The sequence below is a fragment of the Kitasatospora sp. NPDC054768 genome, assembly GCF_053612025.1.
In genome coordinates, this window is the sequence record NZ_JBSHBN010000081.1 from 1 (window position 1) to 40,373 (window position 40,373).

Annotated in this window: 31 protein-coding genes; 7 read left to right on the forward strand and 24 right to left on the reverse strand. The window is 74.1% G+C overall.

Going from position 1 to position 40,373, the window contains the following annotated elements; translation table 11 throughout:
- Positions 1-34 precede the first annotated feature (34 nt).
- From ACWGKU_RS23170 to ACWGKU_RS23195, 6 genes are all read right to left on the reverse strand, one after another.
- Entirely contained in the window at positions 35-1,288 is a 1,254-nt protein-coding gene (locus ACWGKU_RS23170; protein WP_452180830.1) for a hypothetical protein, read from the reverse strand.
- A gap of 90 nt (positions 1,289-1,378) precedes the next feature.
- Positions 1,379-1,918: a SigE family RNA polymerase sigma factor gene (locus tag ACWGKU_RS23175; RefSeq protein WP_359911618.1), complete on the reverse strand. Its 540-nt coding sequence runs from the start codon at positions 1,916-1,918 to the stop codon at positions 1,379-1,381.
- 201 nt (positions 1,919-2,119) lie between these two features.
- Complete coding sequence (gene mycP / locus ACWGKU_RS23180) at positions 2,120-3,391, reverse strand: type VII secretion-associated serine protease mycosin (protein WP_401055303.1); 1,272 nt, start codon at positions 3,389-3,391, stop codon at positions 2,120-2,122.
- 98 nt (positions 3,392-3,489) lie between these two features.
- A complete protein-coding gene (locus ACWGKU_RS23185) occupies positions 3,490-3,780 on the reverse strand; it encodes a WXG100 family type VII secretion target (RefSeq protein WP_401053682.1) in 291 nt (96 codons plus the stop codon).
- A 120-nt stretch (positions 3,781-3,900) separates the two neighbouring features.
- Entirely contained in the window at positions 3,901-4,206 is a 306-nt protein-coding gene (locus ACWGKU_RS23190) for a WXG100 family type VII secretion target (RefSeq protein WP_401053681.1), read from the reverse strand.
- A 182-nt stretch (positions 4,207-4,388) separates the two neighbouring features.
- Positions 4,389-6,074, reverse strand: coding sequence for a type VII secretion protein EccB (locus ACWGKU_RS23195; RefSeq protein WP_452180831.1), 1,686 nt, complete (start codon positions 6,072-6,074; stop codon positions 4,389-4,391).
- A 387-nt stretch (positions 6,075-6,461) separates the two neighbouring features.
- Here ACWGKU_RS23195 and eccE point away from each other — a divergent pair, with 387 nt between their 5' ends.
- The 3 genes from eccE (at position 6,462) to ACWGKU_RS23210 (ending at position 10,737) form a co-directional block, all read left to right on the forward strand.
- A complete protein-coding gene (eccE, locus tag ACWGKU_RS23200) occupies positions 6,462-7,682 on the forward strand; it encodes a type VII secretion protein EccE (protein WP_452180832.1) in 1,221 nt (406 codons plus the stop codon).
- The gene (locus tag ACWGKU_RS23205; RefSeq protein WP_452180833.1) at positions 7,682-8,449 is read left to right on the forward strand and encodes a hypothetical protein; all 768 of its coding nucleotides are present in this window, start codon (positions 7,682-7,684) and stop codon (positions 8,447-8,449) included. Before eccE ends, ACWGKU_RS23205 begins: the two co-directional genes overlap by 1 nt.
- A gap of 131 nt (positions 8,450-8,580) precedes the next feature.
- Positions 8,581-10,737, forward strand: a complete 2,157-nt coding sequence (locus ACWGKU_RS23210) for a MinD/ParA family ATP-binding protein (protein ID WP_452180834.1) — start codon at positions 8,581-8,583, stop codon at positions 10,735-10,737.
- Between the two features lie 58 nt (positions 10,738-10,795).
- On the opposite strand, the gene ACWGKU_RS23215 is transcribed toward ACWGKU_RS23210, so the two are convergent.
- The 10 genes from ACWGKU_RS23215 to rimP form a co-directional block, all read right to left on the reverse strand.
- Positions 10,796-11,740: a bifunctional riboflavin kinase/FAD synthetase gene (locus ACWGKU_RS23215; RefSeq protein WP_401046151.1), complete on the reverse strand. Its 945-nt coding sequence runs from the start codon at positions 11,738-11,740 to the stop codon at positions 10,796-10,798.
- 65 nt (positions 11,741-11,805) lie between these two features.
- Complete coding sequence (locus ACWGKU_RS23220; RefSeq protein WP_401046154.1) at positions 11,806-15,447, reverse strand: serine protease; 3,642 nt, start codon at positions 15,445-15,447, stop codon at positions 11,806-11,808.
- Positions 15,448-15,639: 192 nt separating this feature from the next.
- Positions 15,640-16,569, reverse strand: coding sequence for a tRNA pseudouridine(55) synthase TruB (truB, locus tag ACWGKU_RS23225; RefSeq protein WP_359909139.1), 930 nt, complete (start codon positions 16,567-16,569; stop codon positions 15,640-15,642).
- 35 nt (positions 16,570-16,604) lie between these two features.
- Positions 16,605-17,708, reverse strand: a complete 1,104-nt coding sequence (locus tag ACWGKU_RS23230; RefSeq protein WP_401046157.1) for a DHH family phosphoesterase — start codon at positions 17,706-17,708, stop codon at positions 16,605-16,607.
- A gap of 2 nt (positions 17,709-17,710) precedes the next feature.
- Entirely contained in the window at positions 17,711-18,151 is a 441-nt protein-coding gene (gene rbfA / locus ACWGKU_RS23235) for a 30S ribosome-binding factor RbfA (protein ID WP_359909144.1), read from the reverse strand.
- A gap of 153 nt (positions 18,152-18,304) precedes the next feature.
- Positions 18,305-18,601 carry a DUF503 domain-containing protein gene (locus ACWGKU_RS23240; protein WP_452179571.1) on the reverse strand — a complete coding sequence of 99 codons (297 nt, stop codon included), beginning with the start codon at positions 18,599-18,601 and terminating at the stop codon, positions 18,305-18,307.
- Positions 18,602-18,753: 152 nt separating this feature from the next.
- The gene (gene infB / locus ACWGKU_RS23245; RefSeq protein WP_452179572.1) at positions 18,754-21,879 is read right to left on the reverse strand and encodes a translation initiation factor IF-2; all 3,126 of its coding nucleotides are present in this window, start codon (positions 21,877-21,879) and stop codon (positions 18,754-18,756) included.
- A gap of 229 nt (positions 21,880-22,108) precedes the next feature.
- Positions 22,109-22,402 (reverse strand): YlxR family protein, encoded by a 294-nt coding sequence (locus ACWGKU_RS23250; RefSeq protein WP_392865171.1) that lies wholly within the window; start codon positions 22,400-22,402, stop codon positions 22,109-22,111.
- Positions 22,403-22,478: 76 nt separating this feature from the next.
- A complete protein-coding gene (nusA, locus tag ACWGKU_RS23255) occupies positions 22,479-23,480 on the reverse strand; it encodes a transcription termination factor NusA (protein WP_401055733.1) in 1,002 nt (333 codons plus the stop codon).
- A gap of 55 nt (positions 23,481-23,535) precedes the next feature.
- The gene (rimP, locus tag ACWGKU_RS23260) at positions 23,536-24,072 is read right to left on the reverse strand and encodes a ribosome maturation factor RimP (RefSeq protein WP_359909157.1); all 537 of its coding nucleotides are present in this window, start codon (positions 24,070-24,072) and stop codon (positions 23,536-23,538) included.
- Positions 24,073-24,355: 283 nt separating this feature from the next.
- Here rimP and ACWGKU_RS23265 point away from each other — a divergent pair, with 283 nt between their 5' ends.
- Together ACWGKU_RS23265 and ACWGKU_RS23270 are read left to right on the forward strand one after the other, a co-directional pair.
- Positions 24,356-25,279 carry a ferritin-like domain-containing protein gene (locus ACWGKU_RS23265; RefSeq protein WP_452179573.1) on the forward strand — a complete coding sequence of 308 codons (924 nt, stop codon included), beginning with the start codon at positions 24,356-24,358 and terminating at the stop codon, positions 25,277-25,279.
- Between the two features lie 83 nt (positions 25,280-25,362).
- Complete coding sequence (locus ACWGKU_RS23270) at positions 25,363-26,280, forward strand: aminoglycoside phosphotransferase family protein (protein ID WP_452179574.1); 918 nt, start codon at positions 25,363-25,365, stop codon at positions 26,278-26,280.
- A 35-nt stretch (positions 26,281-26,315) separates the two neighbouring features.
- On the opposite strand, the gene ACWGKU_RS23275 is transcribed toward ACWGKU_RS23270, so the two are convergent.
- The 5 genes from ACWGKU_RS23275 to dxr form a co-directional block, all read right to left on the reverse strand.
- On the reverse strand, positions 26,316-26,864 hold the full coding sequence (locus tag ACWGKU_RS23275; RefSeq protein WP_359909165.1) for a GNAT family N-acetyltransferase: 549 nt from the start codon (positions 26,862-26,864) through the stop codon (positions 26,316-26,318).
- A gap of 91 nt (positions 26,865-26,955) precedes the next feature.
- Entirely contained in the window at positions 26,956-27,831 is an 876-nt protein-coding gene (locus ACWGKU_RS23280; protein WP_452179580.1) for a GNAT family N-acetyltransferase, read from the reverse strand.
- A gap of 214 nt (positions 27,832-28,045) precedes the next feature.
- Positions 28,046-29,206 carry a flavodoxin-dependent (E)-4-hydroxy-3-methylbut-2-enyl-diphosphate synthase gene (ispG, locus tag ACWGKU_RS23285; RefSeq protein ID WP_359909168.1) on the reverse strand — a complete coding sequence of 387 codons (1,161 nt, stop codon included), beginning with the start codon at positions 29,204-29,206 and terminating at the stop codon, positions 28,046-28,048.
- 143 nt (positions 29,207-29,349) lie between these two features.
- A complete protein-coding gene (locus ACWGKU_RS23290; RefSeq protein WP_401046808.1) occupies positions 29,350-30,654 on the reverse strand; it encodes a M50 family metallopeptidase in 1,305 nt (434 codons plus the stop codon).
- 80 nt (positions 30,655-30,734) lie between these two features.
- Positions 30,735-31,976 carry a 1-deoxy-D-xylulose-5-phosphate reductoisomerase gene (gene dxr, locus ACWGKU_RS23295; protein ID WP_452179575.1) on the reverse strand — a complete coding sequence of 414 codons (1,242 nt, stop codon included), beginning with the start codon at positions 31,974-31,976 and terminating at the stop codon, positions 30,735-30,737.
- A 142-nt stretch (positions 31,977-32,118) separates the two neighbouring features.
- Here dxr and ACWGKU_RS23300 point away from each other — a divergent pair, with 142 nt between their 5' ends.
- Positions 32,119-32,787: an NAD(P)-binding oxidoreductase gene (locus ACWGKU_RS23300; RefSeq protein WP_359909177.1), complete on the forward strand. Its 669-nt coding sequence runs from the start codon at positions 32,119-32,121 to the stop codon at positions 32,785-32,787.
- A gap of 89 nt (positions 32,788-32,876) precedes the next feature.
- Here the strand turns inward: ACWGKU_RS23300 and ACWGKU_RS23305 are convergent, their stop codons facing one another.
- The 3 genes from ACWGKU_RS23305 to ACWGKU_RS23315 all read right to left on the reverse strand — a co-directional run bounded on the left by ACWGKU_RS23305 (position 32,877) and on the right by ACWGKU_RS23315 (position 38,342).
- Positions 32,877-34,319 (reverse strand): aldehyde dehydrogenase family protein, encoded by a 1,443-nt coding sequence (locus ACWGKU_RS23305; RefSeq protein WP_401046803.1) that lies wholly within the window; start codon positions 34,317-34,319, stop codon positions 32,877-32,879.
- Positions 34,320-34,529: 210 nt separating this feature from the next.
- Positions 34,530-36,098, reverse strand: coding sequence for a PucR family transcriptional regulator (locus ACWGKU_RS23310; protein ID WP_359909183.1), 1,569 nt, complete (start codon positions 36,096-36,098; stop codon positions 34,530-34,532).
- Positions 36,099-36,251: 153 nt separating this feature from the next.
- Complete coding sequence (locus ACWGKU_RS23315; RefSeq protein ID WP_452179576.1) at positions 36,252-38,342, reverse strand: ATP-binding protein; 2,091 nt, start codon at positions 38,340-38,342, stop codon at positions 36,252-36,254.
- A gap of 245 nt (positions 38,343-38,587) precedes the next feature.
- On the opposite strand from ACWGKU_RS23315, the gene gabT reads away from it, so the two are divergent.
- Positions 38,588-39,928 (forward strand): 4-aminobutyrate--2-oxoglutarate transaminase, encoded by a 1,341-nt coding sequence (gabT, locus tag ACWGKU_RS23320; protein ID WP_359909189.1) that lies wholly within the window; start codon positions 38,588-38,590, stop codon positions 39,926-39,928.
- Positions 39,929-40,373: the final 445 nt, after the last annotated feature.

A 40,373-nucleotide genomic window follows, 5' to 3' on the forward strand; every position in this document is an offset into this window, starting at 1 on the left:
GGCCTCCCCCAGCCCGGGGCACCGCCGTCTCCCGCTACTTCCCGGGCTTCCACTGCGGGCTGGTGGCGATCGCCCGCAGCTCCGCCGCGGTCATCAGCGGATCGCCCTTCGACGCCAGCGTGACCAGGACCTCCATGCCGTCCGGCCGCATCGCGTCCACGACCAGCACTCCCTTCGGGGCGCTGGCCACCGCGCCGCGCACGAGGAGCTTCGTCCCGTCCGGCAGGGTCTCCGCGTCCTGGTACGACTCCGGTCCCGGCCGGTCGTCGGGGGCCTTCGCCCAGTTCTCGACCGTCAGCGTCAGGGTCCCGGTCCGCCCGCCCCCGGCCAGCTCGAAGTCCGCCCGCAGCTCCCGGCTCCTGCGGTCGGTCACGGTCACCCCGGAGGGCAACAGCCCGGTCAGGACGGTCTCGCGGTCCTGCAGCGACAGGCCCGGGTCGATCGCCTCGGTGTCGACGCCGTCGAACTTGAGGGCCGCGACGACCCGGTCCCAGGACTTGTCCGTGACGACGGCCTTCAGCTGGTCCAGCGTGAGCGGCGGGTTGGGCCGGCTGTCCGGCGCGTCCTTCTCCTGGGGGGAGTTCCACTCGCTGAAGCCGATCAGCCCGCCGTCCGGACGGGTCACCGAGGCGCGCCACTCCTTGGTGGTGGCCCGGTGGTCCGGATACTCGTAGCCCTGGGTGAGCATGAGCTTCGATCCGTCCGGCAGGACGGTGACGGTGCAGGAGTCCATCGAGGCGATCTTGAGGTTCGTCGGGCAGGTCTGCGGCTGGACGTCCTTGGGACGGTGCTTCTGGATGCTCAGGCCCATCAGCGACCGGCCCTGGCCGTCGTCGAAGACCAGGTTGGCGTCCGCGTACCTCCCCCTGTTCTCGTCGGTTCCATGCCCCTTCGCGTCGGACACCTGGCCCTTGGGCAGCAGCGCCCGGAAGGTGGCCACCACCTCGTCACCGGAGACCACCGTCGGAGCGGAGGACTTCACCGAGGTCGGGGTGGCCGCGGCGGCGGCGCTGCCGGTGGCGTCGGGGGTGGCGCCCGCCGGGGCGGAGGCCGCGCTCACCGTGCCCGCGTCCTTGCCGGCCGGGGAGCCCAGGAACACCGCGCCGGTGCCCACCAGGGCCAGCGCGGCCGCACCCCCCACCACGGCGGCGGTCGAGCGGCGGCGCCAGCGGCGGCGGCCGCGCCGGTAGCCGCCCGCGACCAGGTCTGCCTGTTCGGTGCGGAAGCCTTCGCCCGTACGGGTGAGGGCATAGAGAAGATCGTCCTCGAACTTGTCCGGTTCGGACATGGGTGTTCACCGTCTCCTTGCGTCGCGGGTTGCGGGAAGTGCCGTGTCACGGATGGCGGGAAGCGCCGCACGGCCGGGCGCCCGCCGGCCTCAGCGGGCGGCGAGCTCGGTCAGCGAGTCGCCGAGCAGGGCGCGCAGCCGGTTCAGGGCCCTGGTGGTGCGGGTGCGGACGGCGCCGGAGGAGACCCGCATCGCCTCGGCGGTCTCCTCGACACTGCGGTCCTCCCAGTAGCGCAGCACCAGGACCGCGCGGTCCTTGGGCGGCATCCGGCCGAGCGCGTCGAGGAGGGTCAGCCGCAGGGTGCTGTCGGTGTCGTGTCCCGCCGGCTCCGGCAGGACGTCACTGGGACGCTCGCCGCTGGAACGGCGGCGCTGCTGGGCGAGGAAGGTGCGCACCATGACGGTGTGGGTGTAGGCCGCCGGGTTGTCGATCCGGCCCCGGCCGGTGAAGGCGCTGCGCCGCCACAGCACGTACATCCGGCTGAGGGCCTCCTGCACGAGGTCCTCGGCGTAGTGGGTGTCGCCGCTGGTGAGCAGGCAGGCCGAGCGGTACAGGTGGCCGGTGCGGCCGGAGACGAGTTCCAGGAACTCCGCGTCCTTGGCCTCCCGGCCCGCCCCGATCCACCTCATGCGCCCTGCCCCCCGCGGTCCGCCCTCCCTGACACTTCATCGATGCGGCGGGCGGGCGGCGGTGTTACAGGGGTCCCGGCGGATTTTCGGTGAGCCGGCCCGCGCCGGGCGCCGGGCGGGCACCGGTCGGGCGGGCCTCGGGCGGACAGGCGTCAGGCGGTCAGACGTCAGGCGGTCAGGCGGGCAGGCGCCGGCCGGGCGTCAGTCGGCGGACTTGCGCCGGTGGTCGCGCAGCACCACGCCGCCGCCGATCAGCAGGGCCACCAGCAGCGCACCGACGCCCACGACGTACGTCGCGGTACGGCCGTCGCGGTCGGCCTGGGTCTCGCCGAGGCCCACCGGGCGCGGCACGATCGGCGCGGCGGCGAGCTGCACCGGGGCGTCCGGGATGGGCTCGTAGGGCGCGTCCTCAGGAGCCTTGGTGACGGCCTTGACCGGGTCCACCACACCCCAGCCGATGAACTTGTCCGGCTCGCGCTGGGTCCGCTGCGCGGTCTGCTCGATCCAGGCCCGCACCTGGGCCGCCTTCCACTTCGGGTGGGCGCTCCTCAGCAGCGCGGCGAGGCCGGAGACGTACGGGGCGGCGAAGCTGGTGCCGTTGTCCACGCACTGGCCGCTCCCCGGCACGGTGGACAGCATGTCGACACCGGGCGCGGCGACCTTCACGAAGCTGCCGTACTGGGAGAACGGCGCGCGCTCGTTGTTGCGGTCGGAGGCGCCGACGGCCAGCACGGTCGGGAAGGCGCCCGGGTAGGTGTCGCCCTCCTTGCCGTCGTTCCCGGTGGAGGCGACCACCACGACGTTGCGCGACTCCGCGTACTCGACGGCGGCCTTCAGGTCCTGGTACCCGCCGAAGCGGGCGTCGCCCGCACCGCGCACGTCCTGGGAGATGTTGATGACCCCGGCGCCCTTGTCGACCGCTTCCCTGATCGCCTGGACCAGGGTGGAGACGTCGCCGTTGCCGTCGCTGTCGTTCTGCCGGATCGAGAGGATCTGGGCGTCGGGAGCCAGTCCGACGAAACCGGTCTGCGGCCGGACCCGGGCGGCGATGATGCCGGCGACCTTGGTGCCGTGACCGACCGGGTCCTCGACGGACGCGCCCTTGACCGGCTCCTTGGTCTCCCGGTTGACCAGCAGGTTGGAGCCCGCCTGGAGCTTGTCGACCGGCTTCTGACCGGAGGAGTCGGCCGGGACCTGGCCCGCCAACTGCGGGTTGCCCAGGTCGACCCCGGTGTCGATGACCGCGACCTTCACGCCCACGCCGGTGGTCTTCCCTCCCTGCCACAGCTCGTTGAGCAGCAGTCGCTGGAGCGACCACGGCACGGTCGGCACATCGGGCGCGTTCTTGGGGCAGTCGCCGGCCGCGGCCAGCGCGGGCCCGCCCTCGGCGTACGCCGGGGCGGCGAGCGGGCCGCCCAGCACCGTGAGCGCGGCGATCGCCGCGGCCGCCTTCCGGGACCCGTGTCGGGACACCCTGCCACCCCTCATGTCGTTCACCCGTGCCGCGCGTCGGGGGCGGGTGCCCGGAATCCGGGTACCCGCCCCCTGTCGTTCCTCAAGGAACCCGAACGTCAGCCCCAGAGCTTGGCGTTGGCGTCCTCGGTCGTCCGGTAGCTCTGCGCGGCCTGCTCCAGCGAGGTCGCGATCTGCGCGCAGGCCTGCTGGAGGTCGTTGGCCTTGGCGTCCCACTTGGCCTGGTGGGCCTGGTAGCCCTGCTGGGCGATACCCTCCCAGCTGGTGGCGATGCGGGTGACGTTGCCCTTGAGGTCGTTCAGCAGGTGGTCGATGCGGCTCGCCGAGGCCTTGACCTCCTCGGCCGCCTGGTGCACGGTCTGGAAGTTGACGAGAATGTGGTCGGACACGTTGTCTCCCTTGACGAGGGTGCGGAGCGCCGCGCGGTCAGTGGCGGACGCTCCGCAGAGCGGTGGAGCGGGGCAGAACGGCGGTCGGCGCGGGTGCCTTGATCAGCGCGAGTGCGGTGATCAGCCCTGGGCCGAGGAGAACATCGCCTTCTGCTCCTCTTCGGTGCTCGCGTAGTGCTTGGTGGTCAGCTCGATCGCGTGCTTGATCGCGTTCAGCGACTCCTTGAGCGCCGCGATGTCCTCGTTGACCCGGTTCTGCAGGCTCGTGTAGGCCGTCGCGGCCGCGCCCTGCCAACCGCCGGTGATGCCGGAGACCGTGCTGATCAGCTTGTTCTTCTCAGCCTCGATCTTGCCGATGGCCTCTTCGATCTGCTTGGCGAATGCCAGCATCTCCTGCGCGGTCATCGTGAACTGACCCTGAGCCATGCTCCACCGTCCCCCATGAGACAACATTTGCGTGTACGGAGGGCCCTGCGGGCCGACCGCCGCCATCACCGGTGTGATGTCCAGCAGCACTGTAGTCGGCACACGCAGCTCGCCCAACATCGATCACCGAGTAGTTACCAGACCATGACACTAAGGCCAATTCGGTTGCCGCGCTTGGCCCGTCAGGCGTTCTGCGGCTGAACGGCGCCCGTCGCCGTCAACGGCGGGCCGGCCGGCACCAGGTTCGACCACTCCTTCGGCACCGGCAGCGGCCGGACCCCCTGATAGCCCAACCGGGCCTGGTTGCCGCCGGGTTCCTCCGGCTGGCGGCCGGGATCCTGGGCCGTGGCCCCGGGAGTCGGCGTGGCACCGGCCGGCGGGGTCGGCGGCTTCGGGGTACCGCTCTGGCCGGGCTGGGGCGAGGCGCCGGGGCGCGGGCCGCCGTCGCCGTTGGACGGGACGGAGTAGCGCAACCCCGTCTCGGTGATCAGGAAATCGGTTCCGGAGCCGGCGGCCGAGTGGTCCAGCGAGCGGTAGAACAGACCGTGACCGGGGGTCACGTACGCCGCCCCGGCGCCGTTGTTGTACGGCGCGGGGTACGAAGTCCCGGCCCAGACGCTGCGCTTGGCCGTGGCACCGTCCTCGGCGACGCCGTCGTAGGTGCTGCACACGACCATCCGGGCGTCCTGGCGGTCCTGTTGGTTGTTCACCGGCGCGCCGGTCTTCAACGGCCAGTCCGCCACGGTGCCCTTCAGCGGCGCGTCGACGCCCCACTGGGCGTTGTCGGCCGGGGTCATCTCGTCGCTGCGCGGCTTCTTGTCCTGGTCGTACTTGTAGAGCATCTGGAACGCCGGGTTCTGCCGGATCAGGTCCGCCTGGAACGGCGTGACCAGGTACAGCTGCTCCTTGCCGACCACGTAGTGGCGGTCCTGGTAGTGCACCAGCCGGCCGACCCGGCGGTCGGCCTGGTTGCTCAGCTCCACCTTGGAGTTGGCACCCTGGCTGTCGGCGACCCCGTCGACCTGCGGGAAGGTGACCGGGGTGGCGTCCACCAGGGTCTCCAGCCAGTCCCGCTTGACCCGCTGCGGCACCGCGTTGGGCCCGAACACCGCGGTGATCAGCGCCTTGCGCTCCCTGTCGTCCGACTGCGGGGAGCCGATCAGGTGCCTGCGGCCCTGCGCGTCCACCAGGTACACCGCCGCACCCGCGGCGGCCGGCTGACCCGGCACCGGCGCGGCCGAGACCTGCTGCTCGTCGGCCTGCTGCACCAGCAGCAGCTGGTCCGGGCCGAGCATCCGGTCCTTGGCCGCCAGCGCCGTCGCGTCCGCGCCGGCCGCCACGAACACCGCCTGGTTGACGGTCTCCTGCTTGTCGTCCGAGCCCGGACGGTCGCACACCGCCCACTTCATCGGCTTGCTCGCGTTGTCCGTGGTCGGCAGCTTGTCCGGCGCGTACGGGATGCCGATCGTCGGCCCGTGGTTCGGGTACCGGTCGAGCACCCCGTCGTCCACCACCACGACCTTGGCGCCCGCGGGCAGCACCAGCCGCGCCGAGGACATGTTGAGCACCTGGTGCAGCCGCTTGGTCTTCTGGTCCTGGTCGATGAGCACCACGTACCGGGTCGTCGACTGCTTGCCCTGGATGATGTTCTTGCCGTCGTCCCACTTCACCGGCGCGCTCGGCTTGAAGACCCCCCAGAGCCCGAACCCGGCCACGAACACCGCCCCGGCCAGCACACTCGGCAGCACCGCCTTCACCGGACGCGGCGCGTCCTCGTCACTGCCGCCACCGGCGGGCAGCAGGAAGGCGCCCACCGTGCGCTTGCGGGCGAAGGTGTACGCGTTCAGCTCGTCCCGGCGCGATGCCATACCTCGTCGTCCCCCTTGTCAGACGTTGTCGGGCGTTGTCAGACCGACCGGCCCCGTGGTCACCCGCCGGGCACGAACCGGCGCGAACCCTCTACGATGCGGCAGCAGACGGTGAGTACGGTACGGGTACGGTCCGCGACACAGCCAGCCGGGCCGCGACAACGGATCAGAGAGGGCCACCGGGGGATGCCAAGCCAGACCGCTCCAGGACGCCGCCGCAGTGCGGGCGGCGGGAGGCCGCGCCGGTCCGGCCGGGCGCAGCACAGCGCACCGGCGAACGAGACGGGACCGGGGACCGGGACCGCCGGACCGCAGCCGACCGGCAGCGGGGGCGGCGGGGCCGTCCAGGTCCGGGTCAACCCCCGACCGGGGCTGCTCGCAGGGCGGTTGAAGCTCCAACAGCTCGTCCTGGTCGAGGTCGCGGCGGCCCTGGTCGCGGTCGGCTGGACGATCAGCCGACCGGTCGCGGCCGGCTTCGGCGCGGTCGCGCTGGTGCTGCTCGTGCTCGCGCTCGTCCCGGTGCGCGGCCGCACCGTCCCGGAACTGCTGCGGGTCCGCGCCGCCCTCAAGTCCCGCCGCAAGCAGGCCAGGACGCTGCTGCCGCCGGCCGGCACCGACCCGGCGCTGGCGCCGGCCCTGGAACTCGAACCGGGGCTGCGCACCTGCACCCACGCCACCGAGGCCGAGTTCGGCGGCCGCCCGGTCCGCCGGGAGACCGGCATGGTGGGCGACGGGACCTTCCTCAGCTCGGTGCTGCTCGTCCAGGCCAAGGACCAGCCGCTGCGCCCGGTGCGCACCGCCCTGCCGCTGCCGCTGGACGTGATCTGCTCGGCGCTCACGGTGGACGACATCACCCTGGAGTCGGTGCAGCTCGTCCAGCACACCCAGCCCGCCCCGGCCCAGCACCTGCCCGAGCAGTCGCTGGCCGCCCGCGCCTACCGCGAACTGCCGGACGGCACCGCCACCCCCGGGCTGCGGCTGACCTGGATCGCGCTCAAGCTCGACCCGGAACGCGCGGCGACCGCCGTCCGGGCCCGCGGCGGCGGCGAGGACGGCGCCCGCAAGGCGCTGCAGCGGGTCACCGACCAGCTGGCCGGCCGGCTCAACAGCGCCGGCTTCAACGCGACCGTGCTGGACGAGCGCGAGCTGATCGCCGCACTGGCCATCGCCACCTGCGCCAACCCGATCGCGGTGGCGGGCCGTCAGGGCACCGGCAGCGGCGGCGGCACCACCCGCCGCACCCAGGAGGGCAACCGGTTCTGGCGGATCGACGACCGCTGGCACACCACGTACTGGATCTCCCGCTGGCCGCAGCTGAGCCGCCCCGGCGGCGCCCCCGGCCGGATCGCCGCGCCGGACCTGGTCAACCTGATCACCGGCTCCCCGGCCCTCGCCAGCACCTTCAGCCTGACCGCCGGACACGGCACCGGCGGCTCGGTGACGGTCAGCGGGCACGTGCGGGTGACCGGCCGCAACGAGAGCGAGGTCGGCCAGATCGGCCGCCAGGTGGAGAGCCGCGCCCAGAGCACCGGGCTCGGCCTGGTCCGGCTCGACCTGGAGCAGGCCCCCGGCATGCTCGCCACCCTGCCGCTCGGAGGGGCTTCCTGATGGCGTACCAGACCTACCCCACCGCCGGCCCCCAGCCCGGCGCCGAGCAGCGCCGGACCCGGCCGCGGATCCTGCCCGGCTTCGGGCTGCGCGGCCCGCGCCGGGAGAAGCACGTGCTGGAGCCGGCCGACCTCGCGTCGCTGGCCTTCCCGGTCGGCGACGACGGCGTGGTGATCGGCGTCGACCCGCAGGGGCTGCCCGCGGTGCTCGGCCTGTTCCGCCCGACCTCGTACGACCTGGTGCTGGTCGGCGGCATGTGGACGGCGCAGGTCATCGCGCTGCGGGCGGCCGCGATCGGTGCCCGCGTCGCGGTGGAGACCGCCCGCGGACAGCTGTGGGGTCCGATGGCCCAGGCGGCCGGCGGCGGCCAGCCGTGCGTGACGGTCCACCAGGTCGGCCGGCTCGGCCCGCAGGGCGCCTCGGTGGCCTCGCCGGTGCTGGTGGTGCGCGACCTCGGCGCCCGCCCGCCGCGCAGCCGGCTCTCCGCCGCCCCCTGGCAGACCACCCTGACCCTGCTGCCCTACCTGGGCCCGAACGCCTCCCGGGTGCTGAACGCGGCCGACCTGGTCGGCGTGCAGCGGATCTCGCCGCAGGAGGCGGAACTGACCGGCCGGATCCTGTCGCTGCCGCCGGAGGACGTGGCCTCCCTGCCCACCCTCGGCGACGACCTGACCCTGTGGGCCACCAGGATGCGCCGCCAGTACGTACGGGCCGTGGCCGGGCAGGCCGAACAGCAGGTGCTCGGCGGGCCGCGCCGGATGGACTGAGCGCCGGCCCGCCGCACCGGGCGGGCCGGCGGGGATGCGAAGCCGCCTTCAACGGGGGTTGCCGTACGGCCTAGTCTTTGATGTGGCAACGGCACCGCTGAACAAGCGGCGGCGAACACGAGGGAGCCAGAGTGAGCAGCGATCGGGACGGCGTCTACGTCGGCGACAACGCGGCGGAGGACGACGACGACTGGTCGGACGCGCCTGACTACACTCCCCCGTCCTGGTACGTCCAGACCGAGCCCGCGGCAGCCGCGAACGCACCGGCTCCGAACGCACCGGCGGCGGGCGCTCCGACGGCTCCGGGCGCTGCCGCCGCGGCCACGACCGCGGCACCCGGTGCCCCGACGCCCGCCGCTGCTCCGGCGCAGGCCCAGCAGGCCCAGGCCCCCCTGCCCGCTCCGGCGCAGCAGCCGGCCGCGGCTCCGGTGCCCGGCCAGGCCGCGCCCCCGGCGGCCGAGGCCACGCCGGCCGCGGTCCAGGCTCCGGCACCCTCGCCGGTACCCGCTCCCGTGCCCGCGGCGCCCGCCCCGCCGGTGCAGGCCGAGGCGCAGCACGTCCCCTTCCCGGTGCCCTCCCCGACTCCGCCGGTCCCCGAGCAGCCGCAGCCCGGTGCCCCGGCATGGGCGCTGCCGGAGGCCGCGGCGCAGCAGCCCGTGCCGCAGCCCTACCCGGCGCCGCCCGCCGCGACCGCAGTGCCGGGACAGCCCGTCCAGCCGGGCCAGCCGCAGAACTTCGCGCAGCCGCCGGCCCCGCCGCAGCACCCCCAGGACCCCCAGGGCCCGGCGGCGGCCTGGGACCCGCAGGCCGCGTGGGCGGCCCAGCAGGCCCAGCAGGCCCAGCAGGCCCAGCAGGCGCAGCAAGCCCAGCAGGCCGCCGTCCCGCCGCAGCCCGGTCCGGTGCCGCAGCCCGGCCCGGTGGACCCGCGCCAGGGCGGCTGGCCGCAGCCCGCCGCGTACCAGCAGCCGGCCCAGCCGCAGCCCGGTCCGCAGGGCCTGCCCGGCCAGCCCCTGCCCGGCCAGGCGTGGCAGCAGCAGCCGCCGCAGGCCCCGCAGCCCAGCGCGTTCCAGCAGGCCGCCGCCCCGCAGCAGACGGCGCACGGCGCGCCGCTCGGCTACACCGCCGCCGTCGAGCTGTCCTCGGACCGGCTGCTGCGCAGCCAGCCCAAGCAGCAGCGCCAGCAGCCGCGCTTCCAGTTCGGCGGCAAGGCCGCGGCGGCCGAGAAGGCCCGCCGGCTGGAGATCATCCGCACCCCCGTGCTGAGCTGCTACCGGATCGCCGTGATCAGCCTCAAGGGCGGTGTCGGCAAGACCACGACCACCACCGCGCTCGGCGCGACCCTGGCCAGCGAGCGCCAGGACAAGGTGATCGCGATCGACGCCAACCCGGACGCGGGCACCCTGGGCCGCCGGGTCAAGCGCCAGACCGGCGCGACCATCCGCGACCTGGTGACGGCCATCCCGCACCTGCGCAGCTACATGGACATCCGTCAGTTCACCTCGCAGGACCTGAACTCGGGCCTGGAGATCCTGGCGAACGACGTCGACCCGGCGGTCTCGACCACCTTCAACGACTCGGACTACCGCCAGGTGATCGACGTGCTGGGCCGCCAGTACCCGATCATCCTGACCGACTCCGGCACCGGCCTGCTGTACAGCGCGATGCGCGGCGTGCTGGACCTGGCCGACCAGCTGATCATCGTCTCCACCCCCAGCGTGGACGGCGCCTCCAGCGCCTCGACCACCCTGGACTGGCTCTCCGCGCACGGTTACGCGGACCTGGTGCAGCGCAGCATCACGGTGGTCTCCGGGGTGCGCGAGACCAGCAAGATGATCAAGGTCGAGGACATCGTCGCGCACTTCCAGACCCGCTGCCGCGGCGTCGTCGTGGTGCCGTTCGACGAGAGCCTGGCGGCCGGTGCCGAGGTCAACCTCGACATGATGCGGCCCAAGGTCCGCGAGGCCTACTTCGATCTGGCCACCCTGGTCGGCGAGGACATCGTCCGGGCCCAGCAGGCCGCCGCCCAGCAGGCCGGCTGGCAGCAGCAGGCCCAGGCGCAGGCCCAGCCGGGCTACCCGCAGCCGTACGCCGACCCGCAGCAGCAGCCCCAGCCGTACCCGCAGCAGGCCGGCCAGCCCGCCCCGGGGGCACCGTGGGCCCCGCAGCCCGGCCAGGTCCCGCCGCCCCCGCCCGGGTACGGCTACCCGCCGCAGCCCGCTCCCGGGGCGCCCTGGGGGCAGCAGCCGGGACCGGGCTACGGCTACCCGCCGCAGGCGCCCCAGCAGTGAAACGGCGGAAGGGGCCCACCGACCTGGTGTCGGTGGGCCCCTTCCGGCGTTGCGGCGCTCAGACGCCGTCGGTCAGCTCACGGGCCCGCTTGACGTCGTCGGCCATCCGGTCCAGCAGCGCGTCGATGGAGTCGAACTTCTCCATCCCCCGCAGGTAGGCCAGGAAGTCCACGGCCACGTGCATCCCGTACAGGTCCAGGCCGACCCGGTCGATGGCGTAGGCCTCCACGGTGCGGGCGGTGCCGTCGAAGGTCGGGTTGGTGCCGACCGAGATCGCCGCCGGCATCCGCTCGCCGTCCGCGGTCAGCCAGCCCGCGTACACGCCGTCGGCCGGGATCGCGCTGTGCGGCACGGTCTCGACGTTGGCCGTCGGGTAGCCCAGCTCGCGGCCGCGCTGCGCGCCGCGCACCACCACGCCCTCGACCCGGTGCGGGCGGCCCAGCACCTCGCCCGCGCCGGCCATGTCCCCGGACTCGACCAGCCGGCGGGTCAGGCTGGAGGAGAACGGCTCGCCGGCCCCGGCCGTACCGCACACCTGGAGGTCGACCACCTCGACCTCGAAGTCGTCCGCCCGGCCCAGCTCGCCGAGCAGCGCGACGTCCCCGGCGGCCCGGTGGCCGAAGCGGAAGTTGGGGCCCTCGATGACGACCCGCGCGCTCAGCGCGTCCACCAGCACCTGCCGGACGAAGGTCTCCGGGGACTCCTGGGAGAACTCGGTGGTGAACGGCAGCACCAGCACCGCGTCCACGCCCAGCTCCGCGATCAGCTCGGCGCGGCGCGGGTGCGGCGCGAGCAGCGGCGGGTGGCTGCCCGGCCGGATGACCTCGCGCGGGTGCGGGTCGAAGGTCACCACGACCGCCGGGAGACCGAGTTCGCGGGCCCGCTCGACCGCCCGCCCGATGATCAGCTGATGCCCGCGGTGCACCCCGTCGAACGAGCCGATGGTGACGACGCTGCGTCCCCAGTCCCCGGGGATCTCCTCCAGGCCACGCCAGCGCTGCACCTGACCGCTCCTTGTTCCGTACGGCGCGTACCCTCTGTACGCTCAAACGCTCAAAACCCGAACCCCTATAGCGTGCCATGCGCCTGCCCCGGCTCAGGCACCGGAATACGGGTTGAGCCCGCCGAGGGCCCCGCCGCCCGCCCGGACACGGCCCGCTCGGCCTCGGCGGCGGCGTACTGAGGGTCCCGTCCGGCCGCCGTCAGGGCCCGCATCCGGGCCAGTCGGGGGCCGTCCGGGGCGGTCGGCGCGGCGCCGGACGGCCAGCGGGCGAGCAGCCGGGCGAAGGCCGCCGACCGTCCGGCGCAGCGCACCAGCAGCTCGTCCGCGCCCGGCAGCCCCGGAGTGGCCCGGGCCAGCACCGCCCGGGCCCGGGCGGGATTCTCGGCCGCGCAGTGCTCGGCGAGCCGTTCCACGGCGGTGGTCAGCACCGCCGGGTCGGCCTCGGTGGCGAGCAGGGTGTCCAGCAGCTCGCAGCGCAGCGCGTCCGCCGCCGGGTCGGCCACCGGGACGGACAGCACCTCCGCGAACGGCCGCCGGACCTCCGCCCCGCGGGCGGCCAGCGCGACGCCGAGCAGCACCCGCAGCTCCAGCCGGTCGGCCGGGCCGACGGCGCCGGCGCGCCCCAGCCGGCGGCCGAGGTAGTCGACGGCGACCGGCCCGGCCGGCGCCGGGTCCGCCCGCAGCAGCCCGGCGGCCAGCTCGGCGCCCCGCCGCACGGCCGCCGGGGCGGTGGCGTCGGCGAGCACCCGCAGCGTCTCGGCGAGGACCGCGCCGGGGCCGGCCGACCGGGCGGCGAACGCGGCCAGGACGGGCTCCGGGTCGCTCTCCAGGGCCGGGGCGAGCGCCCGCGGGGTGAGGAAGGCGTCGCCGCCGGCCCGGAGCCGGGCGAGGGCGGCCGGCAGGTACGCGGAGCGGGTCGCCGGGTCACCGACCAGCAGGGCCAGCGCGGCCCCGTGCAGGCCGGGCTCGTCCTCCCGGGCGAGCAGGGTCAGCGCGGTGTACCGCAGCAGCTCCGCCCCGGCACCGGAGGCGTACGGGGCGGTCCGCAGCGCGTGCACGGCGGCCGCGACGTGCCGTTCGGGCCGCCGGTCGTGGCTCCAGCGGTCCACCGCGCGGCAGAGCGCGGACGGCTCCTCGGCGGCGAGCACGGTCAGCAGTGCGTCCGCCCTCGGGTGCGCGGCCGCGGCCAGCGCGTCGGCCAGCTCGTCCAGGGCGAGCCGGCGGTGGGCGCGCAGCAGGTCGTGGGCGACGTCGGCGACGGTGCGGCCGGGGCGCCCCGGCAGGCCGCGCGCGTCCTCGAACCAGGCACAGAGCAGCGGGAACACCGCGACCGGGTCGGCGCGCAGCCGCTCGGCCACCGCGGCGAGGTAGCGCTGCCCGGGGCCGTCGGCGGGCATCAGGCGGCGCAGCAGGTCGAGTTCGGCCTCGACGGGCAGGCCGAGGCCGGTCCAGAAGGCCGGGCCGAAGCGGCCGAGTCCGGCCGCCCGGAGCGCCGCCGTGCCCGCCGGGCCCGCCCGTTCGGCGATCCGGGACGCCAACTGGTCGAGCAGTGCCCGGTGTTCGGCCGGGTCCGGGCCGACGGTCAGACCCGCGGCGAGCAACCCGGCGGCCCACCAGGCGGGTTCACTGCCCGGCGGGCGGAGGTCCAGGGCGCGCCAGATCCGGTGCAGCCACGGGTCGAGGGCGCCGGCGCCCCAGGTCTCGGCCACCCGGCGCAGCGCGGCGACGACCGGGCCGATCCGGTGCCGGGGCACGGCGTTCGCCCCGTCGGCCGGCTCCCCCGCGCGGTGGCCGCCGGGCTCCTCCGGCTCGCCGGCCGGCCAGGGCGCGGTGTCCTCGGCCTCGCCGAGCAGCAGCCGCAGCGCCGCGTCCAGGTCCAGGTGCCGGCCCTGCAGCCAGTCCGCGAACTCCCCGTGCGCGAAGCGGAATCCGGGCCCGGCCGGGACGAACAGGCCCTCGGCGAGCACCGCCGTGGCCCAGCCGCCCTCGACCGGGAACAGCTCCTCGAAGACGGCGTGCTCCAGCCCGCCGTCCGACCGGCCGCCGAGCATCCGCCGGGCCGCCTCGTGCACCCGCCCGGCCACCGCCGCCGCGAGCCGGCGCACCCGCCGGTGCCGCGGCGTGCCGGGCCGCACCGCGCCCCGGCGGTGGGCGCCCGGGCGGCGCGGCCGAGCCTCCTCGGCCAGCCGCTGGGCCACCCGCAGGCAGCGCAGGTCCAGGAAGGCGCCGAACAGGTCGCCCCGGCGCACCGGCCCGTCGTGCAGCCCCTGGGCCCACAGCTCCCCGGCCAGCCGGACGGCCAGCGGGTGCCGGGCGTCCTCGGCGGCGGCCGGGTGCCCGGGGGGCAGCCCGTACCGGCGGCGCACCCGCTCGGCCGCCTCGGGGGGCAGCGGGCCGAGCCGCTGTCCGGCCAGGCTCGGCCCGCCGTGGCCGCGGCCGTCCATCCGCACGGTGGGGGCGCTGCCCAGGTCCCCGTGCGGGTGCGGCTCCTCCGTCCGGCGGGGGCCCGGGGTGCCGCTGCCCCAGGTCTCGGCCGCGAGCAGTTCCCACAGCTCCTCCCCGCAGGCCGTCACCAGCCGGGCCCCGCAGCCGGTCAGCCACTGGCCGGCGCCGCGCAGCCAGCGCGCGTCCACCGGCAGCGGGGCCTCCTCGGGGCCGTCCAGGACCACCAGCAGCGGCCGGCCGGCCGCCGCGCACAGCGCGGCCACCGGCTCGGGCGCGGGCGCCGGGGTGCCGAGTCCGGCCGCCGCGGCGGCCAGCACCCGCTCCACCGGCTCGGCGAGCGACCGGTCGTCGGCGTGCAGGTCGGCGCCGCGCAGCCAGAGGGTGGGCAGCGGGTGGGCGCCGCCGTGGCGGCGGGCGGCCAGGGCGGCCAGTTCGGTGGTGCGCCCGCTGCCGGGGGCGCCGACCAGCACGGTGACGGTCGCGGCCGGAGCGTCCCCGGCCAGGCCGTCCGGCCGGTCCACCCGGTCGGCGGCCAGGTGGGCCACCCGGCCCGGCCCGGCACCGGCCGCCGTCACCTGGGCGGCGGTCAGCCGCAGCACCCCGGCCAGGTTGAGCGCCGGGCCGTAGCCGGGCACCGCGGCCGCGTTGCCCGCCAGCAGCCCGGCCAGCGCCTCGGCTCCGCCCGTCCCGTCCGACGGGCCCGCCCCCACCGCCACGGCCGGCAGCGCCCCGCCGTGCCGGGGCCCGCCCAGGGCGGGCGCGGCCAGGGCGACCACCGCCCCGCTGCGGGCGTCCAGCACCGGCGAGCCGGCCGGTACCGCGACCCCGCCGACCACCGGCACGTCCAGCAGCAGCACCCCGCCCAGCCGGTGCCCGCGGTACGCCGCCGCGGTGACCCCGAGCAGCCCGCAGCGCAGCGCGACCACCCGGCCGTCCTCCCCCGCCAGCGCGGGCAGCAGCACCTCCCGCGCGGCCGCGGCGGGGGCCAGCGGCAGCGGCGGCACCGGCAGCCCGCCGACCGCCTCGGTCCGCAGCAGGGCGAGGCCGTACCCGGGCAGTGGCAGCACGGCGTCCGGGCCGAGCACCCTGGTCTGCCCGCCGGGGGTGTGCAGCACGATCCGGTCCAGGCCGGCCACGCTCTCGTGCGCCGTCAGCACGCTCCCCTGCGGGTCGGCGACGAACCCCAAGCCGTGCAGCCGCCCGTCGAGGTCGCGGATCCGCAGCAGGTACCGCCCCGGATCGCCCTCCGGAAACCCCGGCATCCCGTACCCCTTCGGCCGTCGCTCGCTCGCCGTCGGGAGCCTGCCCGCCGGAGCGGCGCCCCGACCGCGCCCGCGCCGCTCACCACGGGCGTTCGCTCCGCGCGCTCCCTCGTGCGGGTGAAGGTGTCGCGGGAACGGCGGAGCCCCCGTCGGGATGACTCCCGACGGGGGCTCCGAACAGCGGTGGGGCCGTCAGCCGACGAAGACCGCGACCGGCTTCGCCTGCCCGCCCTTCTCCTCGACCAGCGCGAGGAAGCGCCCGTCCGGCCCGTACACCGCGATCGGCCCGTCCACGCCCATCCCGGGCGCCTTCAGCCGGGCGCCGTGCGACAGCTTCTGCGCCGAGGCCTCGTCCAGGTCCCAGCGCGGGAAGGCGGCCGCCGCGGCCTCCGCGATCGGCAGCACCTCCAGCCCCTTGGCGTCCTCGCCGGTGACCTCCGCCTCCAGCTGCTCCAGGGTGCGCGCCGACTCCACCCCGTACGGCCCCACCTTGGTGCGCCGCAGCGCGGTCAGGTGGCCGCCGACGCCGAGCCCGGCGCCCAGGTCCCGGGCCAGCGCCCGGATGTAGGTGCCGGAGGAGCACTCGACGGTGACGTCCAGGTCGATCACCGGCGTGCCGTCCTCGGCGACCGCCGCGCGCTGCTCGTGCACGGTGAAGGAGTGGATCGTGGTCGGCCGGGCCGCGAGCTCGAAGTCCTCGCCCTCGCGCACCCGGGCGTAGGAGCGCTTGCCGTCGATCTTGATCGCGCTGACCTTGGACGGCACCTGCATGATCTCGCCGGTGAGTGCCGCGATCCCGGCGTCGATCGCCTCCCGGGTGACGGCGTCGGCCGGGGCCGAGGAGGTGACCTCGCCCTCGCGGTCGTCGGTGACGGTGGTCTGGCCGAGCCGGACGGTCGCCTCGTAGGTCTTGGCGGTGAGCATCAGGTGGCCGAGCAGCCGGGTGGCCCGCTCGATGCCGATCACCAGCACGCCGGTGGCCATCGGGTCCAGGGTGCCGGCGTGGCCGACCTTCCGGGTCCCGGCCAGCCACCGCAGCTTGGCGACGACCCCGTGCGAGGTGATGCCCTCGGGCTTGTCGACGATCACCAGGCCGTCCGGGCCGGTGCCTTTGCGCTTCATCGGGTTCTTTCTCTCAACAACATCAGCAGAGATGATCAACGTACCGGTCGCAGCGCGCCCCGGAACCGCTCGACCACCACGGCCACGTCCTCCCGGACGCTGAATCCGGCCGCGTGGACGTGCCCACCGCCGCCCAGTTCGGCGCAGGCCGCGGCGACGTCCACCACGCCCCGGGAGCGCGAGGAGCCGCGCAGCGTGCCGTCCGGGTCCTGCTTCAGCACCAGCGCCACCTCGGCCTCGGCCGGGCGGCGCAGGATGTCGATCAGTCCCTCGATCTCCTCGACCGTGACGCTGAACAGCGCGAGGTCCTGGTACGGCACCCAGGTCCACACCAGCCCCAGCCCGTCGGCCGCCTCCGGCTCGTAGACGGCCCGGTCGAGCGCGCCCGCGAGCACCTTGAGGTAGCCGAAGGACGAGGTGTCCCACAGCTGCCGGGAGATCAGGTCGTGCCGGATGCCGGTGGCCAGCAGCCGGGCGGCCAGCTCGTGGGTGGCGGGCGTGGTGGCCCGGTACTTGAACGAGCCGGTGTCGGTGGCCACACCCGTGTAGAGGCAGGTGGCCAGCTCCTCGTCCAGCTCGACGCCGAGCCGGCGCAGCAGCTCGTCGACCAGCACGGCGGTGGCCGGAGCGGTCGGGTCGATCAGCTGGTGGGTGCCGAAGCCCGGGTTGGAGGCGTGGTGGTCGAACACCACCAGGACGGGCGCGGCGAAGGCCTTGTCGTGCAGCAGGCCGAGCCGGCTCTCCGCGGCCACGTCGAAGCAGAGCACCAGCTCGGGCACCTCCGGCACCGCGGCGGCCGGCACGATCAGCTCCTGGCCGGGCAGGAAGACCAGCGACTCGGGCACGATCTGCGGATCGTCACCGAAGGAGACCCGCACCTGCTTGCCGAGCGCGCGCAGCGCCAGCGCGGCCGCCAGCGAGGAGCCCAGCGCGTCGCCGTCCGGGCAGATGTGGCAGATCAGGTCGATCGAACGGGCCCGCCCGATCTCCGCCACCACCTGCTGCCAGATCAGCTCGAACCCGCTCTCCTCGGTGCGCGGGCCCGGGACCGCCGCGAGGGCACCCTCCACCGTGCTGGTGGAGGACGCCCCCGTGGTCGATCCGGCTCGCGGGGCGGCCCGCGCCGGCTCACCCGCCATGACTACTCGTCCTCGTCGTCACGCTCGGACGCCGGAACCCGGTACGGGTCCGCGCCGCCGGCGTAGTCCGCCCCCGCGGCCTGGGTGCGCACGGCGGCGTCCGAGGTGCGGGCCCGGTCGAGCAGGTCGTCGATGTTCCGGGCGTTGTCCGGCAGCGCGTCCGCGACGAAGGTCAGCGTCGGCGTGAAGCGCACGCCGATCTTGCCGACCTCGGAACGGATCACGCCCTTGGCGCTCTCCAGCGCGGCCGCGGTGGCCTCGCGCTCGGTCTCGTCACCGAAGACGGTGTAGAAGACGGTGGCCTCGCGCAGGTCTCCGGTCACCCGGGTGTCGGTGATGGTCACGAACCCCAGACGGGGGTCCTTGATCCGCCGTTCCAGGGTCTGGGCGACGACCACCTGAATGCGGTCGGCGAGCTTGCGCGCCCTTGCGGTGTCGGTCACGTTGCCTCCTCGTGCAGTGGGCCCGGTACCCGGGTGAGCTGCGCACCCGTCGGGGCCCACGCCCCAAAGTACCGGCCCGCGCCCGGCCTTGCGGGCGCTCTCGGTCCTGATCCGTGTGAGAACGGCGACTTCCGCCGACCGGCTCCACGGGCCTCATTCATCGTCGTCGTTGTGGTAGCGCCTCCTCGCGGAGAGGAGTTGCACCTCGGGGCGGCCGGCGACCAACCGCTCACAGCTGTCCAGGAGCTCGGTGACGTACCCGGCTTCGCCGGCCACCACCGCCAGACCGATCTCGGCCCGGCGGTGCAGGTCCTGGTTCCCGGTCTCGGCAGCGCACACGCTGTACTTGCGCTGCAGTTCGGCCACGATGGGCCGCACGATCGAACGCTTCTCCTTGAGCGAGTGGACGTCGCCCAGCAGCAGGTCGAAGGTGAGTGTTCCCACGAACATGTATGACAGGTCTCGCCGACCTGGAAGGCCTCGGGGAGCAACCCGGAACCGGGCCGGCTCCGCTGTGTCCGACTACTTCCCGGACCCTACACAGCGAGACCGGGGCCGGTCGACGGAGTTACCACCCGTCGACCGGCCCCGGCTGACACCGACTAGGCGCGCGGCTTCTCGCGCATCTCGTAGGTCTCGATGATGTCCTCGACCTTGATGTCGTTGAACGACCCCAGGGTGACACCGGCCTCGAAGCCCTCGCGGACCTCGGTCGCGTCGTCCTTGAAGCGGCGCAGACCCTCGATCGAGAGGTTCTCCGCCACGACCTTGCCGTCGCGGATGAGGCGGGCCTTGGCGTTGCGGCGGATGATGCCGTCGCGGACCAGGACACCGGCGATGTTGCCGAACTTGGAGGAGCGGAAGACCTCGCGGATCTCCGCGGCGCCGAGGCGCACCTCCTCGTACTCCGGCTTGAGCATGCCCTTGAGGGCGTTCTCGATCTCCTCGATCGCCTGGTAGATGACCGAGTAGTACCGGACGTCCACGCCTTCCTTGTCGGCCGCGGCGCGCGCACGGCCTTCGGCGCGCACGTTGAAGCCGATGATGATGGCGTCCGAGCCCATCGCCAGGTCCACGTCGGACTCGGTGATGGCACCCACACCGCGGTGCAGGACCCGGAGCTCGACCTCCTCGCCGACGTCCAGCTTGACCAGGGCGTCCTCAAGGGCCTCGACCGAACCGGAGACGTCACCCTTGATGATGAGGTTGAGCTGCTCGATGGAGCCGGCGGCGATGGCCTTGTCCAGGTCCTCCAGGGACACCCGGACCCGACGCTGCGCGAAGGCGGCGTTGCGGTCGCGGGCCGAGCGCTTCTCGGCGATCTGACGGGCGGTGCGGTCCTCGTCGACGACGATGAAGCTGTCGCCGGCGCGGGGCACCGAGGTCAGACCGAGCAGCAGCACCGGACGGGACGGGCCGGCCTCGGCGAGGCTGTTGCCGTTCTCGTCCAGCATCGCGCGGACGCGGCCGTAGGCGTCGCCCACGACGATCGAGTCGCCGACGCGGAGGGTACCGCGCTGCACGAGCACGGTCGCCATGGCGCCGCGGCCCTTGTCCAGGTGCGCCTCGATGGCGATACCCTGCGCGTCCTGCTCGGGGTTGGCCCGCAGGTCCAGCGAGGCGTCCGCGGTCAGGACCACGGCCTCCAGCAGCTGGTCGATGTTCAGGCCCTGGCGCGCGGAGATGTCGACGAACATGGTGTCGCCGCCGTACTCCTCGGCCACCAGACCGAACTCGGTCAGCTGACCGCGGACCTTGGTCGGGTCGGCGCCCTCGACGTCGATCTTGTTGACGGCGACCACGATCGGCACACCCGCGGCCTTGGCGTGGTTCAGCGCCTCGACCGTCTGCGGCATGACACCGTCGTTGGCCGCGACCACCAGGATCGCGATGTCGGTGGACTTGGCACCACGGGCACGCATGGCGGAGAACGCCTCGTGACCCGGGGTGTCGAGGAAGGTGATCGGGCGCTCTTCGCCGTTCACGACCGTCGCCACCTGGTAGGCACCGATGTGCTGGGTGATGCCACCCGCCTCACCGGCCACCACGTTGGACTTGCGGATGGCGTCCAGCAGGCGGGTCTTACCGTGGTCGACGTGACCCATGACGGTGACGACCGGCGGGCGCGGGGCCAGCTGGTCCTCGTCGCCCTCGTTGGCGCCGAAGTCGATGTCGAACGACTCCAGCAGCTCACGGTCCTCGTCGTCCCGGCTGACGATCTCCAGGACGAAGCCCATCTCGTCCGCCAGCAGCTGCAGCGTGGCGTCGGAGACCGACTGGGTCGCGGTGACCATCTCACCGAGGTTGAACATGACGGAGACGAGCGCGGCCGGGTTGGCGTTGATCTTCTCCGCGAAGTCCATCAGCGAGGCGCCGCTCGACAGGCGAACGGTCTGGCCGTTGCCGCGAGGCAGCATCACACCGCCGACGGACGGGGCCTGCATGGCCTCGTACTCCTGGCGCTTCGCCCGCTTCGACTTGCGACCGCGAGCCGGGCGACCGCCCGGGCCACGACCGAAGGCACCCTGCGTGCCACCACGGGCACCCGGGCCACCGGGACGACCGCCGAAGCCGCCGGGACGCGGGCCGAAGCCACCGCCACCGCCGGGGGCGCCGCCACCGGGACGCGGACCGCCGAAGCCACCGCCACCGGCCGGACGCGAGCCCGGACCGGCCGGACGGCCCTGGAAGCCGGGACGGGCACCGCCGGCACCCGGACCACCCGGACGGCCGCCGGGGCCACCCGGACCACGGCCACCCGGACCCGGACGCGGGCCGGCCGGACGCTGCGGCATCATGCCCGGGTTCGGGCGAGGCATGCCGGACGGGGTCGGACCACCGGGACGCGGCGCGGCCGGACGCGGCATGCCGTCGGGACGCGGGGCGCCACCCGGACGGGGGGCACCGGCACCCGGAGCACCGGCGGGACGCGGACGGTCGCCACCGGGACGCGGGGCACCACCCGGACGGGGGGCACCCGCACCCGGAGCACCACCCGGACGGGGGGCACCGGCACCCGGAGCACCGGCGGGACGCGGACGGTCGCCACCGGGACGCGGACGGTCGCCGCCCTGGGCACCGCCCGGACGCGGAGCACCGCCCTGACCGCCCTGACGGCGGTCGCCGGGGCGGCCCATGCCGGTCGCGCTGCCCGAGGTGAACGGGTTGTTGCCCGGACGCGGACCGGCCGGACGCGGGCCCGGACGGGCACCGCCGGTGGCCTGGCCGCTGGGGCGCGGGGCCTGGGCGGCCGGACGCGGGGCGTCACCGGCCGGAGCCGGCGAGGAGAACTCGGCCGCGGGCGCGGCCGGGGCCGCCGGAGCGGCGGGACGCGCGGCCGGGCGCGGGCCCGGAGTCGGCGCACCCGGAGCCGGCGTGGCCGACTTCGGGGCGGCGGGGGCGGCCGGCGCGGAAGGCGCGGCGGCAGCCGGGGTCGGACGGGGACCAGGGGTCGCGCTGGGGCGCGGACCCGGGGTCGGGGCCCCCGGCTTCGGGGAACCCGAGCCGGCGGTGGGGGAAGGCGCCGCGGACTTCCGCGGACCCGGCTTGGCGGCGGAACCACCAGTGGGGGCCACACCAAGCGCGTCAGTCAGCTTGCGCACGACCGGCGCCTCGATCGTCGAGGACGCCGAACGGACGAACTCACCGAGCTCGGTGAGCTTGGCCATGACGGCCTTGCTCTCCAAGCCAAGCTCCTTGGCGAGTTCATAAACCCGGACCTTAGCCACTTCACTCCTGTCTATGAGTCCGGGGGTCTCGTCCGCCGGACTGTCGCTACTTCATGGGCGTACCCATCGCGTACTCATCGCGTACTCATCGAGAGCTCATCGCAATCTCGACCTACTTCCACATCGCGAGGTACCTGACTGGTGGCACGGCGCGCGGCTTCCCGAGCGCTGTGCTTGTTGCGGTGGTTCTCCGCCGCGCGAGCGGCGGCCGTCGCGGGAGGCGGCCCTGCTACGAGGCTTCGCCCGCCCGCTCCCCGATGAACCCGCGGAGCCGCTCGGTGTCGAGCGCGCCCTGGAGCCGGAAGGCCCGGGGGAACGCCCGACGGCGGACCGCGAGGTCGAGGCAGGTCGGATCGGGGTGCAGATGAGCGCCCCGGCCCGGGAGTGCGCCACGGGGATCAGGGACGCACTCGCCCTCGACCGCCGTGACACGCAACAGCTGGTGCTTGGCCGCGCGCTTGCGGCAGCCCACGCAGGTGCGTTCCGGGCGTGCTCGGACATGCGTCCGGCCAGACGAAGGCAAGTCTACCCCTCCGAAGCGACATGGCGCCGCCCCACCGAACCCGGAGGACCGGCGGGGACGCCGACGACGACACTGATTACCGGGCCTGCGCTTCCTCGGCCTGGCCCTCGGTGTCCGGACGGATGTCGATCCGCCAGCCGGTCAGGCGCGCGGCCAGGCGGGCGTTCTGCCCCTCCTTGCCGATCGCCAGCGACAGCTGGTAGTCCGGCACGATCACCCGGGCGGAGCGCTGGGCGGCGTCCACGATCTCCACGCTGGTCACCCGCGCGGGCGACAGGGCGGCGGCCACCATCTCCCGGGGGTCCTCGGACCAGTCGACGATGTCGATCTTCTCGCCGTGCAGCTCGCCCATCACGGCGCGCACCCGGGAGCCCATCGGGCCGATGCAGGCGCCCTTGGCGTTCAGGCCCTGGCGGCGCGACCAGACCGCGATCTTGGTCCGGTGGCCGGCCTCACGGGCGATCGCCGCGATCTCCACGCTGCCGTCCGCGATCTCCGGGACCTCCAGCGCGAACAGCTTCTTCACCAGGCTCGGGTGAGTGCGCGACAGCGTCACCGAAGCACCGCGCACACCCCGGCGCACGGCCACCACGTAGCACTTCAGCCGGGTGCCGTGCCGGTAGTCCTCGCCCGGGACCTGCTCCTGCGGCGGCAGGATGGCCTCCAGCTTGCCGATGTCGACCAGCACGTTCTTCGGGTCGTTGCCCTGCTGGACGACACCGGTGACGATGTCGCCCTCCTTGCCCGCGTACTCGCCGAAGGTCTGGTCGTCGGCGGCGTCGCGCAGACGCTGCATCATCACCTGGATGCCGATGCTGGACGCGATCCGGCCGAAGCCGTTCGGGGTGTCGTCGAACTCCTTCGGCTCGACGCCCTCGTCCAGCTCCGCCGGGTCCTCCATGGCCCACACGGTGACGTGGCCGCTCTTGCGGTCCAGGTCCACCCGGGCCCGGCGGCGCGAGCCCTCGGTGCGGTGGTACGCGGTGAGGAGGGCGGACTCGATGGACTCGACCAGCAGGTCGAAAGGGATGTTCTTCTCGTTGACCAGCGTGCGCAGGGCACTCATGTCGATGTCCACGGCTACGCCTCCTCGTCTTTCGTCACGTTCGTCATGGTCGTACGGCACCCGGGGGTCACTCGGCGCCGTCCTCCCCCTCGTCGAAGTCCGCGGCCTCGTCCAGGAGCTCGTCGTCCTTGCGGTTGAACTCGACCTGGACGCGCGCCCGGGTCACCTCCGCGTACGCCAGACGGCGCTCCTTCGGACGGCCGCGCCCCTTCACCGGCTGCACCTCGACCAGTGCGCCGTCCTCGTCGGCCTCCAGCACCCGGGCGACGATCTCCCCGCCGTCCACCAGGTGGATCCTGGCCAGCCGACCTTCGGCGCGCTGCCAGTGCCGGGGCAGGACCAGCGGACGCTCCGCACCCGGCGAGCCGACCTCCAGCAGGTACGCGTCGTCCCCCATCAGGTCCGACTCGTCCAGGGCCTCACCGACCACCCGGCTGAACTCGGCGATGGCGTCCATGTCCACACCGCCGTCGGTGTCGACGTCGATCTGCACCTGCCGGCGGCTGCCCGCCCGAGTGACCCTGACGTCCTCCAGGTCCAGTCCGGCCTGCTCGGCCAGCGGCTCCAGCAACGCTCGCAGCCGGTCGGTGTGGGTGGTGCTCATCCGGGTGGACTCCTCGGCCGCGTCTGCTGTTGTCAGAAGGTCGCCGCGCACCCCCGGTGCCACACCGGAATCACGGCAGCTCGGCCCAAAGCCTATCCGGTCAAGCCCCCAACCACCGATTCCTGACCTCCCCCGGCCGCCCGCACACCACCCACTGCGAGCAACCTCACACCCGGCCCGGCATCCCCGAACCGGACCCGGGAACGTGGGGATTCTGTAATCATTCACGCCAACGAGGGCTGGCGGGGAGGCCGTCCTCCCGTACCCGCCCGGAGCGCCCCCGATGCAGCCGCCCAGCCGACGGACCCTCCTGGCCCTCGGACTGCTCACCACCCTCACCGCCTGCACCGCCTCCGTCGGCGACCGGCACGCCGACCCCACCCCGCCCCGCGACCCGGACACCCCGGTCCGCCTGCGCGCGATCGCCGCCACCGACCTCCTGCTCGGCGCCTACGACAACCTGCTCACCGTCCCGGGCGCCCGGACCGCCCTGCTCCAGCCCCTGCGCGACGACACCGTCCAGCACCGCGCCGCCCTCGTCCAGGGCCTGCCGAGCGCGAGCCCCTCCCCCACCAGCACCCCGTACCGCTCCCTCCCCACCCTCCCCGAGCTGGCCCTCATGGAGCACCGGACCGCCGAGGCCCACCTCCACGACCTCGACGAGGTCGGCCCGCCCCTGGCCCGGCTGCTCGCCTCCGTCTCCGCCTCCAACGCCCTGCACGCCGCGGCCCTCGGCGACACGACCCCCGTCCTGACCCCCGACGCCGACACCGAAGGCACCCCCGCCGGCAGAGCCGCCGCCGTCCCCGCCCTCCAGGCCGCCCTCGGCGCCGAACACGCCGCCGTCTACGGCTACGGCGTCGTCGGCGCCCACTTCCCCGACGACCCCCAACGCGCCGACGCCCGCACCACCCACGCCGCCCACCAGGCCCAACGCGACGCCTGGCAACGCCTCCTCGGCACCCTCACCGCCGCCCCCACCCCCGCCGCCGGCGGCTACCGGCTCCCCTTCCCCGTCGCCTCCCCCACCGACGCCGCCAAACTCGCCGTCCACCTGGAAACCCGCCTGACCACCGCCTACGCCGACCTGGTCACCGCCGTCCCCGCCCCCTACCGCCTCCTCGCCGCCACCGCCCTCCGCGAAGCCACCCTGCGCGCCCACCACTGGGGCGCCCCCGCCACCCCCTTCCCCGGCACCCCCGGCTGACCCGGAGCCCCCGCGCCCGCCTCCCTCCCGGAAGCCGGCACCCTCCCGAGCGCCCCGCCCTCCCAAACCCCGACAATGGACCCATGTCGGGAGCCGAACCCACCATCACCGTCCCCACCTGGCTGACGAACACCGTCACCGCCACCCACGGCGAGGCCGGCCGCCAATGGCTGGCCGACCTCCCCGCGAAGGCCGCCGCCCACCTCGCCGCCTGGAACCTCACGCTCGAACGGATCCTCGACCCCGGCGGCAGCCTCAGCCTCGTCGCGTACGTCCACCGCGACGACCTCTCCCCCGCCGTCCTCAAGATCGGCCTGCCCACCCCCGAGACCGCCCAGGAGCACACCGCCCTCGCCCACTGGGCGGGCCGCGGAGCCGTCCTCCTGCTCGACGCCGTCCCCGCCGAGGGGGTTCTCCTGCTCGAACGCCTCCACGGCGAGATCCCGCTGCGTTCCCTCGCCGAGCCGAAGGCCGCACTGGAGGCCACCAGCCTGCTGCACCGGCTCTGGACCGAACTCCCCGAGGGCCACCCCTTCCCCGCCGCCGCCCAGCGGATCGCCGCCGCCGCCCGCCTCGCGGAACACCCCCACCCCGCCGCCGCCGAAGCGCGGCAGCTGATCGCCGAGGCCCTGGACACCGCCCGGAGCCTGGCCGACTCCGCCGACGAGTCCTTCCTCCTGCACGGCGACTTCCACCACGGCAACGTCCTGGCCGCCGACCGGGCCCCCTGGCTGGCCGTCGACCCGAGCCCGCTGGCCGGCGAGCGCGCCTACGACCTGGCCCGTCTCGCCCTGGACCGCGCCGACACCCTGCTCGGCTCCCCCGGCGCCCCCGCGGCCGTCCGCCGCCGTCTGGGCCGGCTCGCCGAGTCCCTCGACGTCGACCGGGAGCGCCTGCGCGGCTGGACCCTCTTCCGGGCCGTCGACCTCGCCCTCCGCGCCCTCGCCGCGGACCGCCGCGAGGACGCCGAGCTCCACCTCGAATTCGCCGATTCCCTCTGACCTCAAGGCCCTTGAGGCCAAAGGCACTTGGGGTGCTAGGCCCCGGTTCCCCGCAGGGGCAGCCGGGCCCCCATCACCGCGTACAGCCGGTCCGTCGCCGGGAACCGCACCGCCCGCGCCAGGTCCTGGTACCCCAACGCCCGGTACAGCCGCCGCGCCGGCGTCTCCGCGTCGATCGCCGAGAGGATGCTCCGGTCCAGGCCCGACGCCTCGCACAGGGTCCGGATGATCCGCGAGCCGACCCCCTGCCCCTGGAACTCCGGCAGCACGTGCAGCTCGGTGACGGCGAAGACCCTGTCCAGCCAGTCCCCGTACCCCCGGGCGGCCAGGTAGGGCTCGATCACCGTGCTCCACCAGTGCTCCCGCTGGTTGGGCATCCCGTACCCGAACCCGACCAGCTGCCCCCCGCTCATCGCCCCCAGCGCGATCACCCCCGGCTGCTGGGCGTGCCGTCCCACGATGTGCAGCCGTACCGCGACCTCTTCGGGCGTCAGCCCGAACGCCACCGCCTGGACCTCCAGCGCCTGCGGCGCCCAGGCCGCAAGGTCGATGGCCTCGATCGTCACCCCGGTCAGCTGATCCATGCTCCGGACGTTACTACCCGTGGCCCCGCGGCGCGGCCGAAGATCCCAACAGCACCTCGCACACCGCGCCCGCCCCGCCCGGGCCTCCCCCTCAGAACAGCACGCTCATGAACGCCCCGACCTCCCGGAACCCCACCCGCCGGTACGCGGCTCGGGCCCGCAGGTTGAAGTCGTTGACGTACAGCGACGCCACCGGCGCCACCTCCCGCAACGCGACGTCCAGGACCGCCGCCATCCCGGTCTCGGAGAGCCCCTGCCCCCGGTGCTCCGGAGCGACCCAGACCCCCTGGATCTGACAGGCCCCCTCCGTCACCGCCCCGATCTCCGCCTTGAAGACGACCTGCCCGTCCTCCCCGAACCGCGCGAACGACCGTCCGGCGGAGACGAGTTCGACCACCCGGGCCTGGTAGAGGAGCCCGCCGTCCCCCGCCAGCGGCGACACCCCCACCTCCTCGGTGAACATCGCCACGCAGGCCGGCATCAGCGCCTCGACCTCGTCGCGCCGCACCCTGCGCACCAGCGGATCCGGCGCGATCTCCGCCGACGGCACCGAGGTCGCCAACAGCGGCTGGTGCGCCCGCACGTCCCGGGCCGGCCCCCAACTGCGCTCCAGCAGAGCCCAGAAGGCCGCCGTGGCCGCCGCCGGCCCGACGATCGAGGAGCAGCGCCGCCCCTGCCGGCGGGCCCGCTCCGCGAACGCCGCGACCGCCTCCGACCCGGCGTCGACGAGGACCAGGTTCGCCCCGGCGTAGCAGAGCGCGTCCAGCACGCCGTCCCCGTCGTACCAGCCCCACAACTCCCCGCCGAGCCGCCACGGGTCCAGCCCGACGGCCTCGACCCTGGTGGCGACGAACGCGTTGGCGACCGGGTCGCGGTGGAGGATCTCCAGGGCGTCCGGGAGGTCCGGCGGCTCCAGCACGCGGGTGGTGGCCAGGGCCCGGGCGGCCTGGAAGGAGCTCGGGAGCATCACACCTCGATCGAGCATCGAGACAGCACCTCACTGAGACGACTCTGGCCGCACCCTACTCCGTGGCCCCACCCGGCTACGGCCGGGGGGCCGTCCGCGACCGGACGGCCCCGCTTCCGGAAAGCACCGCACGGGTGCTCCCGTACGGTCAGGACAACCTACGGCTGTCAGAACACGCTACGCGGGGTTCGCTCCCGCACAAGCCGCGCGGGGATCACTCCCCGGCGACCACGGTCGGCGCGCCCGCCTCGACGCCGGCCGCCTGCATCTGCTCGGCGAGCTTGAGCGCCTCCTCGATCAGGGTCTCGACGATCTTCGACTCCGGAACGGTCTTGATGACCTCGCCCTTGACGAAGATCTGCCCCTTACCGTTGCCGGAGGCGACCCCGAGGTCGGCCTCGCGGGCCTCGCCCGGACCGTTCACGACGCAGCCCATGACGGCCACCCGCAGCGGCACCTCCATGCCCTCCAGCCCGGCGGTGACCTCCTCCGCGAGCTTGTAGACGTCCACCTGGGCGCGTCCGCAGGACGGGCAGGAGACGATCTCCAGGCCGCGCTCGCGCAGTCCGAGCGACTCCAGGATCTGGTTGCCGACCTTGATCTCCTCGGCCGGCGGGGCGGAGAGCGAGACCCGGATGGTGTCGCCGATGCCCTCGGCCAGCAGCGCGCCGAAGGCGACCGCCGACTTGATGGTGCCCTGGAAGGCCGGCCCGGCCTCGGTCACGCCGAGGTGCAGCGGGTAGTCGCACGCGGCGGCGAGCTGGCGGTAGGCGTTGATCATCACGACCGGGTCGTTGTGCTTGACCGAGATCTTGATGTCGCGGAAGTCGTGCTCCTCGAACAGCGAGCACTCCCACAGCGCCGACTCGACCAGCGCCTCCGGGGTGGCCCGGCCGTACTTCTCCATCAGCCGCTTGTCCAGCGAGCCGGCGTTGACGCCGATCCGGATCGGGACGCCCGCGTCCTTGGCGGCCTTGGCGATCTCGCCGACCTTGTCGTCGAAAGCCTTGATGTTGCCCGGGTTCACGCGCACCGCCGCGCAGCCGGCGTCGATCGCCGCGAAGACGTACTTGGGCTGGAAGTGGATGTCCGCGATGACCGGGATCTGCGACTTCCTGGCGATGATCGGCAGCGCGTCGGCGTCGTCCTGCGAGGGCACGGCGACCCGGACGATCTGGCAGCCGGACGCGGTGAGCTGGGCGATCTGCTGGAGCGTGGCGTTGATGTCCGAGGTCACGGTGGTGGTCATCGACTGCACCGAGACCGGCGCGTCGCCGCCGACCGGCACGTTGCCGACCATGATCTGCCGGGAGTAACGGCGCTTGGCCAGCGGCTTGAGCGGCAGGGACGGAATACCGAGCGAGATCGCGGTCATGTGCGCAGGGTTCCCCGGGGTTGAGGTGTGGTCGACCGCCCGGCCGTGACACGGCCGAGGCCGGGCGCGCTGACGATCGCGCACCCGGCCTCCACGGTACGGCACCGTCATGGCGCCCAGCACACCCGTGGTACCCGAACGCCCTAACTGATCTTCACCGGGTTCACCAGGTCGGCGACCATCACCAGCAGGGTGAAGCCGATGAAGATGCTGGCCACCACGTACGCCACCGGCATCAGCTTGGCGACGTCGAAGGGGCCCGGGTCGGGCCGCCGGAACAGCTGTGCGAACCGGCGCCGGACCGCCTCCCAGGCCGCGCCGGCGATGTGCCCGCCGTCCAGCGGGAGCAGCGGCAGCATGTTGAAGAGGAAGAGCGACAGGTTGATGCCGGCCAGCAGGTTCACGTAGAACGCGATCCGCTGGGTGCCGGGGATGTCGAGCGAGAAGACCTCGCCGCTGACCCGGGCGGCGCCGACCATGCCGATCGGCGAGTCCGGATCGCGCGGGGCGTCGCCGACGACCGCGTTCCACAGCCCCGGGATCTTGCCCGGCAACGCGATCAGCGACTTCACCCCGTTCTCGGTCATGTCGTACATCCGGTCGACCGACTGCCCGAATCCCAGCCGGACCACACCACTCGCGGGAGTGAATCCGAGGAACCCGGCCTGGACGCTCTGGCCCTTGAGCGGGACACCGTTGCCGTCGTACTTCTGGACGTCGTTGACCGCGATGGTCGGGTTGAGGGTGAGCTGCTCCCCGGCCCGCTCGACCACGACCGGCACGCTCCGGCCGGCCGACTCGCGGATGTCCGCCTGGAGCTGGTCGTAGCTGTGGATCCGGTCGCCGTCGAAGGAGAGGATCCGGTCGCCCGCCCTGAGTCCGGCCTGGGCGGCCGGGGTCTGCGGGGCGCCCTCCGGGCAGGTGTCCCGGGGCTGGCCGACCTTGACCACGCACTTCTCGACCGAGCTGACCGTCGGCACGCTCATGTTGACGCCGAAGCCCATCATGACGGTCAGGAAGAGCCCGAACGCCAGGATCAGGTTCATGAACGGACCGGCGAACATGACGATCATGCGCTTCCAGGGCTTGCGGGTGTAGAAGAGCCGGCTCTCGTCACCCTCCTGGATCTCCTCGTAGGAGGCCTCGCGGGCGTCCTCGATCATGGTTCGCCAGGGCGAACTGCTGCGCTTGGTGATCCGGCCGTCCTCGCCCGGCGGGAACATCCCGATCATCCGGATGTACCCGCCGAACGGGATCGCCTTGATGCCGTACTCGGTCTCGCCCTTCCGGCGCGACCAGAGGGTCGGGCCGAAGCCGACCATGTACTGCGGCACCCGGATGCCGAACAGCTTGGCCGTGGAGAGGTGGCCGAGTTCGTGCCAGGCGATCGAGATGAGCAACCCGATGACGAAGACCAGGATGCCGACCACCGTCAAAACCGTTGCCACCGTTGGTCCTCCGTCATGCCGCTCCGCTCATCGTCTCGTCCTACCGCAATCGGGGCCATGGGCCGACCGCCAGCCGACCGTCAGCCGGCCGCCAGCTCGCGGGCCCGGGCGCGCGCCCAGTCCTCCGCGTGCAGGACGTCCTCCACCGTCAGGGAAGTTCCCGCCGCCGCGGCGCCGTCCCGCTGACCGTGCTCGGCCACGACCTTGGCAACAGTGTCCACGATTCCGGTGAAGGCGAGGCGGCCCTTCAGAAATGCCTCCACGCACTCCTCGTTCGCCGCGTTGAAGACCGCCGGGAAGGTGGTGCCCAGGGCGCCCACCTCCCGGGCCAGCTCGACCGCCGGGAAGGCCTCGTCGTCCAGCGGGAAGAACTCCCACGTGGCGGCCCTGGTCCAGTCGCAGGCGGGAGCGGCGTCCGGCACCCGGTCCGGCCAGCCCAGGCCCAGCGCGATCGGCATCCGCATGTCCGGCGGGCTCGCCTGGGCCAGGGTCGAACCGTCGGTGAACTCCACCATCGAGTGCACCACCGACTGCGGATGGACGACGACCTCGATCCGGTCGAACGGCACGTCGTACAGCAGGTGCGCCTCGATCACCTCCAGGCCCTTGTTCACCAGGGTGGCCGAGTTGATCGTGACGACCGGGCCCATCGACCAGGTCGGGTGCGCCAGCGCGTCCTGCGGGGTCACCCCGGCCAGCTGCTCCCGGGTGCGGTTGCGGAACGGGCCGCCGCTGGCGGTGACCACCAGCTTGCGCACCTCGGCCCGGGTGCCGCCGGCCAGCGCCTGGAACAGCGCGGCGTGCTCGGAGTCCACCGGCACGATCTGGCCCGGCTTCGCCACCGCCTTCACCAGCGGACCGCCGACGATCAGCGACTCCTTGTTGGCCAGCACCAGCACCCGGCCCGCCTCCAGCGCGGCCAGCGTCGGCCGCAGGCCGATCGAACCGGTGATGCCGTTCAGCACCGAGTGGCACTCCAGGGCGGCCAGCTCGGTCGCCGCGTCCGGACCCGCCAGCACGGTCGGCAGCGGACCGCCCGCCGCCTTCGCGGCCAGCGCCTCGCGCAGCGCCGGCTCGGCCGCCGGATCGGCCACCGCCACGGTGTGCACGCCCAACCGCACCGCCTGCTCGGCGAGCAGCTCCACCCGGCCGCCCGCCGCCGACAGCGCGACCACCCGGAAGCGGTCCGGGTTGCGGAGCACCACGTCGATCGCCTGGGTGCCGATCGAACCGGTGGAACCCAGGATCACCAGCTCCCGGGGGCCGGAGGGGTCCGCCACGGTGGGCGTGAAGCGCAGCTGCGGGTGGGCGAGCGAAGTCATGCGCCCATTGTGTCCTGTCCGCGGCACCGCCCCGGACTTCTGGTGTCCTGTCCGCGGCACCGCCCCGGACCTCCCCGGACCTCCCCGGACCTCCCCGGACCTCCCCGGACCTCCCGGCCCGTCCCGGGCTACCGTCGGAACCATGCGTACCGTCATCGCCGGGGGCCACGGACAGATCGCGCTCCGACTGGAACGGCTGCTCGCCGCCCGCGGCGAACGCCCGGCCGGCATCATCCGCCGCCCCGAACAGGCCCGGGACCTCGTCGACGCCGGCGCCGAACCACTGCTGCTCGACCTGGAGGCCGCCACCGCCACGCAGCTCGCCGGACTGCTGACCGGCGCCGACGCGGTCGTCTTCGCCGCCGGCGCCGGACCGGGCAGCGGCGCCGCCCGCAAGAACACCGTGGACCGGGACGCCGCCGTACTGCTCGCCGACGCCGCCGAACTCGCCGGGATCCGCCGGTACCTGATGGTCTCGGCGATGGCCGCCGACGCCGCGGCGCACCACCCCGCCGACGAGGTCTTCGAGACCTACCTGCGGGCCAAGGGCGCCGCCGACGACGCCGTCCGGGCCCGCACCGGCCTGGACTGGACCGTGCTGCGCCCCGGGCGGCTCACCGACGGCCCCGGCACCGGCCTGGTCCGGCTCGCCCCCTCGGTCGACCGCGGCGCGGTCGACCGGGCCGACGTCGCCGCCGTCCTGGCCGCCCTGCTGCACGAGCCCGGCACCGCCGGACTGACCCTGGAACTGGTCTCCGGGAACGTCGCCGTCGAGGAGGCCGTCGCCGCGGCCGCCGGGCACGACGGCTGAGCCCGCGCGGGGGCGCGAAACGCCGGGAGGGCCCGGTTCGGCGAACCGGGCCCTCCCACCGCAGCGCTACGGCACTGCCACGACGTCGTTCAGAGGTCGAGGCCGGTCAGGACCATGACCTTCTCGACGGTGTAGTCGTCCATCGCGTACTTGACGCCCTCACGGCCGACACCGGAGTCCTTGACGCCGCCGTACGGCATCTGGTCGGCGCGGTAGGACGGCGCGTCGCCGATGATCACACCACCGACCTCCAGCTCCCGGTGGGCGCGGAAGGCGGTCTGCAGGTCGTGGGTGAACACACCCGCCTGGAGGCCGAACGCGGAGTCGTTGACCGCCGCGAAGGCCTCGTCCACGCCGTCCACCTTGTGCAGCGAAAGCACCGGGCCGAACACCTCGGCCTTGGCCAGGATGGCGTCCCCGGGCAGGTCGGCCAGCACGGTCGGGGCGTAGGTCGCACCCTCGCGGGAGCCGCCGGTGAGCACCTTGGCGCCCTTGGCGACCGCGTCCTCGACCCAGGACTCGACGCGCTTCGCGGCGTTCTCGTCGATCAGCGGGCCGACGTCGGTCGCGTCGTCGCCCGGGTCACCGGTGACCTGCGCCTTGACCTTCGCGACGACCTTCTCCACCAGCGCGTCGTACACCGAGGCGTCGGCGATCACCCGCTGCACCGAGATGCACGACTGGCCGCCCTGGTAGTTCGCGAACATCGCGATCCGGGTGGCCGCCCAGTCCAGGTCGGCCTCCGAGGACCAGTCGGCGAGCACCACGGCCGCGGCGTTGCCGCCGAGCTCCAGGGTGCAGTGCTTGCGCGGCACCGAGTCCATGATCTGGTAGCCGACCTTGTCCGAACCGGTGAAGGAGATCACCGGCAGGCGCTCGTCCTGCACCAGGGCCGGCATCCGGTCGTTCGGCACGGTCAGGATCGACCAGGAGCCGACCGGCAGGTCGGTCTCGGCCAGGATCTCGCCCAGCACCATCGCCGACAGCGGGGTCGACGGAGCCGGCTTCAGGATGATCGGCGCACCGACCGCGATCGCCGGGGCGACCTTGTGGGCGACCAGGTTCAGCGGGAAGTTGAACGGGGCGATCCCGAGCACCACACCGCGCGGGAAACGGCGCACCACCGCGAAACGGCCCACGCCGCCCGGGTCGGTGTCCAGGCGCATGGTCTCGCCGTTGGTGCGACGCGCCTCCTCGGCGGCCCAGCGGAAGACCGACACCGCACGGCCGATCTCACCGCGGGCCCACTTGATCGGCTTGCCGTTCTCGGCGCTGACCAGCTGGGCGAGCTCCTCGGTGCGCTCGGTCAGCCGCTTGGCCACGTGGTCCAGGGCGGCGGCACGCTGGTGCGCCGGAGTGGCGGCGAACACCGGCAGCGCGGCGACGGCGGCGTCCAGCGCCTCCTCGACCTGGGCCTCGGTCGGGATGCTCACCTTGCCGACCAGACGGCCGTCCCAGCTGTTGTGCACCTCGAAGTCGGCGTCACCGCTCGCCCGGCGGCCGGCGAGCCAGAAATCGTACGTGGTGGTCACCGTGGTACCGGCCCTCTCCTCGTCTGTCCTACGGCCCACGGACGTGGGACCCGGATTTGAGGGTAGGCGGGGCGGCGCGCCGACCGGATTGGCCGACTAGGAGCGTTCGCCCCCGGGGCCACTCCACCACGTCCTACCGGGGCGCGGTCCGCGTCCCGCCGGAGCCTCGTCCACCGCCCGCCGCGTGAACCGCCCGTGCCACCCCGTACGTCACTCCTCGCCGGAACGCAGCGCCAGCCACAGCTCCATCCGCACGTCCGTGTCGTCCAGCGAGCGCCCCAGCAACTCCTCGACACGGCGCATCCGGTAGCGCAACGTGTGCCGGTGCACCCCCAGGTCCGCCGCCGCCGCGTCCCACTGGCCGTGCCGGGACAACCACGCCCGCAACGACGCCACCAGATCCCCGCGGGCCGTCCGGTCGTGCTCCCGCAACGGCCGCAGCAACCCCTCCGCGAAGGCCGTCACCGCGTCCTCGCCCAACAGCGGCAGCAGCGACCCCGCGCCGACCTCCTCGTGGTCCACCGACCGGCGGCCGCCGCGCAACGCCACCGCCAACGCCCGCTCGGCCTGCGCGTGCGCCGTCCCGGCCTCCTCCAGCGCGGCCGGCGCCGAGACACCCAACGACAGGCCCTCGTGCTCCTCCACCGTGCCCAGACAAGCCCGGTGCACCGCGCCGTTGTCCAACGCCAGCACCATCAGCCGCTGCCCGTGCGCACCGTCCTCCCGCGCCACCAACAGCTTCTCCCCCACCCGGGCGCCCGCCTGCTCGGCCCGGTCGCCCAGCTCCCCGAGCGCCTCCGCGGCATCCGCGTTCGCCGGCCCCGCCCCGGCCACCAGAACCCGTATCGTCCCCTCCGGCAGCCCCCCGAACAGCCCCACCGCCACCTGGCGGGCCGTCGCCACCTCACCGGCCAGCACCATCCGCAACAGCGCCGCGCCCATCCGCTCCTCGGCCTGCCGCAGCTCCCGCGACCGCTCCAGGGTGAGGGTCAGCAGCGCCACCGCCGCGTTCAGCACATACCGCTCGGTCGGCGTGATCCGGTCCTCGGTCCCGACCGCCAGGAAGCCCCGGGCCCGCCGGTCCGCCCCCAGCGACTGGACCACCACGTAGTCCTCGTCCGCCGTGTCTATCCCCGGCGCGCGCCCCTGCAACGCCGCACTCGACGGCGCCGGCCGCCGACGCAGCCGGTCCACCTCCGCCGCCAGCCGCCCCGCCCGGCGAGCCGCCCAGTCCGGCGCCACCACCGACAGCGCGCCCGACCCGTCGTACAGCGCCGCCCAACCCCCCAGCCGGGCCGCCAGCCGACGCACCACCGCCGTCGTGCCGTCCTTGCCGAGCGCCGCCCGGGTCAGCTCCTCCTGCGCCTCGAAGCTGGTCGTCACCGCCTCGTACTGCTCCGCGGCCAGCGCCGCCGACACCACCTTGCTGATCGCGATGAACGGCGTCGGCTCCGGCACCCGCAACAGCGGCAGCCCGCGCTGCGCCGCCGCGTCCACCAGCGGCTGCGGCACCTCGGTGTGCGACAACCCCACCCCCAGCCCCAGCCCGACCACCCCCGCGTCGGCCAACCGGTGCACGTACGCCTGCAACTGCGCCGCCGTACGGCCCAGCTTGATACCGGTGGTGAGCAGCAGCTCGCCACCCTCCAGGAACGGCGTCGGGTCGTCCAGCTCACTGGTGTGCACCCAGCGGACCGGACGTTCCAGGTGATCCGCACCGGCGAGGACCGTCAGATGGAGCGACGTGTTACGGACGACGGAGGCGAGTGTGGGGGGCATGGCACCTTCGAAGGATCGACCTGACCGCGCCGTTGCGGCCGGGCGAGGAGAGGGACGTGGGACTGGTGAGGGTCTCTCCCCTTCATTATGGACGCCCCGGACAACCCGCACTGCCGAATCCACCTCGAAGGCGACTTCCCCGGCAGCCCGCCGTCAACCCCGGAGATCCACCAGCAACGGCGGCACCTGCTCCCCCGACACCGCCGTCAACGACACCACCGCATGCCCCGCCGGCAGCGCGTGCGCCAGATCCGACGGCGACCACCGCAGCCGCTCCACGTCCCGCGTCGTCACCGACTCCGTCTGCGCCGTCGTCCCCGACAACGCCTTCCGCCCGACCCGCCCGGCCCGCCGTATCACCCCACCGGAGGTGTCGGGGGTGTGGGTGACCGCGGTCTCCTGCACCAGGTGCGTCCCCCAGGCCTCCGAGAACAGCTTCCCGTCCCACGGCGCGATCCCCGGGAACGCCATCCGGCAGCCGACCGCGCCGAACAGCGGAGCCCGCAGCGCCTCCGGCAGGTCCACCAGCGTCCGCAGCAACAGCACCGCGCCCGCGTTCGCCCCGCGCATCCGCTGCAGGCCGCGCACCGCGGTGGCGTCCAGCGCCGCCGAGGCGTCGTCCACCACCAGGCCCGCGAACAGCGAGCGGTCCTCGCGGGCCCCGGCCGCCTGCACGAACTGCCCCACCACCAGCCGGGACAGCATCCGCGCCGCCTCCGGGTGACTCCGCTCGGGCAGTTTCACCCGCACCCGCAGCGGATGGTCCAGCACCCGCATCGCGAACGGGGGCCGACCGGTCCCATCGGTCGCGAAGGCCCCCTCGAAGGCTGGCCGCTCCAACAGCGCCAGCCGGTCCGCCAGCAGCGCCCCGGGGTCGTCCGCCCGGTCGCGCTGCCGCTCCCGGTGCTCCAGGTCCCGCTCGTGGACGGCCAGCCGGCCGGCCACCCCGAGCGCCTTCACCAGGGGCGCCAGCACATCCGGCTCACCCGCCAGCAGCGCCCGCAGCTCCCGCACCCCCGGGTAACGGCCGTACGCCGCGTGGAACGGGCCCACCACCTGCTGCAACGCGGTCCGGGCGTGCTCCGCGCGGGCAGTCAGCTCGTCCGGCAGCAACGCCTCGGCCAGCCGGGCGGCCGCCTCGTCGGGGTCCCGTGCGGCGCCGTAGAGGTCCAGCCCGTACAGCGAGGACGGATCGCCGGGCGCGATCACCACGTCGTACCAGGAGTCCGGGCCGAGATCGGCGTCCGCCGCCCCGACCACCACCGCACAGGCCGTACCCGACAACGCCTGCAGGCACAACGCCTCCGCCACCGGCCGGGCCAGCCGCGCCGTCTTCCCCGTACCGGCCGGGCCCACCGCCAGCAGCGACGTGCCCAGCACCGACGGGTCCAGCGCGAAACCGGCCGCCCGGTGGCCCAACGGGTTCTTCGGGACGTCCTGCGCGGTGCCCAGCCGGACCTGGCCGAGCAGCAGATCATGCCGCTCGGCACGGCCGGGCAGCTCGCGCGACTCGGAAGGATGGGCGAAGGCCGCCGCACCGCGCGAGGCCACCTGCTCGGCGAAGGCGGGCACGAACACCGGGTCCGCCTGGGCGGACTCCCAGGCGCGCCGGATCCGCACGTAGTCGACGTCCCCCACGGCCTCACCGTCCAGCCGGGCCGCCGCACCGACCGCACCGCCCCGGCGCAGCCCGTCCCACGGATCCCGCCCCCGCACGCCCTCGGCCGCCCCCGGGGCGTCCTCCTCGACGAGCTTCTCCTGCGTCACCGTGCGCGACAACAGCGGAGTGACGTAACGGCGCCACACCTCGGGCCAGCGGCCCATCCGGCCGAAGAACTTGATGACCACGGCGACCACCACGATGTTGGCCACCAGCAGGGTGAACATGGCCTCCGACTCGGAGGGCGAGGCGAGCGGGCCGATGCCCGTCTGTCCGCCGAACCACACCAGGACGTACATCAGCAGCTGGGTGCCGTACAGATAGGCGAACCACGCCACCACCGCGTTCAGCCCCGCCCGCAGCAGCAGCGGCCAGGTGGCGACCTTGGCCGCCTCCGCCCGCTCCGGGTCGAGGCGGCGATAGCCGAGCCGGTAGACGCCCGGTTCGGCGTCGGGGCGCGGGGCGCAGGCCCAGGCGGCGAGGTCGAAGGGGGACGTGCCCCCGCCGGGGCGTTGGTGGGGCAAGGGGCTCGGGGGGCTGGTGGTGTTGTGCTCGCCGTGGTGGTGTGCCCCGTCCTGTGCCATGTACGGCCCCGCTCCCTCGCCCGCCCGCCCGGCCCGACCGCCGTCGGTGCCGCCATACCCATGCCGCCGTACCGGCGACACGCCCGCGCTCAGGGTAGTGGAGCGTGGCCTGCGGGTAGTCGTGCCGCCCGCGCTGGCCGTGCCGGACAAGTCGGACGGCGCACTGCTACCGAGTGGCGCGTGCCCGGGTGGGGAGGGCGGCCGTAGCCTGCGAAGCACCGAGCCGAGAAGTCTGGAGAAACCCCATGAGCGCCGCAACGCCGCTCCCGCAGGAGCGCCGCCTGGTCACCGCGATCCCCGGTCCGAAGTCGCAGGAGCTGCACGCCCGCAAGCTGGGTGCGGTGGCGGCCGGTGTCGGCACCACCCTGCCGGTGTACGTGTCCCGTGCCAACGGCGGCGTGCTGGAGGACGTGGACGGCAACTCGCTGATCGACTTCGGTTCCGGCATCGCCGTGACGAACGTCGGCAACAGCGCCGAGGCCGTGGTGGCCCGGACGACCGAGCAGCTGGGCAACTTCACGCACACCTGTTTCATGGTGACCCCGTACGAGGGTTACGTGGCGGTCGCCGAGCAGCTGAACGAGCTGACCCCGGGTGACCACGAGAAGCGCACCGCGCTGTTCAACTCGGGTTCCGAGGCCGTCGAGAACGCGGTGAAGATCGCCCGCGCCTACACCAAGCGCCAGGCCATCGTGGTGTTCGACCACGGCTACCACGGCCGCACCAACCTGACCCTGGCGCTGACGGCGAAGAACATGCCGTACAAGCAGGGCTTCGGTCCGTTCGCCCCCGAGGTCTACCGGGTGCCGGTCGCCTACCCGTACCGCTGGCTGACCGGTGCGGAGAACGCCGCCGCCGAGGCCGCGGCCCAGGCGATCGACGCGATCAACAAGCAGATCGGTGCCGAGAACGTCGCCGCGATCATCATCGAGCCGATCCAGGGCGAGGGCGGCTTCATCGAGCCGGCCAAGGGCTTCCTGCCGGCGATCGTGGAGTTCGCGAAGGCGAACGGCATCGTGTTCGTCGCGGACGAGATCCAGACCGGTTTCTGCCGTACCGGCCAGTGGTTCGCGTGCGAGGACGAGGGCATCGTCCCGGACCTGATCACCACCGCGAAGGGCATCGCCGGCGGCCTGCCGCTGTCCGCGCTGACCGGCCGCGCCGAGATCATGGACGCCGCGCAGACCGGTGGTCTGGGTGGCACCTACGGTGGCAACCCGGTGGCCTGTGCCGCCGCGCTGGGCGCCATCGAGACCATGAAGGAGCTGGACCTCAACGGCAAGGCGCAGCGGATCGGCGAGATCATGCTGGGCCGCCTGCGGGCCATGCAGGAGAAGTACGAGATCATCGGTGAGGTCCGCGGCCGCGGTGCGATGATCGCCGTCGAGCTGGTGCTGCCGGGCGGCAAGGAGCCGAACGCGGCGGCCACCGCGGCCATCGCCAAGGCCTGCCACGCCGAGGGCCTGGTCGTGCTGACCGCCGGCACCTATGGCAACGTGCTGCGCTTCCTGCCGCCGCTGGTCATGCCGGAGCACCTGCTGACCGAGGGCCTGGACATCCTGGAGGGTGCGTTCGCCGCCCTCTGAGCGGTGTCGCCCGTCCGGTCGTGAACCCCCGCCGGAGGGTTGTCCGGACAGCGCTGAACGGCCCGTGGGGACCTCTTGGTCCGCACGGGCCGTTCGGTTTCCGGCGTGCCGCGCGGGCGGTCCGGGCATGATCGACGGGGTGCCCCGGAGGTTGCCCGGCGCGGGGTGAAGATGGTGTGCGGAATCGCTGAAGGCGCTCGGCGCGGAAGGGCTGTTGACGTAGTGTCATCGCAGATGGACAGCGAGCCTCAGCCGTTGGCGCGGCCGTCCGCGGGGCCCCTTCCGGGGCCGGTCGCGCGGGTGCCGCACGAGGACGACCAGGCCGGCCCGGGAGGGTCGGCGCCCACCGAAGGCCGATCGACCGACCGTCCGACCCACACCCCCCGGGGCGCGCGGAACGGCGATCATCAGAGCCGCCCCGGAGCTCTCCCCCCTGCTCCGGCTG

Bases quoted from the DNA above. Each gene is read 5' to 3' on its own strand.
- ACWGKU_RS23315 (WP_452179576.1), bottom strand. From the start codon at position 38,342: ATGGCACAGGACGGGGCACACCACCACGGCGAGCACAACACCACCAGC.
- gabT (WP_359909189.1), top strand. From the start codon at position 38,588: ATGAGCGCCGCAACGCCGCTCCCGCAGGAGCGCCGCCTGGTCACCGCG.
- ispG (WP_359909168.1), bottom strand. From the start codon at position 29,206: ATGACCGCGATCTCGCTCGGTATTCCGTCCCTGCCGCTCAAGCCGCTG.
- ACWGKU_RS23170 (WP_452180830.1), bottom strand. From the start codon at position 1,288: ATGTCCGAACCGGACAAGTTCGAGGACGATCTTCTCTATGCCCTCACC.
- ACWGKU_RS23190 (WP_401053681.1), bottom strand. From the start codon at position 4,206: ATGGCTCAGGGTCAGTTCACGATGACCGCGCAGGAGATGCTGGCATTC.
- dxr (WP_452179575.1), bottom strand. From the start codon at position 31,976: ATGACTTCGCTCGCCCACCCGCAGCTGCGCTTCACGCCCACCGTGGCG.
- ACWGKU_RS23205 (WP_452180833.1), top strand. From the start codon at position 7,682: ATGGCGTACCAGACCTACCCCACCGCCGGCCCCCAGCCCGGCGCCGAG.
- ACWGKU_RS23265 (WP_452179573.1), top strand. From the start codon at position 24,356: ATGCAGCCGCCCAGCCGACGGACCCTCCTGGCCCTCGGACTGCTCACC.
- ACWGKU_RS23240 (WP_452179571.1), bottom strand. From the start codon at position 18,601: ATGTTCGTGGGAACACTCACCTTCGACCTGCTGCTGGGCGACGTCCAC.
- ACWGKU_RS23300 (WP_359909177.1), top strand. From the start codon at position 32,119: ATGCGTACCGTCATCGCCGGGGGCCACGGACAGATCGCGCTCCGACTG.
- ACWGKU_RS23220 (WP_401046154.1), bottom strand. From the start codon at position 15,447: ATGCCGGGGTTTCCGGAGGGCGATCCGGGGCGGTACCTGCTGCGGATC.
- ACWGKU_RS23270 (WP_452179574.1), top strand. From the start codon at position 25,363: ATGTCGGGAGCCGAACCCACCATCACCGTCCCCACCTGGCTGACGAAC.
- ACWGKU_RS23280 (WP_452179580.1), bottom strand. From the start codon at position 27,831: ATGCTCCCGAGCTCCTTCCAGGCCGCCCGGGCCCTGGCCACCACCCGC.
- truB (WP_359909139.1), bottom strand. From the start codon at position 16,569: ATGAAGCGCAAAGGCACCGGCCCGGACGGCCTGGTGATCGTCGACAAG.
- ACWGKU_RS23310 (WP_359909183.1), bottom strand. From the start codon at position 36,098: ATGCCCCCCACACTCGCCTCCGTCGTCCGTAACACGTCGCTCCATCTG.
- ACWGKU_RS23195 (WP_452180831.1), bottom strand. From the start codon at position 6,074: ATGGCATCGCGCCGGGACGAGCTGAACGCGTACACCTTCGCCCGCAAG.
- ACWGKU_RS23275 (WP_359909165.1), bottom strand. From the start codon at position 26,864: ATGGATCAGCTGACCGGGGTGACGATCGAGGCCATCGACCTTGCGGCC.
- ACWGKU_RS23175 (WP_359911618.1), bottom strand. From the start codon at position 1,918: ATGAGGTGGATCGGGGCGGGCCGGGAGGCCAAGGACGCGGAGTTCCTG.
- rimP (WP_359909157.1), bottom strand. From the start codon at position 24,072: ATGAGCACCACCCACACCGACCGGCTGCGAGCGTTGCTGGAGCCGCTG.
- ACWGKU_RS23230 (WP_401046157.1), bottom strand. From the start codon at position 17,708: ATGGCGGGTGAGCCGGCGCGGGCCGCCCCGCGAGCCGGATCGACCACG.